This is a genomic window from Pseudoalteromonas sp. bablab_jr010 (genome assembly GCF_016464105.1).
GTDB classification, from domain to species: domain Bacteria; phylum Pseudomonadota; class Gammaproteobacteria; order Enterobacterales; family Alteromonadaceae; genus Pseudoalteromonas; species Pseudoalteromonas simplex.
The window spans coordinates 1-56,342 of sequence record NZ_JACDWV010000160.1; the positions used below are offsets into that span (position 1 = coordinate 1).

Annotated in this window: 60 protein-coding genes and 2 tRNA genes; 25 read left to right on the top strand and 37 right to left on the bottom strand. The window is 41.6% G+C overall.

The window, feature by feature from the left end:
• The first annotated feature begins 612 nt into the window (after window positions 1-612).
• From JIG37_RS16525 to JIG37_RS16560, 8 genes are all read left to right on the top strand, one after another.
• A complete protein-coding gene (locus JIG37_RS16525) occupies window positions 613-1,545 on the top strand; it encodes a CHAD domain-containing protein (protein WP_199529854.1) in 933 nt (310 codons plus the stop codon).
• Window positions 1,546-1,575: 30 nt separating this feature from the next.
• Window positions 1,576-2,475 (top strand): DUF350 domain-containing protein, encoded by a 900-nt coding sequence (locus JIG37_RS16530; protein WP_199529855.1) that lies wholly within the window; start codon window positions 1,576-1,578, stop codon window positions 2,473-2,475.
• Window positions 2,476-2,479: 4 nt separating this feature from the next.
• Window positions 2,480-4,201, top strand: a complete 1,722-nt coding sequence (locus tag JIG37_RS16535) for a polyamine aminopropyltransferase (protein WP_199529856.1) — start codon at window positions 2,480-2,482, stop codon at window positions 4,199-4,201.
• A 79-nt stretch (window positions 4,202-4,280) separates the two neighbouring features.
• The gene (locus tag JIG37_RS16540; protein WP_054563728.1) at window positions 4,281-4,694 is read left to right on the top strand and encodes a DUF2170 family protein; all 414 of its coding nucleotides are present in this window, start codon (window positions 4,281-4,283) and stop codon (window positions 4,692-4,694) included.
• Between the two features lie 24 nt (window positions 4,695-4,718).
• A complete protein-coding gene (locus tag JIG37_RS16545) occupies window positions 4,719-5,411 on the top strand; it encodes a PspA/IM30 family protein (protein ID WP_054554603.1) in 693 nt (230 codons plus the stop codon).
• Between the two features lie 71 nt (window positions 5,412-5,482).
• The gene (locus JIG37_RS16550; RefSeq protein WP_055199258.1) at window positions 5,483-6,121 is read left to right on the top strand and encodes a hypothetical protein; all 639 of its coding nucleotides are present in this window, start codon (window positions 5,483-5,485) and stop codon (window positions 6,119-6,121) included.
• Complete coding sequence (locus JIG37_RS16555; protein WP_054554605.1) at window positions 6,118-6,435, top strand: hypothetical protein; 318 nt, start codon at window positions 6,118-6,120, stop codon at window positions 6,433-6,435. Before JIG37_RS16550 ends, JIG37_RS16555 begins: the two co-directional genes overlap by 4 nt.
• Before the next feature lie 65 nt (window positions 6,436-6,500).
• Window positions 6,501-6,686: a hypothetical protein gene (locus tag JIG37_RS16560; protein ID WP_199529895.1), complete on the top strand. Its 186-nt coding sequence runs from the start codon at window positions 6,501-6,503 to the stop codon at window positions 6,684-6,686.
• Here JIG37_RS16560 and JIG37_RS16565 read toward each other — a convergent pair.
• The 5 genes from JIG37_RS16565 to JIG37_RS16585 all read right to left on the bottom strand — a co-directional run bounded on the left by JIG37_RS16565 (window position 6,679) and on the right by JIG37_RS16585 (window position 9,779).
• Complete coding sequence (locus tag JIG37_RS16565) at window positions 6,679-7,080, bottom strand: hypothetical protein (protein WP_058585357.1); 402 nt, start codon at window positions 7,078-7,080, stop codon at window positions 6,679-6,681. The two genes, JIG37_RS16560 and JIG37_RS16565, sit on opposite strands and share 8 nt — an antisense overlap.
• A 13-nt stretch (window positions 7,081-7,093) precedes the next feature.
• Entirely contained in the window at window positions 7,094-7,579 is a 486-nt protein-coding gene (locus JIG37_RS16570; protein ID WP_199529857.1) for a hypothetical protein, read from the bottom strand.
• Window positions 7,580-7,727: 148 nt separating this feature from the next.
• Entirely contained in the window at window positions 7,728-9,104 is a 1,377-nt protein-coding gene (locus tag JIG37_RS16575; protein WP_199529858.1) for a class II fumarate hydratase, read from the bottom strand.
• An 8-nt stretch (window positions 9,105-9,112) separates the two neighbouring features.
• A complete protein-coding gene (locus tag JIG37_RS16580) occupies window positions 9,113-9,439 on the bottom strand; it encodes a hypothetical protein (protein ID WP_058585360.1) in 327 nt (108 codons plus the stop codon).
• Between the two features lie 145 nt (window positions 9,440-9,584).
• On the bottom strand, window positions 9,585-9,779 hold the full coding sequence (locus JIG37_RS16585) for a hypothetical protein (RefSeq protein WP_054554610.1): 195 nt from the start codon (window positions 9,777-9,779) through the stop codon (window positions 9,585-9,587).
• Window positions 9,780-9,962: 183 nt separating this feature from the next.
• Here JIG37_RS16585 and JIG37_RS16590 point away from each other — a divergent pair, with 183 nt between their 5' ends.
• A complete protein-coding gene (locus tag JIG37_RS16590) occupies window positions 9,963-10,553 on the top strand; it encodes a DUF938 domain-containing protein (RefSeq protein ID WP_199529859.1) in 591 nt (196 codons plus the stop codon).
• Here JIG37_RS16590 and JIG37_RS16595 read toward each other — a convergent pair.
• From JIG37_RS16595 to JIG37_RS16605, 3 genes are all read right to left on the bottom strand, one after another.
• Window positions 10,530-11,669: a GNAT family N-acetyltransferase gene (locus tag JIG37_RS16595; protein ID WP_199529860.1), complete on the bottom strand. Its 1,140-nt coding sequence runs from the start codon at window positions 11,667-11,669 to the stop codon at window positions 10,530-10,532. The genes JIG37_RS16590 and JIG37_RS16595 overlap by 24 nt on opposite strands.
• Window positions 11,666-13,033 (bottom strand): alpha/beta fold hydrolase, encoded by a 1,368-nt coding sequence (locus JIG37_RS16600; protein ID WP_199529861.1) that lies wholly within the window; start codon window positions 13,031-13,033, stop codon window positions 11,666-11,668. The genes JIG37_RS16595 and JIG37_RS16600 overlap by 4 nt, the downstream gene beginning before the upstream one ends.
• 68 nt (window positions 13,034-13,101) lie before the next feature.
• A complete protein-coding gene (locus JIG37_RS16605; RefSeq protein WP_054554614.1) occupies window positions 13,102-13,563 on the bottom strand; it encodes an Lrp/AsnC family transcriptional regulator in 462 nt (153 codons plus the stop codon).
• Window positions 13,564-13,676: 113 nt separating this feature from the next.
• Here JIG37_RS16605 and JIG37_RS16610 point away from each other — a divergent pair, with 113 nt between their 5' ends.
• Both JIG37_RS16610 and JIG37_RS16615 read left to right on the top strand, forming a co-directional pair.
• Entirely contained in the window at window positions 13,677-14,846 is a 1,170-nt protein-coding gene (locus JIG37_RS16610; protein WP_199529862.1) for a monodechloroaminopyrrolnitrin synthase PrnB family protein, read from the top strand.
• Window positions 14,846-15,973 (top strand): aminotransferase class V-fold PLP-dependent enzyme, encoded by a 1,128-nt coding sequence (locus tag JIG37_RS16615; RefSeq protein ID WP_199529863.1) that lies wholly within the window; start codon window positions 14,846-14,848, stop codon window positions 15,971-15,973. Before JIG37_RS16610 ends, JIG37_RS16615 begins: the two co-directional genes overlap by 1 nt.
• On the opposite strand, the gene JIG37_RS16620 is transcribed toward JIG37_RS16615, so the two are convergent.
• The 5 genes from JIG37_RS16620 to JIG37_RS16640 form a co-directional block, all read right to left on the bottom strand.
• Window positions 15,974-16,741, bottom strand: coding sequence for an MBL fold metallo-hydrolase (locus JIG37_RS16620; RefSeq protein WP_199529864.1), 768 nt, complete (start codon window positions 16,739-16,741; stop codon window positions 15,974-15,976). It abuts the gene before it with no gap.
• Between the two features lie 69 nt (window positions 16,742-16,810).
• On the bottom strand, window positions 16,811-17,311 hold the full coding sequence (locus JIG37_RS16625) for a DUF4124 domain-containing protein (RefSeq protein ID WP_199529865.1): 501 nt from the start codon (window positions 17,309-17,311) through the stop codon (window positions 16,811-16,813).
• Window positions 17,312-17,419: 108 nt separating this feature from the next.
• Window positions 17,420-17,512, bottom strand: a tRNA-Ser gene (locus JIG37_RS16630).
• 53 nt (window positions 17,513-17,565) lie between these two features.
• Window positions 17,566-17,656, bottom strand: a tRNA-Ser gene (locus JIG37_RS16635).
• Between the two features lie 228 nt (window positions 17,657-17,884).
• Window positions 17,885-18,025, bottom strand: coding sequence for a hypothetical protein (locus tag JIG37_RS16640; protein WP_166341396.1), 141 nt, complete (start codon window positions 18,023-18,025; stop codon window positions 17,885-17,887).
• Window positions 18,026-18,349: 324 nt separating this feature from the next.
• Between JIG37_RS16640 and JIG37_RS16645 the strand changes: the two genes are divergently transcribed.
• On the top strand, window positions 18,350-19,198 hold the full coding sequence (locus JIG37_RS16645) for a YegS/Rv2252/BmrU family lipid kinase (protein WP_199529866.1): 849 nt from the start codon (window positions 18,350-18,352) through the stop codon (window positions 19,196-19,198).
• A gap of 54 nt (window positions 19,199-19,252) precedes the next feature.
• Here the strand turns inward: JIG37_RS16645 and JIG37_RS16650 are convergent, their stop codons facing one another.
• Complete coding sequence (locus JIG37_RS16650) at window positions 19,253-20,182, bottom strand: EamA family transporter (RefSeq protein WP_199529867.1); 930 nt, start codon at window positions 20,180-20,182, stop codon at window positions 19,253-19,255.
• Window positions 20,183-20,283: 101 nt separating this feature from the next.
• Here JIG37_RS16650 and JIG37_RS16655 point away from each other — a divergent pair, with 101 nt between their 5' ends.
• Window positions 20,284-21,726 carry a PLP-dependent aminotransferase family protein gene (locus JIG37_RS16655; RefSeq protein ID WP_054554621.1) on the top strand — a complete coding sequence of 481 codons (1,443 nt, stop codon included), beginning with the start codon at window positions 20,284-20,286 and terminating at the stop codon, window positions 21,724-21,726.
• Between the two features lie 62 nt (window positions 21,727-21,788).
• Here the strand turns inward: JIG37_RS16655 and JIG37_RS16660 are convergent, their stop codons facing one another.
• Window positions 21,789-22,589, bottom strand: a complete 801-nt coding sequence (locus JIG37_RS16660; RefSeq protein ID WP_199529868.1) for a YggN family protein — start codon at window positions 22,587-22,589, stop codon at window positions 21,789-21,791.
• Between the two features lie 391 nt (window positions 22,590-22,980).
• Between JIG37_RS16660 and JIG37_RS16665 the strand changes: the two genes are divergently transcribed.
• Window positions 22,981-23,169 (top strand): hypothetical protein, encoded by a 189-nt coding sequence (locus JIG37_RS16665; RefSeq protein ID WP_082389337.1) that lies wholly within the window; start codon window positions 22,981-22,983, stop codon window positions 23,167-23,169.
• Window positions 23,170-23,221: 52 nt separating this feature from the next.
• Here JIG37_RS16665 and JIG37_RS16670 read toward each other — a convergent pair whose 3' ends face one another.
• From JIG37_RS16670 to JIG37_RS16680, 3 genes are all read right to left on the bottom strand, one after another.
• Complete coding sequence (locus JIG37_RS16670) at window positions 23,222-23,704, bottom strand: glutathione peroxidase (protein ID WP_054554624.1); 483 nt, start codon at window positions 23,702-23,704, stop codon at window positions 23,222-23,224.
• Between the two features lie 107 nt (window positions 23,705-23,811).
• Window positions 23,812-24,111, bottom strand: a complete 300-nt coding sequence (locus JIG37_RS16675; protein WP_063529256.1) for an AzlD domain-containing protein — start codon at window positions 24,109-24,111, stop codon at window positions 23,812-23,814.
• Window positions 24,108-24,815, bottom strand: a complete 708-nt coding sequence (locus JIG37_RS16680; RefSeq protein ID WP_054554684.1) for an AzlC family ABC transporter permease — start codon at window positions 24,813-24,815, stop codon at window positions 24,108-24,110. The genes JIG37_RS16675 and JIG37_RS16680 overlap by 4 nt, the downstream gene beginning before the upstream one ends.
• Window positions 24,816-24,952: 137 nt before the next feature.
• Between JIG37_RS16680 and JIG37_RS16685 the strand changes: the two genes are divergently transcribed.
• A complete protein-coding gene (locus JIG37_RS16685; protein ID WP_054554626.1) occupies window positions 24,953-25,603 on the top strand; it encodes a cytochrome b/b6 domain-containing protein in 651 nt (216 codons plus the stop codon).
• A 221-nt stretch (window positions 25,604-25,824) separates the two neighbouring features.
• Here JIG37_RS16685 and JIG37_RS16690 read toward each other — a convergent pair whose 3' ends face one another.
• Window positions 25,825-26,277 carry a cytochrome c gene (locus JIG37_RS16690; RefSeq protein WP_138598940.1) on the bottom strand — a complete coding sequence of 151 codons (453 nt, stop codon included), beginning with the start codon at window positions 26,275-26,277 and terminating at the stop codon, window positions 25,825-25,827.
• A 103-nt stretch (window positions 26,278-26,380) separates the two neighbouring features.
• Window positions 26,381-26,851, bottom strand: coding sequence for a DUF2721 domain-containing protein (locus tag JIG37_RS16695; protein ID WP_054554628.1), 471 nt, complete (start codon window positions 26,849-26,851; stop codon window positions 26,381-26,383).
• Window positions 26,852-27,086: 235 nt separating this feature from the next.
• Between JIG37_RS16695 and JIG37_RS16700 the strand changes: the two genes are divergently transcribed.
• Both JIG37_RS16700 and JIG37_RS16705 read left to right on the top strand, forming a co-directional pair.
• Window positions 27,087-30,491, top strand: a complete 3,405-nt coding sequence (locus JIG37_RS16700) for a S8 family serine peptidase (protein WP_199529869.1) — start codon at window positions 27,087-27,089, stop codon at window positions 30,489-30,491.
• A 130-nt stretch (window positions 30,492-30,621) separates the two neighbouring features.
• The gene (locus JIG37_RS16705) at window positions 30,622-32,805 is read left to right on the top strand and encodes a S9 family peptidase (RefSeq protein WP_199529870.1); all 2,184 of its coding nucleotides are present in this window, start codon (window positions 30,622-30,624) and stop codon (window positions 32,803-32,805) included.
• Between the two features lie 21 nt (window positions 32,806-32,826).
• Here the strand turns inward: JIG37_RS16705 and JIG37_RS16710 are convergent, their stop codons facing one another.
• From JIG37_RS16710 to JIG37_RS16725, 4 genes are read right to left on the bottom strand one after another with little or no spacing between them, the layout of a single operon-like run.
• On the bottom strand, window positions 32,827-34,302 hold the full coding sequence (locus JIG37_RS16710) for a HAMP domain-containing sensor histidine kinase (RefSeq protein WP_199529871.1): 1,476 nt from the start codon (window positions 34,300-34,302) through the stop codon (window positions 32,827-32,829).
• Window positions 34,302-35,027: a response regulator transcription factor gene (locus JIG37_RS16715; protein WP_138618792.1), complete on the bottom strand. Its 726-nt coding sequence runs from the start codon at window positions 35,025-35,027 to the stop codon at window positions 34,302-34,304. The genes JIG37_RS16710 and JIG37_RS16715 overlap by 1 nt, the downstream gene beginning before the upstream one ends.
• Before the next feature lie 58 nt (window positions 35,028-35,085).
• A complete protein-coding gene (locus JIG37_RS16720; RefSeq protein WP_199529872.1) occupies window positions 35,086-35,790 on the bottom strand; it encodes a spondin domain-containing protein in 705 nt (234 codons plus the stop codon).
• A 9-nt stretch (window positions 35,791-35,799) separates the two neighbouring features.
• Window positions 35,800-36,501, bottom strand: coding sequence for a spondin domain-containing protein (locus JIG37_RS16725; RefSeq protein WP_199529873.1), 702 nt, complete (start codon window positions 36,499-36,501; stop codon window positions 35,800-35,802).
• 205 nt (window positions 36,502-36,706) lie between these two features.
• Here JIG37_RS16725 and JIG37_RS16730 point away from each other — a divergent pair, with 205 nt between their 5' ends.
• On the top strand, window positions 36,707-37,078 hold the full coding sequence (locus JIG37_RS16730) for a DUF4870 domain-containing protein (RefSeq protein WP_054554635.1): 372 nt from the start codon (window positions 36,707-36,709) through the stop codon (window positions 37,076-37,078).
• Between the two features lie 57 nt (window positions 37,079-37,135).
• On the top strand, window positions 37,136-37,573 hold the full coding sequence (locus tag JIG37_RS16735) for a YqaA family protein (RefSeq protein ID WP_166341417.1): 438 nt from the start codon (window positions 37,136-37,138) through the stop codon (window positions 37,571-37,573).
• Here JIG37_RS16735 and folX read toward each other — a convergent pair.
• The 6 genes from folX to JIG37_RS16765 form a co-directional block, all read right to left on the bottom strand.
• Window positions 37,570-37,929 (bottom strand): dihydroneopterin triphosphate 2'-epimerase, encoded by a 360-nt coding sequence (gene folX / locus JIG37_RS16740; RefSeq protein WP_054554637.1) that lies wholly within the window; start codon window positions 37,927-37,929, stop codon window positions 37,570-37,572. The genes JIG37_RS16735 and folX overlap by 4 nt on opposite strands.
• Before the next feature lie 2 nt (window positions 37,930-37,931).
• Window positions 37,932-38,486 carry a GTP cyclohydrolase I FolE gene (folE, locus tag JIG37_RS16745; RefSeq protein WP_054554638.1) on the bottom strand — a complete coding sequence of 185 codons (555 nt, stop codon included), beginning with the start codon at window positions 38,484-38,486 and terminating at the stop codon, window positions 37,932-37,934.
• Between the two features lie 18 nt (window positions 38,487-38,504).
• Window positions 38,505-39,224 (bottom strand): dihydromonapterin reductase, encoded by a 720-nt coding sequence (gene folM, locus JIG37_RS16750; RefSeq protein WP_199529874.1) that lies wholly within the window; start codon window positions 39,222-39,224, stop codon window positions 38,505-38,507.
• A 246-nt stretch (window positions 39,225-39,470) separates the two neighbouring features.
• Window positions 39,471-40,307 carry an ammonia-dependent NAD(+) synthetase gene (nadE, locus tag JIG37_RS16755; RefSeq protein ID WP_199529875.1) on the bottom strand — a complete coding sequence of 279 codons (837 nt, stop codon included), beginning with the start codon at window positions 40,305-40,307 and terminating at the stop codon, window positions 39,471-39,473.
• 95 nt (window positions 40,308-40,402) lie between these two features.
• Window positions 40,403-41,029, bottom strand: coding sequence for a YceH family protein (locus JIG37_RS16760; RefSeq protein WP_054554641.1), 627 nt, complete (start codon window positions 41,027-41,029; stop codon window positions 40,403-40,405).
• Between the two features lie 14 nt (window positions 41,030-41,043).
• Window positions 41,044-44,409 (bottom strand): ATP-binding protein, encoded by a 3,366-nt coding sequence (locus JIG37_RS16765; RefSeq protein WP_138618782.1) that lies wholly within the window; start codon window positions 44,407-44,409, stop codon window positions 41,044-41,046.
• Between the two features lie 178 nt (window positions 44,410-44,587).
• Here JIG37_RS16765 and JIG37_RS16770 point away from each other — a divergent pair, with 178 nt between their 5' ends.
• Window positions 44,588-46,870: a penicillin acylase family protein gene (locus JIG37_RS16770; protein ID WP_199529876.1), complete on the top strand. Its 2,283-nt coding sequence runs from the start codon at window positions 44,588-44,590 to the stop codon at window positions 46,868-46,870.
• On the opposite strand, the gene JIG37_RS16775 is transcribed toward JIG37_RS16770, so the two are convergent.
• Window positions 46,867-47,958, bottom strand: coding sequence for a GGDEF domain-containing protein (locus tag JIG37_RS16775; RefSeq protein WP_199529877.1), 1,092 nt, complete (start codon window positions 47,956-47,958; stop codon window positions 46,867-46,869). The two genes, JIG37_RS16770 and JIG37_RS16775, sit on opposite strands and share 4 nt — an antisense overlap.
• Window positions 47,959-48,202: 244 nt before the next feature.
• Between JIG37_RS16775 and JIG37_RS16780 the strand changes: the two genes are divergently transcribed.
• Together JIG37_RS16780 and JIG37_RS16785 are read left to right on the top strand one after the other, a co-directional pair.
• Window positions 48,203-49,735, top strand: a complete 1,533-nt coding sequence (locus tag JIG37_RS16780; RefSeq protein WP_194442861.1) for a carbon-nitrogen hydrolase family protein — start codon at window positions 48,203-48,205, stop codon at window positions 49,733-49,735.
• Window positions 49,735-50,052, top strand: coding sequence for a multidrug efflux SMR transporter (locus JIG37_RS16785; protein WP_054554646.1), 318 nt, complete (start codon window positions 49,735-49,737; stop codon window positions 50,050-50,052). Before JIG37_RS16780 ends, JIG37_RS16785 begins: the two co-directional genes overlap by 1 nt.
• 40 nt (window positions 50,053-50,092) lie before the next feature.
• Here JIG37_RS16785 and JIG37_RS16790 read toward each other — a convergent pair whose 3' ends face one another.
• Window positions 50,093-50,971: a DMT family transporter gene (locus tag JIG37_RS16790; RefSeq protein WP_199529878.1), complete on the bottom strand. Its 879-nt coding sequence runs from the start codon at window positions 50,969-50,971 to the stop codon at window positions 50,093-50,095.
• 235 nt (window positions 50,972-51,206) lie between these two features.
• Here JIG37_RS16790 and JIG37_RS16795 point away from each other — a divergent pair, with 235 nt between their 5' ends.
• Window positions 51,207-51,590 (top strand): MAPEG family protein, encoded by a 384-nt coding sequence (locus JIG37_RS16795; RefSeq protein ID WP_166341435.1) that lies wholly within the window; start codon window positions 51,207-51,209, stop codon window positions 51,588-51,590.
• A gap of 78 nt (window positions 51,591-51,668) precedes the next feature.
• On the opposite strand, the gene JIG37_RS16800 is transcribed toward JIG37_RS16795, so the two are convergent.
• The 3 genes from JIG37_RS16800 to JIG37_RS16810 all read right to left on the bottom strand — a co-directional run bounded on the left by JIG37_RS16800 (window position 51,669) and on the right by JIG37_RS16810 (window position 54,013).
• On the bottom strand, window positions 51,669-52,874 hold the full coding sequence (locus JIG37_RS16800) for a M56 family metallopeptidase (protein WP_199529879.1): 1,206 nt from the start codon (window positions 52,872-52,874) through the stop codon (window positions 51,669-51,671).
• Between the two features lie 9 nt (window positions 52,875-52,883).
• On the bottom strand, window positions 52,884-53,258 hold the full coding sequence (locus JIG37_RS16805; protein ID WP_054554650.1) for a BlaI/MecI/CopY family transcriptional regulator: 375 nt from the start codon (window positions 53,256-53,258) through the stop codon (window positions 52,884-52,886).
• A 68-nt stretch (window positions 53,259-53,326) separates the two neighbouring features.
• A complete protein-coding gene (locus JIG37_RS16810; protein WP_199529896.1) occupies window positions 53,327-54,013 on the bottom strand; it encodes a pseudouridine synthase in 687 nt (228 codons plus the stop codon).
• An 80-nt stretch (window positions 54,014-54,093) separates the two neighbouring features.
• Between JIG37_RS16810 and JIG37_RS16815 the strand changes: the two genes are divergently transcribed.
• Window positions 54,094-54,399, top strand: coding sequence for a DUF6482 family protein (locus JIG37_RS16815; protein ID WP_054554651.1), 306 nt, complete (start codon window positions 54,094-54,096; stop codon window positions 54,397-54,399).
• Between the two features lie 27 nt (window positions 54,400-54,426).
• Window positions 54,427-54,834, top strand: coding sequence for a GNAT family N-acetyltransferase (locus JIG37_RS16820; RefSeq protein WP_199529880.1), 408 nt, complete (start codon window positions 54,427-54,429; stop codon window positions 54,832-54,834).
• A gap of 14 nt (window positions 54,835-54,848) precedes the next feature.
• Here JIG37_RS16820 and JIG37_RS16825 read toward each other — a convergent pair whose 3' ends face one another.
• A complete protein-coding gene (locus JIG37_RS16825) occupies window positions 54,849-55,208 on the bottom strand; it encodes a HopJ type III effector protein (protein WP_054554653.1) in 360 nt (119 codons plus the stop codon).
• A gap of 9 nt (window positions 55,209-55,217) precedes the next feature.
• The gene (locus JIG37_RS16830; RefSeq protein WP_199529881.1) at window positions 55,218-56,330 is read right to left on the bottom strand and encodes a retropepsin-like aspartic protease; all 1,113 of its coding nucleotides are present in this window, start codon (window positions 56,328-56,330) and stop codon (window positions 55,218-55,220) included.
• Between the last annotated feature and the right edge of the window lie 12 nt (window positions 56,331-56,342).

A 56,342-nucleotide genomic window follows, 5' to 3' on the forward strand; every position in this document is an offset into this window, starting at 1 on the left:
GAGCAATCGCATGCGTTTTCGTGCGTTTGGTTCTTTACGAGAAAGCGCTAAAAGCTGTTCAGATATGTTTGGATTCAATGTTATTAACCGGTGATTTTATATAGCCTATATTAGATCAGATATTTAAGCGGAATGGTATAACAGGTTAGCGATCTCTAAAACGGCTTATTTCACCTTGCGCTAATTCGTCTTTTATTAATGAACTTTACCTCTTCATTGTGCATGACGAATTACCACGCTGTTGGGTTGTTTAGTACAGAGCCTCCCTCAGCAATAACCCCGTAGGAGACACTTCAGTGCCGATTTCAGACCATAAAAAACATATTCATGGCTAAAGCCATTCCTACAAGTAGACTTTGCCTAGAACCAGAGGATGACGCAGAACCAAACACCCACACTGCGCGGCTGATCGCTGACGGCTGAAAGCTGATAGCTCTGTGATGTGTTGGGTTTCGCTTCGCTCTACCCAACCTACGCCAGGCCTTTAAACTTTTCCCCTTGCTAACTGGCAATTCACGACCCAATTTACCCTTTGTTGCAATTTTAATCTTGGTTTAGTACCTGAGCTATGTAAAACTATTTGCGTTTTTAAACCACAATCAGGTGACATGAATGTCTCAAATAAAAGCTTGGAAACTTATTAGCCTGTTTTGTTTGGTAAGCTTGCTTATGGGCTGTGAGTCAAAAGAAGAGCAGCTGAAACAAACAATACAACAATCCATAGAAAAAGCTGAAGTTGAATTAAATCAACTCGGTACAGCGCTTGATAATGGCTCTTTGCGTAATGCGACGATACTTAAACAATACGGCAAGGTGCTTGCTGAGCAGCAACCGCAACTTTCTGAGATCGCCCGTGTAATTAGTCTTGATGCGACTCGTGAAGGGGCTATTTATTCAGGTCTTACACAACGCTTAGCTGATGTTAAGTCTACGTATCTAATACCACCATATGAAGATACTCTTCATCAACTTGATCTTATTCGTGATGCTGCCAAACCGTCTTTATTTCAGGATGCGCTGACAGATCCTATCAATATGCTTGCCGATATGTCGCAAGGCTCACTAGCGCGGGTTGGTGCAATTAGTGAAGCTGCTGAAGGCGAAAGTGTTGGTAACCAGTTAGTTGGGAACCCTAATTATGGGCAATGGCAAACAAATAGCAGCGGTACCAGTTTTTGGGTTTGGTACGGTATGTATCGCATGTTGGGCGATGTATTCGACCGAGTTGAATATGGTCGCTGGAGCCGTCATAGAAAGTATAGTTATTACAGTGACTATGGCCGTTATCGTTATTCGAGCCCTAAGCAGATTAAAGCACAACAAACGGTAGAGACACGAACTCGACAGTCTTATCAACGCCAAGGTAAACAATTCACTAGTCCGTATGCCAAGAAACGTAGTGGCGCATCAGGATTAAGCCGTAGCAGCTATACGCCGCCACGCACACGTAGTAGCTATGCTTCTAGCAGTAGTTACAGTAAAAGCTCTGGGTCATTACGTAACAGCTCGAGCAGAACATCACGTGGCATTAGCCGCGGTAAGTAGTGAAAAGAATAACCACCGGAGTTACAACACATGTATGAATTTAATGGAATAACAACTTGGTCGTTGCAAGCTTTAGCAATCGACTTTGCAATCATTATCGCTTTATTTGTCAGCCTAAAATTTATCAAAGGCTGGGTATCTAACTTACACGCTAATGATGAAATAACTGAGCGTGACAATTTTGCTTTTGGTATTAGCTTTGCGGCAGGACTTGTGGCACTTGCTATTGTTCTTAGTGGCGTGAGCAGCGGCTCATTTGCACCGACTTTACAACAAGAAGCATTACAAATGCTAGGTTATGGTGTGATGGCGATTGTGCTTATCAAGCTAGGTCACTTCTTCCAAGACAAAGTAGCGCTTCGTAAAGTGAGCCTGCATGACGAAATCGTAAAAGGTAATGCTACTGCTGCACTCATTGATTTTGGCCATGTTGTTAGTGTGGCGATTGTTATTCGCTCAGCTTTATTTTGGGTTGCGACCGAAGGCTGGCATGGTATTCCAATTGTGATCGCAGCTTTTGCCATTGGCAGCATTGCGATGCTACTAATCAGTCAATATCGCGTGCAGTTATTCAAGCATACTAATCGCAGTGGTGATTGCTTACAGCAAGCGGTTATTGACGGTAACTTAGCAGTAGGTATTCGTTATGCTGGCTTTTTAGTGGGTAGTGCATTGGCATTAACTGCTGCATCAGGTATTGCTCCTTATGCGGCTGACAACATTGTTGCTAGTTTAGGATACTGGGCATTAAGTGCAGCAGTGAGTTTAGTGGCTTTCATTTTACTACACTTAGTGACTATCAAAATCATTCTATCTGGTTGTGATATTTCAGATGAAGTGAACCGCCAGAAGAACGTAGGTGTAGCAGCAATCTCTGCAGCAATCTCATTTGCGATTGGTTCGACTATGGCAACCTTGTTAGGTGCCTAATTAAGTGTCTACTACAACAAGCGCCCCAAGTAGAGCCAATCTACTTGGGCATGATTTCCTATTAATAACTGTTATGGCCGTACTCGCTGGGTGCGGCCTTATTTATGAGTACCTGCTATCTCATTATGCTGGTCGTGTCTTAGGCTCAGTCGAGAGTGCCATTTATGCCATGATCGGCACCATGATTGTCGCTATGGGTATCGGTGCTTTTTTAGCGCGATGGTTTAAAGATGCGTTTACTGCTTTCGCATGGCTAGAGAGTATTATTGCTTTGGTCGGCATGGGCTGTATTTTAGCGATAGCGAGCGTTATCGCTGTCAGTTATTCACTGCCGCATATCTTCTCCGAAATTTTTAACCTGCCAGCAGATACTGTACTTAATGGCTATGTATTTGAAAAGCTACAAGAGTGGTCACGTTTCTTACCTTATGTGTTTGGTCTATTACTTGGGCTATTAATTGGTATGGAGATCCCGTTGATTGCGCGTATTCGTCAGCAAGTTTATGGGCGCTTTTTAGAAAATAATGCGGGAACTATTTACGGAGCGGATTATATCGGTGCCGGTGTCGGTGCTGCGATTTGGGTGAGCATTATGCTTGCGATGCCAATTATGCAAGCAGCGGCTTGGACGGCGTTGTTTAATATTATTGCCGGTCTCGTGTTTTTATGGCGCTATCATCAACATGTTCGCTTCGCTAAGTTACTGTTAGTTTGCCATGTGCTGTTGTTGGTGTTTTTTGCGTTTGTGCTCGTGCTTGGCACCAGCTGGATGAAAAACCTAAGTAATGTTTTATACAAAGATAAAGTTATCTACTCGCAAGCAACTAAGTATCAGCACCTAGTTTTAACTGAGCGTTTGAGCCGCAGTCAGCCCAATGCAATTACCGATCTTTACCTCAATGGCCGTTTACAATTCTCAAGTGTGGATGAGCAAATTTATCATTCAATGCTTGTCTATCCTGCTATGTTGGCCTCAAATCGCCATGACCGCGTGTTGATCATCGGTGGCGGTGACGGGCTTGCATTACGTGATGTTTTGAAGTGGCCAGTAGAGCATGTCACTCTGGTTGACTTAGATGGTCAGCTGTTAAACTTATTTGGTAATGATGTTGGCGACTATGATGCGCCAGAGAAAATCAGAACACGTTTAACAGCGCTAAATAAACATTCTATGAGCGACCCTCGTGCTGATATTCGCATTGCAGATGCCTTTTTAGAGGTCGAAGCAATGCTGGCAAAAGGCGAGCGCTTTGACACTATTTTAATTGACCTGCCAGACCCTAATCACCCTGATCTCAATAAGATGTACAGTGACTATTTTTACAATCATGTACGTCAGTTATTGGCGCCTGACGGGGCTGTGGCCGTGCAATCAACATCCCCTTATCATGCGAAGAAAGCATTTTTGAGTATTGCTAAAACAATGAAAGCTGCGGGTTTTGGTTATGTTGAGCAATACCAACAAAATATTCCTTCGTTTGGTCAATGGGGTTGGACAATCGCGACTACCGCTGGAAAATCAGCAAGTCAGCGAATTCGTGAAACTAACGAATTACCCGTGCCATCTCGTTGGGTAAGCAAAGAATATTTATTGGCTTCTTTTGTGTTTCCGAATCATTTTTTTGAACAAGTAAACACGATTGAAGTCAATAGATTAGGTTCTGGAACCTTATATGATTATTACCGCCAAGCGTGGCAAGTTGAAACCGAATTGTACAAAAATTGATATTTTATAGTTGACATAATATGTCGGCTATGCAAATCTTAACTCAGACATAATATGTCAAAACGTAAAAAGGTGAGACATGGAATTAAATGAACTATCAATCAAACTGGCTTCTTTTGAAACAGAAGGTGTGAGCTTTGAGTCTTTCTTGATTGCCAACGAAGGTGAGCAAGATGTGTTACAAGTTATCGTCGATGGGAATGATGAGTTACCTATCTTTGTTACTCAAACAGAAGAGCAATTACTGTGTATTAGCTACCTGTTTGCTGAAAACGAAGTACAAGCAGATATGCGTAATGAGTTAAACGAAACGTTACTACGTTTAAATGTACCAATTCCATTAAGTGCATTTGCAAAAATTGATGATAAATACGCTATTTTTGGCGCGTTATCGGTTAATTCATCGTTTGATGATATTACCCATGAGTTGGTAACACTGGCAGACAATGCGATTGATGCACTTGAAGCCGTGACCATTTATTTAAACGATTAATTAGCAATTTCTGGAGTTAAGATTATGAGTATTTTAAAGAAACTATTTACAGCTGTACGTGGTGGCGCTCGTGAAGCAGGACAAGCAATTGTTGATGCAAACGGTATCCGTATCTTTGAACAAGAAATTGCTGATGCACAAAATGCCTTACAACGCGCTAAGAAAAGCCTGACCGAAGTAATGGCAAAAGAGATGCAAACGAAGCGTAAAATTAGCGCACTAGATGCATCAATTGCTGAACATGAAGCGTATGCAGGCCAAGCACTTGAAAAAGGTAACGAAGCTCTTGCATTAGAAATCGCTGAAAAAATCGGTGATTTTGAAGCTGAAAAAGCAGAGCACGAAGAAGTGTTAGCTGGTTTTAGTAACCACATTGTGCAACTAAAGCAGCAAGTTAAAGAAGCTGAAAAGTCGATTAAAGAAAACCAACGTCAATTAACAATGGTTAAAACGACTGAAAGTGTGCAGCAAGCAACAATGGCTGTAAACAGCACGCTAAATACGAACAGCTCATCAATGACATCAGCACGTGAGTCTCTAGAGCGTATTAAACAACGCCAGCAAGACCGCCAAGATCAGTTAGGTGCGGCTAAGCAATTAGAAGCAGACACTAATGGCGATGATTTAAAAGCGAAAATGGCTGAAGCGGGTATTGGTGATACCAACCCGAAAAGCGCAGATATTTTGGCGCGTATTAAAGCAAAACAAAATAGCTAATCAGTTAACGGAAAGACAAAAGGTAACCCACGCACTGGGTTACCTTTTTTGCTTCAACAAGGAGTCAGCCAATGTTTAACTTTTTCAAATCTAAAAAAGCCCCAGAGCGTCAGCTTACTGATCCAAGCCAATTACTCGTTGGTGATATGCTGACGGTGATTGATTCGTTCGCTTACCCAAGTTGGTTAAAAGGACAGACACTGCGTGTTATTGATGTGCAAACGTATCAGTACCAACGTAGTGCAGAGTATGAGTTGGTACTCGAGAGTGAATCTGGCCAAGTGGTGTTTTTGCAAATTGAATCAGATGACGGTGAGCAATGGGCAAACTTTGCGATCAAAATTCAACGCGACGATGTTGATGAGATTTTTACCCTTGATGAGTTCGCTCGTATTTTTGATGAAGACGAATTAACGGCAATTAATGTACAAAATAGCCCGGAGCGTTTTAGTCACTTTTTAGCATCGAGCTACAAACAATCAGAAGCACCTTATGTGTGTTATTTCCATAATAAGGACTACCGTAATAAGCCTTTACCTCGTTATGAAGACGAAGGTGGTGAGCCGTGTGAAATGATCTGTTTAAGCTCAGATGATGAATCGCATAGTTTAAATATTGAGATTTGGGAAGGCGGTGAAACAGAGGTATCACTGACGTTAACCAGACCAATTAGCGATATTGTTGACTTATTTCCTGGGGATGCCAAGTGAGTGATGCAAAAGCCAAATGGCAGCGTCAGGAGCAAGCCGTTAGAGCCACGCAAATGGCGTTTGATTTAAGCTCTGAAGTGCAAAAATCAATTAAGAAGCAAGCCATTGACCAAGAGCTTACGCCATCAGATATGATCCGTAAGATTTTGGAGCTCGACGTTAAGTCGAAAAAAACCAGACAACGCTTATCGTTTAACTTAAATGATGAAGAGATTGCTTTATTGGCTGAGCGTTTTGGCGTTGCAGCCGATGATAAGCGTGCTGTGAAGCAGCGCGTGGCTGAATTACTCATTGAACACAGTAAAAAAAGCTAAGGTTTTGCCTTTACTTCTTTAAGCCCTTACACTGAGACTAGATGTTTTAAAGAAGTGGCATGACTGTGGATATTATTTTACTTGCGTATTTAGTTATTTTTGCATTATTTGGCACTGCAGCAAGTTACTTTGTTCGCTACATTTATGCTTACTGGGTGCATAATACAATGCAGCTTAAATACATATATAAGGCCGGGATTTGTATCATCAGCGTGGTGATAGTATCCGGCCTTATTGCATTATTTACTTAATCTCGATTGCTTGGCACTGCTGTGAAATACACAGCGATTGTACAGGCAGAACTGGTGAGCAATCGTTAACAGTTAATGCTTGATCAGATGACTTCTCAGCCGCTGTAATTCGCTCTGCAAGTTGCTCTGCTTGCTCTTGTGTGTTGTTTAACGTTGAATAAACCACATAGCGACTTGGGCCACCACATGCTCGCTCACCAACTTCTAACACTTTACATTGAAAACTCGCAGTACAGCTATTATTGCTAACGATATCGTTCAGCTGATCGTTTAAATCACCTAGATCAACGCGTGCAGAGCTACCCGACGTTGTTGTTTCGCAACCGCTTAAAGCAATGCTTGCTAACACAGTTGTGGTGATGAAAAGTTTCTTGAAAGTCGATGAACGAACCATTATTGCTTATTCCTTAGTATACACTTGCCGCTGAGCCTTCGATTCTAACACAAGTATTCTCAGAACACTGCGCACCTGGTGCGGTTAGATGCTGACAAATACTCATCATGTCGTTTGCTGCGTTAAATTGCTTTTCAAGGGCGGTGATATCTTTTGCAAGTTTTTCAACCTCAGCAGTGTCAGCTGTTTTGGTTGAATAAACAATGAAGCTACTTGGGCCGCCACAAGCACGACTACCTACAGGTAATACTTTACATTGGCTGCTGTTGTCACAGCTTGGATCATCGATTAATTGTTTAAGTTGCTCATGGGCAGAGCTAATAGTGGCTTTATCTGGGGCTGCTTTGGTCACTTCCTCAGCGTTTTTTATTTCAACGGCTTTTGGTGCCTCGACAAGTTTATTGTTGGTTGCCGTTGATTCGGCTTGCTCATTAGTTGCAGCGTCCGAGCACGCAGTTAATAACACAGGAAATAAAATTGCCAATAGTGGATAGCGCATAACATACCTAAAAATCGTTGAATAAGTACTCACTATCATACACATTGCTCAAAGCGGAGCAATAAAAACGTTTGCTTTCAGTAAGTAGCTCTGTATTCACAGAGCTACAAAAAGATAAAAGTTTATACCACTTTACAATAAGCGGGTATTACAAACCACCTTGGGTTAGTTTGGCGGGGTTCAGTAACTCGCTCAGTTCTTCGCGCGAAATATCCGTATGCTCTGCAGCAACATCAATAATAGGGCGACCTTCTTGATAAGCTAATTTGGCAATTTTTGCTGCTTTGCTATAGCCGATCACCGGATTAAGCGCGGTAACTAGAATTGGGTTTTTAGCGAGCGCTTTATCAACATTGCTTTGGTTTACTTTAAAGCTGGCAATCGCTTTATCTGCCAGTGCTTCACTGCTATTCGCCAGCAGTTCGATACTTTGCAAAATGTTTAAGGCAATCACAGGCAGCATTACATTGAGCTCAAAGTTACCCGCTTGACCAGCTACTGTAATGGTAGCGTCATTGCCAATGACTTGTGCGCTGACCATAGCGGCCGCTTCAGGGATCACTGGATTTACTTTACCCGGCATAATTGATGAGCCCGGCTGTAAAGCCTCAAGCTCAATTTCACCAATCCCTGCAAGAGGGCCTGAGTTCATCCAGCGTAAGTCATTGGCTATTTTCATTTGTGCTACGGCAAGTACCTTTAGCTGACCTGACAGCGCAACAATGGCATCTTGTGAACCGATGTTATAAAAGAAGTTTTTGCTTGAGCTAAAGCGAATACCCACATTCTCACTCAAGTGTTGGCAAAACTCACCGGCAAACGCTGGATCGGCATTAATACCTGTACCAACTGCTGTGCCACCTTGTGCAAGTTCACAAACTCGCTCAAGAGCTTGGCGAATACCAGCCATTGCATGATCCACTTGTAACTGCCATGCCGCCAGTGTTTGTGCAAAACTCACCGGCATTGCATCCATTAAGTGAGTGCGACCAGTTTTCACAATATGGCCCACTTCGGCTTGTTTATTTTGTAGGCTTTGACTGAGTTTATCGAGTTTAGGAAACAGCTCATAAATGATGTTAATAGCGCTACTTACAGCAATCGCAGTAGGGATCACATCATTTGAGCTTTGTCCCATGTTCACATCATCATTGGGGTGAACGGTTTCGCCTGCAAATTGGCTCGCCAGCGTTGCAATGACTTCATTGGCATTCATATTTGAGCTAGTGCCTGAGCCTGTCTGAAATACATCAACAGGAAACTCTGAAAAATGTTTACCATCGATGACCTCTTGGCATGCTTGCTCAATGGCTTTGGCTTTACCTTGGTTCAAATGGCCTAAAGCAGCATTACTTTGAGCGGCAGCTTGCTTAATGTAGGCGAGGGCGGTGATAAATTGCTTAGGCATGGCTAAGCCACTAATTTGAAAATTGTTGATAGCGCGTTGCGTTTGAGCTTGATACAACGCATTGGCAGGGACTTGTAGCTCACCCATGCTATCTGATTCGGTTCTAAATTGGCTCATAAACACTCCTAAATCGGGTTAAATTCTTGGCTGAGAAGGCACGCTTCTCGCTCCAAACTGAAATACTTTTCAATACAGTTATGAGTTTTGTAGTAACGCTTTAGCGCAAGTTGCGGTTTATAAAGCTGAGCCAAACATTGTTTACGAATTGCATTATGCACTAATGAATCACACATCTTTTCAAGTAGTTCATGAAAGGTGCGTCTTAGATACAGCTCTTGCAAAATAAAGTTGTGATGCTTTTCGTAATAGCGTGCAATGTTTAAACCCGCTTCAACATAGTTAGCAACAAGCGCAGGGGCATGTAACCCAGGTCTTTGGCAAACACATTTCATTTGCCGCTGATAATGGAGCATAGCATTGTGAGAGTGCATAGAAAAACCGATTAACTGTAATGATAATTGTTATCATTACAGTTAATCGGTTTTAGTGCAAGTCTTATATAATGAAGCTAAGACTGAATGGATTAACTGTGTGTGATTAATTGTAGCCGAGAATAAAAATCTGGTCTGTTTCATGTTTTTTCGGCGCCTGTACATTTTCTTTGTTACATTGAGAAAGAAGATCGATCACGGTTGCTCTGTCGTCACAACTTGTTAAGGCGGCTTTTTCGCTTTCAGCTCGTTCGCTGGCTGCAAGTGCTGCATCTACAGCGGTGTAGGGTGAGATATACATAATATTGCTCCTATTGATTAATTCACTTAAGAAATAGCATAAGCTGTACCAATATTGATCAATAAATTTAACTAGTTGAAAATAATGGTTTTATATTTTTAACTAATAAATTCACCGCGACTTTATTATTTATTTTTGCTTTACTGTTGTGCACTAATTACCAAACATGGTGCACTAATTTGTATGGATAAACCCTTCTCTCAAGCCTGTGAAAACAACAAATTACCTATTTTAAACGTATTAGAAGCGTTCTTTTCTGATGTGACGGACGTATTAGAAGTCGGCTCAGGTACTGGGCAACATAGTGTGCATTTTGCAACGCATTTAGCACATTTGCAGTGGCATTGTAGCGATCGCGAGGTTAATCACCCGGGGATTTTACAATGGCATCAAGAAGCTGATTTAACTAACTTGCATGCGCCACTCATACTCGACCTTAATGATCCTTGGCCGATTGAAACAGTGAATGCCATTTTCACTGCGAATACAATGCACATTATTAGCTGGTCACTGGTGGATCGCTTTTTCCAAGGTGTAGCAAAATACTTAGCGCCTAAAGGTAAATTGTGTATTTATGGACCATTCAAGTACCAAGGTAAGTATACCAGTGCCAGTAATGCTGAATTCGATGCGTTTTTAAAACAGCAAGATGCACATAGTGCAATCCGTGATTTTGAAGCGATTTGCCAACTTGCAGAGCAAGCTGGCTTAACCTTTGTTGAAGATGTGCAAATGCCAGCGAATAACCAATTATTGCTGTTTAAAAGGCAGTAAGCTTTCGCATTGGTCTTTATAGAGCGCTATATGTTGGCGTTCTCTAGTAATAAAATCACTAATGGCAGCTGCAAACTCAGTGTGTTGAATATGATGCAGTGAATAGGTATTTACGGGCTTAAAACCGCGACTTATTTTATGCTCACCTTGCGCGCCAGAATGGAACTGCTTAAGTTTGTTGGTAATACAGTACTCAATACCTTGGTAATAGCAAAGCTCAAAGTGCAAACTATCAAGCTCATAGTTCGTTCCCCAGTATCGACCATAAAAACAATTCTGATCTTTAAAACTGAGTGTGGCGGCAATCACCTCTCCTTGATACTTAGCGAACATTAACACCAGTTTGTCGGCCATGCTTTGCTGTAATAGCTCAAAAAAGGCGGTATTCAAATAACCATTGTGGCCCGAGCGCTTCAAATAGGTTTGGCGGTAAAAATGACTAAATTGCTGCATGTGCTGTTTGCTGATGTCAGCACCTTCGAGCCATTCTACGGTTATCTGTTGTTCAGTTATTTTTGCGCGTTCTTTTTTGAGCGATTTACGTTTTCTTGCGATGAGTGAAGCTAAAAAGTCCTCAAAGTCATTATAGCCTTCATTAAACCACTGAAACTGCACGCCATGACGTTGCATTACGGTGTTGCTAGTTAATGCAGTCGCTTGTTGCTGGTGGCAAAAATTTATATGCCAACCTGACCAGTCTAATTGCGCTGCTGTTGCTGTGAGTATGTGCTGAATGTACGCATAGACTTCAGCGGGCTTATTGTGATTTATACTAATTCGTTGCCCTGCAATAGGTGTGAATGGTACGCCACACAGCCATTTGGGGTAATACTCTAAGCCATGTTGTTGATAGGCTTCAGCCCAAGCCCAGTCAAATACATATTCACCATAAGAGTGGTGTTTTAGATACCCGGGTAGTAAGGCTATAACCTGTTCTTGCTGGTAAATTGCTAGGTGCATGGGTTGCCAGCCCGACGCTTCACTCACACAGCCTGTTTGCTCTAAAGCCGTTAAAAAAGCGTGATCAGTAAAGGGTGTATCATCGAAAAATGACTGCCATAGAGTGGCATCAATCTCGCTTATTTGATTAAACCAGCGGTGGCTAAACTTACTCATTGTGCAGCCGATTCAATATCTTTGATAAAATCGTTGATATGCATAGCAAGCTTATCGAAATAAGGGTTAAACGTGAGTCGTGCAAAGGGCTTGTGCGCTTGTAAATTTTCGGCTGTGCGTTCACCCATCACAACGTCTTTTTGGTATTTGCAGGCTGTATAAAGCGTGTCGTCATCTAAGTAGCTGCCGCAATTGCGATACAATGCTGTGCGACCGTAGTAAGGGTTGCTGGGTTTATTAACAATACCAATATGTGACATTCCTTTGATTTTTTTACAGTCATCGGTGTTGCAGTCATCACGAATTATTTGGTAATCAACTGGAAAGCTAGCTGGGATGTTATTGTCATCACCATAGTATACAAGCCGATCAAGCAGGTTATTCTTGCGCGTTTTTGGGTCGTGCAGCTTAGTTAAAATTTTAAAGGTCGCTTGGTTATCTATTGTGGTGTCAACATCACTAAAGGTGCTAAATATCGCTACATTAGGGAGGTGGCGATGACGTAGCTCATCAAGGCTAATACGGCTCATTGCTTCGTGACTAGCTGAGGCTGCACTAAATGGAAACGACTCATACTTGGCAAAATCAAGGTCCGCGTCTTTATCAATCCAATTCACAAATGGAATCGCATCGACCCATTTCGCTAGCCAACCGTTTTTATTGTGTGGCTCGCTTGCGGGTGAAAACAACATAGCAGCCGTAATTTTATTATCGACTGGGCCTTGAGTTAAGTAATCAATAACCAGTGCAGCACCGGTTGAGTAGCCCCCTAATATCACCTGATCAAAGTCTTTTAATGTGCGCTCAATGGCATACACGCTAGCCTTTTGCCAATCATCGGCATCGATGTCTCTAAGTGCTGCAGGAGCGGTACCATGCCCAGGGAGTAAAATTGTGCGTACCGTATACCCTTGTTGATAATACACTTGTGCAAGGTCGTGATAGGTAAAGGGTGAGTCGGTTAAACCGTGGATCAAGAGCACCGCTTTACGGCTATCGGCCTGTTTGAGTTCAAATGGGCTTATTAAATCAGCAACAGTTGCGTTAGCTGGTCGAGCGCCTTGTGCAACAAGTTGCTGATAGGTGTCTGTGTAAACAGGGCATGGCAAATTAGCACGCGGGTTTTCGCTACTAATTTGCAGGTAAGCAGCGGTTAAATAGTCATTAAATGCTTGCTCGATATTATAGCTAAAGGTGCTATGAGTGCGTGGCAATGGCTCTCTAAACAGCCCTTCGCGCTTACTTTTCATCATCAGTTCTTGGTCTTCAAGCTGAGTAAGGCAGGTTTGTTGCTGCGCCATTAATGAGCTGCTAAATAGCCCACTGATGGCCCAAGAGATAGCAACTAAGTTGATGAATTTCATATTTTAAGCATCCTTATAAAGCCTGTTTTTAGCTTATCGAGTTATGTTTTATTTGCAAGCAAGGTGCGTCAAGCGAGCGGTAAATGACGCTTAGTGAACGCTTGTTTTAAAACCACTGTCGACTCGATGTTAGCAATACAATCAATACTACCTAATTTATGTTTCACAAAGCTTTCATAGCTTTCTAAGTCAGCGGCAACGATCTTCAGCAAGTAATCATAACTGCCTGAAATAACAGAGCACTCAAGCACATGTTCTAGCTTCTCAACCTGCTGTTCAAATTGCTCAGCAGCGGCAACAGAGTTCTGGTTTAAGCGAACAAAGGCATACACAGACACATTTAAATCAACGGCTTTAGGATTGATGGCAGCATGGTAACCACTGATCACATTTGCTGATTCGAGCTTTTTAATGCGGCGAAGGCAAGGGGTATCTGACAGGCTAACAGACTGGGCCAGCTCCGAGACAGAAGTTCTCGCATTATCCTGTAAAGCATTAAGTAATTGTTGGTCTTTTTTATCTAATTTCATTTTTATTTGAGTGATTTTCACTAATCTAGATGGATTCTAGTCTATATTTTGGCGATTAGCACTCATTGAACTCTGTTAACATTATCGCAATATAATTATTTTGGAATGAGCCTGTGACTGAGAACACCAAGGCATTTGATAGCTGGCTTCGCACCCGTTTTGTTGAGATCAACAGCGAATTAGAAGAACTATATTGGCAACAAGACGATAAAGCGAATGTAGAGGGTGTCGGTGAGCACCTTAAACGTCAATTAGAGCAAGAGGGTAATGAGCATATTCGTGCTTTACTGGCTGAGGGTAATACCGATGAAGGCTTTGATAGCGCCTTCGATTTATTAGGCAATGTTGGCTTGTATATGGCGGCATGCCGTCGACATGAAATCACTGAGCCTTCTCGTGAAACAAGTTCACCGCTTGTTGAAGCCTCTGCGTTGGCAATGCACATTGGTGCATCTATTGGTGTAACCCCGCGTTTTGCAACGGCGCATTTAACCACCCACAATAAAGCGGTTGATGGTTTGTATAAGCGCTTTACTGACCTTGAAGATGAGAAAATCTTTGTCGATTACAACACTAAGGGCATTTTAGCGTATAAGCGAGCGGCAGATGCTTTATTAAAAATTCAGCCATTAGGGATATCGCACCCTATCACGGCAGATTTACTGGCAGTAGCAAAACAAGCGCTGCTTGATGTGATTGAGTCGAACAATACGCTATACAACAAGCTCGATACAGATCGATTTTTCTATTGTGTACGTCCGTATTACAAGCCGTATCGAGTAGGTAAAGAGGTATATCGAGGTGCGAACGCCGGTGATTTTGCGGGCATAAATGTCATCGATTTATTGCTTGGTCTTTGTTTTGCTAATGAACCTAGTTACTCGCAAATGCTGGTGGATAAATTCTTGTATATGATGCCTGAAGATCAGCAGATCCTGCGTGAAAGCATGCGTATGACAAGTATTATGGATGACTTCTTAGCTGCAGAAGCTGAGCGCGATAGTGAATGGTTACAAACTAACTTAAAGCTGTTCATTCAAGTGTGTAAACTGCATGGTGATACTGCCATTGGCCACCATAATCAATTGGTCAGTAAATACATTGCGCAGCCTTCACAGCAAATGCAGCAACAACATATGGATAAAGTCACAGCCAGTGGGCCGCCTTTGCATGTGTTACTAAACTCACTAGAGCAATTGCGTGATCGCCGTGCGGCAGCAAAGCGGGATGATATTCGCACCCGTTTCGATGACTTAACTAAATTAAAACAGTGGATTAAGTAATGAACAAAAACGATTTTGTAATTCCACAAGGCAGCTATTTGCTTAACCACTCTGTGGGGCGACCATTAAAATCTGCTGAGCAGCATTTTCATCAGCAGTTTTTTGCCGCTTGGCAAAATGAAAATAAAGAGCCATGGCAACAGTGGTTGCAAGGTGTAGAGGCGTTTACGAGTAGTCTCGCTAAATTATTTAACTCGCATAGTGAGTTGTTTTGTCCACAAGTTAACTTATCGAGTGGTTTAACCAAGCTTTTGATGTCGCACCCGCGACTTCAACAGGAAAATTGCAAAGTGTTGATGGCAGAAAGTGATTTTCCAAGCATGGGTTTTGCAATGCAAAAAGCCCTACCTGAAAGTGCTGAAATCGTGTTTATTGATAAGCATGAAGACTTAACCGATGCGCAGATTTGGCAGTTATATTTAGCGAATAATGATATTGATTTAGTCTTTATTAGCCATGTTTATTCAAACACGGGTCAGCAAGCGCCTATTCATGAAATTATAAATATCGCGAAACAACACAACACATTGAGCTTACTTGATGTTGCACAGTCTGCGGGCATTTTAGAGGTCGACTTAACTAAGCTTGATGCCGATTTTATGTTGGGCTCGAGTGTCAAATGGCTATGTGGTGGACCGGGCGCTGCTTATTTATGGGTTAACCGCAAGCAGCTATCACTTTGTCAGCCACAAGATGTTGGCTGGTTTTCTCATCAAAATCCGTTTGAGTTTGATATTAAGCACTTTGCTTATCATCAAACCGCGTTGCGCTTTTGGGGCGGTACCCCTTCAGTTGCACCTTATATTTTGGCTTCGCATAGTATTAATTACTTTGCTGATCTTGGTATTGAGAAAGTACGCGCTCATAACTTAGCAATGCTCGCGCAGTTTCATGATCAATTAGCTGATTATATGCGCTCACCCATACAGGCTGACAAATGCTCTGGTACGGCTATTATGCATTTTGGCGAGCAACAAGCGGCTGTTAAAGCTGCGCTTGAGGCTGCGAATATTGCGGTTGATGAACGCCACTTAGGCTTAAGAGTCTCTGCTCATATTTATAATGATCAGCAGGATATTGATAAATTTATCAAGACTGTGAAAAGGGCCTTATACCAACGCGCTTAATTAAGTGTTATTGCGAGTTGGTATTACGTTAAGAGCTTGTCGAGCCTTTGCTTTGGCAGAACGCCAGTGCGTCATTGGTTTTTCGGGGACCAGCGCTAAAATTTGCTCAAAGTCGATGTCATCAATACTAACTTCGTTACTGTGGGCAAACATAATTCGTTTTGGTTGCAGCGCTTTTAGCATCAACAAAGAGTTTAAATACAGCTTTGGGTAAAAAACAGGAAAGGGTGGTACTAGCTGCCCTTTTACTTTTACCAATAAATCAGCAATGTAAATTCGCTCGCTAGGAATATGATACAGACTAATATCTCGGTCTGTATGACCTGGGCTATGCAGTGCTTGCCAATCGTCAAAGCCCGGTAGGGTTGCATCTGTGGCAAGGTAATAATCTGCATCTAAATGGCGGCTGTACCAAAGATTGTGGCGTTTTTTATTTAACCTACCGGCGACCCACCAAGCCAAAGCGATATCGGTTAGATGCATTAAAAAACCATCAATGCCTCTATACCATTGCCCAGGGGCGTTCGACGTAGCTATTTTGCCACCGCTTAATTTTCTTAATGCATGCGCTCCACCGGCATGATCGGGGTGCATATGGGTGACTACTATCAGTTTTAAGTCTGTAATGGGGCGCTTGAGTTGCTCGGTAATATAGTCAAATACTGTATCAACATCAGCACGGCAACACCCATCAAGCAGCATCAATTTATCTGGATATTCAACTAAATAGATATTTTGAATATAACCTTCGAGCGTATGAATTTGCAAAACGATTGACCCCTAAACTAAATCAGCAAATGTTGTTATATCATGTCTGACCAGTTTTAGTAAGTTAAGCTAATTGGACTCTGTGCCTCGCTCTTTGAGCTGCTTTTTGTTTTCTTCTAACTGTGCTACCTGTTTTTCGAGGATGCTGATTTGGCTCTTATAGTAAGCGTTAATACGCTCACTTTGTTTGCTGATAGCATCATCAATAGACGCTGCGCCTAATCTGTTTGCGGCATCTTGCGTCATATTATTGAGTTTACCAATGCGCTCACTTTGTTGTTTTTGTAGCTCTTTGATCTCTAACTGAAGGCGGGCTATTTCGCGATCGGCTTTCTGGATGTTTAAATAATCTTCAACACTTAAGTCTGCAGGCTTTTGCGGATTTGGCGGCTGCTCTGTGGCTGGGGGTTGGTTACTTGCGGGTGGTGGTGCAATTTTTACTATTGCTGCATCTTTACCACAAGGCTGCTCTGTAAAGGTGGCAACCCCGTCAATCATGCACTTATAAATAGTGGCTTGACTGTTGGTGCTGGCAAATAGAGCAAGCGTAAAAAATGCAAAACGAAACATAGCATCACTTTGTGTAGCAAATAGATACTTAGCATGCATGAAATATAATGAGGAGTGCAAGTTTTCGGACATAAAAAAACCGCTAAAAAGCGGTTTTTAATAATAAAATGGTGGAGAAGGAGGGATTCGAACCCTCGATAGAGCTACAAACCCTATACTCCCTTAGCAGGGGAGCGCCTTCGGCCACTCGGCCACCTCTCCAGCGCATAATTCTGATTGTAATTTGCTGAAATAAATCAACAAATAAAAATAAGTGGTGGAGAGATAGGGATTTGAACCCTAGAGGGGCTACAAACCCCTGCCGGTTTTCAAGACCGGTGCATTCGACCACTCTGCCATCTCTCCACATCGTGATGCGAGAATAATACTTAGCTGAATCGGCTGTGTAAATAGGAAAAAGTTTGTTTGCTTGTTTTTTGAGCGTAAAGAGGGTGTTTTTTGTAAAAAGGTTTAATTATTTGCTGTTTTTAACTTAAAAGAAGGGGGGTTGGGGCAGTAAACGGAGGAGCTAAAGAAGGATCTTCGTTAGTGGTTGGGTGTTTACTGCACCGATAAAGTAACCATGGTTGGGGATTACTTGTGTTGTACTGCGCCGCCAAGAGCTAACTTTTTGCCGTAGCGATTTAGTTTTGCCAACATTTTTGCTTTGCGGTTTGTTGGTTTTACGGCAACATGAGTTGCAGCGTTTTGGTTTAATGTATTAATTGGGTTCATTACTTTGCTCCGGGTTGTGTTTGGTTGAAAACGTGAGTATTTTGCAATCAAACTGAACAAAAATAAAACGATAAAAATTGAGTCTGTCGGATAACTTTTTCTAATCCGAAAGTCTTTTATTAACATGGGGTTAAGTTTTTAAATACACATTGCGCTGCATGCTTATGCAATTGTGTTTGCGTTTAAGTATAAGTAAATAAAGGTTTTTAGCTTTTGGTGTTTTTATTTATGCGTTTTTAGAGTGAGAAAGTGACTAATTATTCAGATTAATATAATTTGAACGAGCGTGGTGTTTTTGCCATGTAAGAAAAGAAGTAACCGTTGATGTTGATAATAATAAAGCCAAGTGACAAAAAAAATCATAAAAACAGTGTTGATTGGCTACTAAAAGAATGTAAAAAAAGACAGATTGAGCCTGAATTGTATTTAACCACAGGCAAGTTTGAGAATGATTGCGCTGATATTACGCATTTGGCTAAAAACCAGAGTCAAGTTGTGGTGATTGGTGGTGATGGGACGCTGCATTTAGCTGTTAATGCATTAATGTCGAGTCGCTGTTCTATCGCGTTAATTCCAGCAGGCACAGGAAATGATTTTGCGCGTGGCTTTACGTGTAAAAAACAGGCTTGGTATGAGGCTGTTTTTAATAGCCGTACAGAATTAATCGATGTTGGACAAATCAATCAGCGCTATTTTATTAATGTGGCGGGAATAGGGTTTGACGCTGAAGTCGTGACGCAACTAAATAAAGCCGGAAGTTTCAGCTCGTTTGGCTACACTTGGCAGGGCATCAAACAGCTATTTTCATTTCGGGCACGCTCACTTAAGGGGGAGTTTAATGGTAAAGCACTCAACTACAGTAATTTAGCGACGATTTTTGCTAATCATCATTACTTTGGTGGTGGCTTAAAAATTGCCCCTCGGGCAAAGTTAAATGATGGTCAGCTTGATTGCTACTGCATGCCAGCTGGCGGTTTATTGAAAAACCTGATCAGCTTTTTGTATTTACTGCTCGTAAAGCATCATAGTTTGCACGCGCTGGAATATACCCAGTTAACGACTGCCGAGATCACCACGAAAGGACTGGCTATAGAAGCCGATGGTGAGCTCGTTGGTTTTACTCCGGCTAAAGTTAAGGTTCACAAACAAGCACTTCGTTTTCATGTGCCATAAAAAAGCGCCGGCAAAATTTGCCAGCGCTTGGTGTTAGAGGCGACATAGTCACTTCTAACTGGGGACGGAGCTTTTTTGCTGCAGATTACGTGCAGCAAAAAATGCTTTAATTTGTCGAGTTGGAGTCAGCACGATAGCATTACCGAATAACACTAGGCTAAAACCCATAAAGGTATTTGCTTGCCATTCAAATCCTTCAAATAAGGTACTTAAGACCACTGCAACCAGTGGGAATAATACGATTACATAGCTTGCTCGCTCAGGGCCGATATTTTTAAGTAGCGCGAAGTAACAAGCAAATGCGATTACGGTACCAAATACTGCTAAATAGAAGAGCGATACCCAATAGCTGGTTGGGGCATTCAATGTCAGCTCAACGTCGCTTACTAAAACATAAGCTGCTAGCCCTAAAGCGCTGTATAACATACCCCAGGCATTGCCTTGAAGTACGCCAATATTACGCTGAGAGTTTCGAACACTGACCATATTCCCCAATGAAGCCACAAAGGTCCCAGACAGCGCAAGTAGTAACCCGACCAACGCACCATTACTCAAGTCGAATTGCTGAATTTGTGGCCAAAACAAGCTGGAAATACCCATTACACCGAGTAAAGCACCAAAGTAAATTCGTTTCGCAATTGGTTTTGCGAAGAACAAGCGGGTGTTAATAATGTTCATTAATAGCAACATCGAAAAGGCAATTGAGGCCATTGCTGAGGTGAGATAGTTCTGCGCCCAATACAGCACTAAATAATTTAAACCAAAGTTAAATAAAGCCAATAATGCAAAAAACCCGTGATCGCGCAGTGAATATTGCATAGGGAGTTTTTTTACCAGCACAAAGGCCCACATTAAAATGGCTGCAATGGCAAAGCGATAAAATAAAGAGACCTCAACAGCAACATCACCCAGTTGAAACTCAATAGCTAGCCAAGTCGATCCCCAGATCAGTACTGTAGCAAGGTAAAGAGCGGCGCTTTTCATAGTTAGTACCCAAAAATTGAAAGTATGTTCATTTTAATCCTCTTCTGTATACTTAACATATACAGAAAACTAGAAATGCAACCTATACAGTTTGGTGGGCTATGTCACAAGTTATCAGTCGTAGTAACAGTGAGTTCTTATATCAACAAGTTATTCAGCTAGTTAGAGATCTTTGCTTGCAAGGTTCGTTATTACCGGGTGAAAAGTTACCTTCGCTCAGAAAAATGGCAGACAAGCTCAACATCAGTATTCCTACTGTAAAGCAAGCGTATCAATTACTTGAAGGGCAAGGGCTGATCGAAGCCAGAGAAAAGTCAGGGTACTTTTTAAAGTCATCACAGTTAAATCAGTCTCGACCAAAGCGAGTTAGGCTCAGTCGAGAGCCTACCACAGTCAATAAGCAAGGCTTGATTGAGCAAGTCTACAGCGCTATCCACAAAGCTAATGTGGTGCCATTTGGTATCGCCAACCCTGTGGCTGCTGCACCGACAGATAAAGCACTGGCACGAACAATGCGCCGAGTCATGACATTAGCTGGCGCATCGGCAATTAATTACGGGCCGATGGATGGCTTTGCGCCACTTAAAAAACAACTCATTCATCGCTATCTGGACTTTGGTATTGGGGTTGATAGCGATGAATTAGTGATCACCAATGGTGCTCAAGAGGCGCTGGCGATTGCCCTTAAGTGTGTCGCTAAACCCGGTGATGTTATTGCTATCGAGTCGCCTTGTTATTTTGGCATTATCGAATTAATTGAAAGCTTAGGTTTAAAGGCACTGGAAATACCGCTGTGCCCCGATGAAGGAATATGGCTAGATGACTTGGCTCAAGCACTCGATGAACATGATATAAAAGCCTGTGTGTTTTCAACCTCATTAAATAACCCAGTTGGCAGTTTTATGCCTGATGCCAAGCGTGAGCAATTAGTGGCACTTTTAGAGCAGCGTGACGTGGTGCTTATTGAGGATGATGTTTATGGCGACTTACATTTTACGGCAAAGCGCGCCACGCCTGCACAAGCTTATTCAAAAAAGGGCTTAGTGATCACCTGCGCGTCGTTTTCAAAAACAGCCGCACCTAGTTACCGCATTGGTTGGATCATTGCCGGTAAGTTTGCAGAACAAGCAAGGCGACACAAACGCGCGCTTAGTTGCTCTGCGCCACTTATAAACCAGTGGACCTTGTATGAGTTTATAGCTAGCGGTGAGTACGACCGTAACATTCGTTTGCTTAGACAGCGCTTAAGTACCAATAAAGAACGTATGATTTGGTGCCTGCAGCAATATATGCCAAGTTGTGCGCGTATAAGTAACCCGCAAGGGGGCTGTGTTATCTGGGTTGACCTTGGTAGCCAATATGATGCGGTAAAGTTATTTCATCTGGCACTAGAGGCGGGGATCAGTATTACTCCGGGGTTGATATTCTCAGCGGGTAAAAAGTACCGTAGCTGTTTTCGTTTAAGTTATGGCTTGCCTTGGTCTGAGAGTTTAGAGCAGGCGATTAAAACGTTATCGCAGCTGACTGTGCTGGCCAAAAAATAAAAAAGCGCAGAGCAAGCTCTGCGCGAAAGGACCAAGTGTTTTGGTTCAGGGATGTTAATTCATTACTCTGCGTTCTGTTTGAAAGTAAATAGTTGATACTCTTTTAGTTCTGGTACTAGCACCACTAACTTTTGCTCTTTATGAGCGATATCAGCAAAGCTGCCGCATAATGCATCTGCTCGTTCTTCAAGTTGAGCTGCCTGTGTTTCTACGCGTGCTTCTATTTGTGCGCCCATGTTTTCCATACGTTGCTCAAACTCATCCATGTCGCCACCTGAACCTAAAAGCTCAGAACCTAGCGCAATTAAAATGCTGCCCATCGATTGCATCATGGCTGACTCGACAGCCGATTCAATTTGCTCATCAAACTGGTCTTCAAAGTTTTGGCCAAATTTTTCGAAATTTTGCTGACCCATGGTAAACGCACCTTGCTGATAGAAGGCGTTTTGCACTTCTACACTGATATCGTCCATTAATTCTGAAATGTCGCTTAGGCCATCAATATTGAAAGCATTTGATACTTCTTCGATGGCCACACCTGCTATTTTTACGCCATCAAGTGCGATATTTGCTACTTCAGGAAGTTGGCTGCGTAAGCTGTCTGAGTAATCTGCAATTGCTTGCTGTTGTGAAGCATCAAGCGACACGCTTTGACCATCGATATATAAAGTGTGTTGATCGATGATTTTCATAGTGCGATTATCGGCTGTGTATACTTCTAACTCGCTTGGTGTGATGCGTACATCATTTATAAATTCAACATCACACTGCTCACCGCTGAATGAAATATTTGTATCATTATCGTTATGAGCCATTGCGCTGGTAGCGATAAATAAAGAACTTACTAACAATAACTTTTTCATTTTTTTCTTTCCTGTTTGAAATGACACAAATACATAATCAAATTGAATGCCATAATTTATAAGTTCAATTAATTCAATGGTTTGATGTGTTTTTATGATTTTTTGAAAATTGCGGTCAATAATTTTTTAACCACTTTTTAGTCAAATTAACTAAAAAATACACATGCATAAATGACTCTTATCGAAACGATAAAAAACTCTCACTTTTCAGAAATCAAATTTAGCGCTATTTATTCACAATATTGACATATGACCTATTTAGCATGGGTGTATGGCTTTATTTTGGTGGTTTTTTAGATACTAAATTACTACTGAGCTTTTTAATCTTTGCCAATTCATCGAGCAAATTTTAATCTCAAGAATTGGTCTCAAACACTTTATGGAGTGGGTTGTGGGTAAGACATTTAGTTATGACGCGCTAGATGACGATTTTGTTGAAGACGAGTACGAAATGGTCGGGCGTAATCAACACGACAAGAAAAAGCAACGCGTTAAGAAGAAGTTGGAAGACTATCTTGAACAAAAACGCTTGCGTAGAAACTTAGGCGATGACGACTTTGACGAGTACTTGAACGACTAAGCATAAATTTAGGTAAAGAGGCAATTTGCCTCTTTATTGCTTTTAGACTTTGTTATTTGCCCAGTGCAGCAGCGATGTCTGATTCGAGCTGTTCAGGCTTTGTGAGTGGCGCATATCGCTTAATTGCTTTGCCATCTTTACCAATTAAAAATTTGGTGAAGTTCCATTTTATTTTGCGGGTGATAAACCCCGGTAACTCTGATTTTAGGTATCTAAAAACAGGGTGAGCATGTTCGCCATTCACATCGACTTTGCTCATCATTAAAAAGCTAACGCCGTAGTTAATGAGGCAGCCTTCTTTAATTTCCTTCGCGTCCCCAGGCTCTTGTTTACCAAATTGGTTACAAGGAAAACCAATTATTACTAAGCCTTGCTCATGATACTTTTCATGCAGTGCTTGTAAGCCTTCATATTGTGGAGTGAAGCCACATTTACTTGCAGTGTTTACAACAAGTACGACCTTGTTTTCAAAATCAGAAAAGTCAACGGATTGGCCTTGTAGGCTGGTAGCTGAGAGTTGGTGAAATTCGCTCATAGTGATAACTTTTTATTATTGTTGCATTGATTCTAACTTGCTTGGCATTTTTCTAAAAGGGTAAATTTTAATCAGCGGCTTTTCTTACTTGGGGATAAGCATAGCAGCTAACTTAAAATTATAAATAATCCCATTCCTGCCAGTGTTGTGTAGTATATGTTATGTGTTTTATAGGCCACGATAACAGACACAACAGCAGCACTTAGGTAAGGATTTTGCCAATCTAGATTTATCCCTTCGTCATTAATAAACACAATGGGCACCCAAATTGCGGTGAGTACGGCAGGGGCGCTAAAACTTAAAAATTGCTGCATTTTCGGGCCAACTTTAAATGGTAATGCGCGGTGTAAAAATAAGTAACGTGTGAAGAAGGTGATACACGCCATTAATAAAATGGTGATCATCATTGTGTATGCTCCTCTTTTGCTTGCCAGCGACTAATTAGATAACCCACGGTCATAGCGATAAGAGCCGCGGTGACAAGCCAAAGTTGAAAGCCCTGACTTTTTAATAGCGTTGCAACAACGCCTGCGGTGATCACAGTAGCCAGTGTTGCAAAGTTCTTTACACCCGGAATAACTAAAGCAATAAACGTGGCAGCGATGGCAAAATCAAGACCTAGGTGTGTTAAATCGGGAAGGAGGCTTCCTGCGACAATACCTAGCAAGGTCCAGATATTCCATGCAATATAAAAACTAAAACCGGCACTGAGTGCATAAATAAGGCGTACTTTCGTTCGGTACGCTTTGCGATGGTGCGAAAAAGCAAATAATTCATCGGTTAGTACAAAACTCACTGGCAGTCGCCAACGAAAGGGTTGATCTATGACTTTGTGGCGAATAGCTAAACCATATAAAAAGTGCCGTGAGCTAATAATGAGTGTGGTAAATAAAATAGTTAAAAGCGGCGTATTGCCGGCCATTAATTCAATCGCAACGAGCTGTGCTGAACCTGCAAATACCAACAACGACATAGCTTGTGTTTCTAGGGCACTGAAGCCATTTTGAACTGCTAACGAGCCACATAAAATTCCCCAAGGTAACACCGCAAGGCATAAGGGGAGCATGTCGAAAAAACCTTTTAGTAAGGCTCTTATTGTTGATTTATGCATCTTATCGCTCATGTTTGTTGTTATGGCTCAGATCAAAACAGCTGAAATAGAGGTGTGTCAAAATAACTGAAGTTTGCAATAATGTATAGCCGAGCCTGTTGCTGAAATCATTAGCATCTTTTAAAGGGAAAGTTACAATGTCAAAAGTTAAAGTATGGGATGGCTTTATAAGAAGCTTCCATTGGTTATTAGTTGCCGCCATCGCAACCCTCTATTTTAGTGCTGAAGAAGGTATGTTGGAGCTGCATTTTACTGCAGGCTACTTCACTCTAGCGCTTATTATTACACGTCTTGTTTGGGGTATTATTGGTAGTAAAACGGCAAAGCTCTCTGCACTTATTCACTCTCCTGTTGCTGCAATTAAGTCATTTACAAGCAATGAACATAAAGCGGGTCATGGCGCGGCGGGTAGTTATATGGTGATAGCCTTTTTTGCGCTACTCATCGTACAGTTAACCTCTGGCTTAATGACCAGTGACGATATTTTAACGGATGGCCCGCTGGTGGCGCATGTATCCTCAGATACCGTAGAGTTTGCCGGTTGGCTCCATCATTTAAACTTTGACATCTTGTTGTATGCCATTGTGTTGCATGTATTAGCGATTGTGATTTACCGCATTAAGGGAAAAAACTTAGTGAAACCTATGCTAACGGGTAATAGTGAGCAAGTTGCGGTTACTGAGCCTGTTACTAAATCACCGTTGATAGCTTTTGTTATTTTTGCAGTGTGCTTAGTGGTGCTATTTACGACTTGGGGTGCAGAGCCGCTCAGCTATTTGCTTGGATAGGTAATCTAATACCAATCCGCAATAATACTTAATCATTTTGAGGGATAAAACCTGTCGCTACCTGCGTTAAAAATTTCTGATTTAGAACAAACTAAATAACGAAATTTTTGCCTTGCTATCAACGAGGTTCTATTGCCTCAAAATAGACCACTTAATTAAGCGAATTGGTATAAGACATTAAAAAAGGCGCTAATAAGCGCCTTTTTAGTTTAAGTTTTTAACTAGTCTTTGAAAGACTTATGGCAATCTTTACAGCCTTTAGCCCAAGCGCCAAATGCTTTACCAATTACTTTTTTATCGCCACTTTGCGCTGCAATTGCTAGCTCATCAGCATATTGTTGGAAAGCAACTGCTTTTTTCATAAAGGTTTCGTTGTCGCTCCATACAGCTGCAAGTGCAGATGTATCACCCTTGTCAGAACCCGCTACGAAAGCTTCCCAAGGCATTTTAGATAATGCCGCTGCATTGTCGGCACGCTTTTGAAAACGTTCTGCATCAAAAGGTACTTTTCCTTTTAGCATATCGCCCATGTCACCAATTTGTACGCGGATCATTGAAAATGCTGCTTGACGATACTCGATTGCATCGCTTGGCTCTTCAAATACAGAATTTGCTGAAGCGCCTAGTGCCATTGTAGATAGCATTGCGCCTACTACTAATTGTTTTAATTTCATTCCTTTTGCCCCTTAAGATGTCATAAAAGTAAACTAACTGAGTTGTATCTTAGCTCAATATAATATTCAAGTGTATTGCGGTTAATCTTAACTTAAGTTTAATTTAATCATTTATATCTATATCAGCGAAGATCATGCCGCGGCGCATGCTTCTTGTTGCTAAGAAAACCTCGCATAGTAAAGATAAAAATCCACATATCAACAGCGCCATAGCGGCCACAAAGCAGCTAGCAATTGTCACGCTTAAGTTGATCGACTGGATATGCGATAAAAATAGACACATAACCACAGCACACACTAATAAGGCACTGAGTACACTTAAACTAAATGCGATATGTATGCAGCGAGAGCGTTTCAACAGTGCCCTTAGTTCTGTTGTAAGCGACTTATTGAAGTCTTCATCGGTACTGACTTTAAGCTTGCGTTCTAACTGCCGCGCTCGATCGGTAATACGCGCCAAGCGGTTGGAAAGCACGCCTAATGTTGCTGCAATACCGGTAATTAAAAAGACGGGTGCAACAGCAGTTTGAATCACCTTTGCCATGGTAAGAATGTTGATAACTTCTGAATTCATTTGATAGTACTCTATTTATAAGGCTTTCATTTACAAACGTTTACAACCTTTGGTTTTGGGTTTAAGTCTTTGTAAAGAATGGGTTTGTTCTTTCTTTTTCGCTGTTAGCGCAAGGTTGTTGTAATTTATATGTAACTGAGATGTTGTTCTTGTCTGTGTTCCCGTTTTATATTCCCACTGAAACTTTGTTTCAATCACTATTTAGACGATAACATAACATATCCCAGGGGAACCCATGTCTAAGAATATAATAAAAAGAACTGCAGTTGCTTTGGCTGTGACGAGTGCAATGTGCGCTGGTGCACAAGCCAATGACTTTTCTAAATATAATCTTGCCGGCAAAAAATTAATCCAATCGAGCGCGGTAACTAAAAAAGAACAAAAAGTTCGCAGTGAAGCAACAAGCTGGCTTGTAAAACTTAATGCTCCAGCATCTATAAATGCAAAAACAATGGGAGCGGATGTAGCGTCAATTCAAGCGCAAGCTAAAGTAGCACAAGCAAGTGTAGAGCAAGCAATCAACAGCATGGACTTACCTCTTCAGGTCGTTGCTAAAACTTCAACCCTAGTAAGCTCAGTTGTCGTTAATGGCAATAAACGTGATGTTGCTAAGTTACTTTCAAATTCGCAAGTAGAAGATATTTACCCAGTATACGATTATGAATTGCATGTTGCTGACAGCGCTGACTATATTGAAGCGACTCCGCTTGTATCTAATGGTTTAGCAACAGGTGAAGGTGTTCGCGTTGCTGTGCTTGATACAGGTATTGACTACACTCATACTGCTTTTGGTGGTGCGGGTACAGATGAAGCCTATGCGGCAGCTATTGCTGATCCTGCTTCTGTAGATTGGCCTCAAGGCAAGGTATTAGGCGGCTACGATTTTATTAATAATGATGCAGATCCAATTGATGTGACAACTAACCACGGTACTCACGTTTCTCACTCTGTTAATGGTATTGCACCAAATGTAGATTTATTTGTTTACTCAGTATGTGGTGGTGGCTGTCCAGGCCTTGCACAGCTACTCGCGCTTGAAAGCGCTATGGACCCTGATGGAAATGGTGACATTAGTGACCGTGTTGATGTTATCAACATGTCTCTAGGTGGTAATTATGGCGATATTGCCAACGATGCTGTAGGCCTGTTTATTAATCAAGCGGTTAAGCTTGGTACAAACGTTGTTATCTCTGCAGGTAATGATGGCGCATATCCATTCATCGTTGGTGGCCCAAGTACTACAGAAAATGCTCTTTCAGTGGGTGCGATGACTCATCCTACCGGTGAAGAATCAGTTGGTAGTGGTACAATTAATGGTGAAGAAGCAATTGTGCAACCAGCAAGCTTCGGTCCACAAACAGCTTTTACTTTCTCAAGTGATGATATTGAACTGGTATATCCAGATGCAAACCAAACAGCATGTGAAGCCTTTGCAGATGGTGTAGACTTTACTGGCAAGGGCGTTATCATCGACCGCGGTGGTTGTGCATTTACAGTAAAAGTCTTAGCGGCTCAAGATAAAGGCGCTGAGTTTGTAATTATCGCAAATAGCAATGATGATGGTACACCAGCTCCTATGGGGGGGTCTGATCCTGCTGTAACTATCCCTTCTGTAGGCGTGACATTTGCAGCTGGTACTGCACTTAAAGCTGGTGGCGCATTTAACCTTACAGTAGAGCGCCTTGTAACTTCAGGCGCTATTGCTGACTTCACATCGCGTGGCCCTTCAATGGGTGGTCTGTTAAAACCTGAAATTACAGCGCCAGGTGTAAACATTATGACTGCTCACCCAGGCCTTGGTGATGGCTTAACGGGTGCAACAGGTACTTCATTCTCAGGTCCAATAACTGCAGGTGCTGTGAGCTTATTAAAAGAAGCGCTTCCAGAGCGTAACGCGATTGAAATTAAAGCTACGCTAATGAACACTGCAAACCTGAATGTGACTATGGAGCCATTAGCAATCAATCCTGATGCTGAGCTGGCGCCAATTAGTTACATCGGTGCGGGTCTTGTTGATGTCAATAAAGCGGCTAACTTACCAGTTGCTGCCTGGGCTGCAGATACTAAACAAGCAGCACTTTCGTTTGGTTTAGTAAACGCATCAGAAACCGTTGAGCTTACTAAAACAGTTCAAGTTAAGAACTTCTCTAATGAAGATAAAGTGTACACACTTTCTCTTGAACAACGTTATGCAGACGATGTTGAGCGTGGTTCATTCTCACTTGACTATCCAGAGTCAATTACAGTGCCAGCGGGTCAAACTATGTCATTTGACGTGACTGCAACAATTGAGCCTACTACTTTGCCTGAGTGGACATTAACGGATGATAATATTGGTTCACAAGATGCGACAGCTGATTTAACTACCCTAGAACTTGATGGTGCGTTAATCTTCTCTGATGGTAGCGATGAAGCATTCCACCTTGTTTATCACGTATTACCAAAAGCAAATGCAGCAATGAGCTTCACGCCAGTTGTTACAGATAAAGGTGTTGCACATGAAGTGACAAACACAGGTGCTGTAGTACTTGAGCCAGTATTTGCTCCGGCGGTAATGACTGATGATGTTGATGAAGAGCAACGCTTTGATTTAGTTGGTGCGTCAATTGAAACATTTGCAGTATCTGCAGAAATTTGTGAAAGCGGCTATGTAACTCTAACTACACTTGTACTGAACGAAGGAATTACTCACTCTTATGTTGGCGGCTTTATGGCTGACTTCGATATGAACCAAGATGGTGAATACGATATAACCGTACAAAATGGAATGCTGGAATGGTTTTATGAACCAGGTGAGGTAGAGCCAGGAACTGCGATTGCCTTTACTCATGGCTATGGTAGTGGTTCTGGGAAGGTTAGCAATATTTTCCAAATAATTGGTAATAATCACTTAACACTGCAAAGCTGTATTGAAGATTTTGGTTTAACTGCTGATGATATAGGCCGAGCAACTGTAGATGTCCGTTTCCGCACAGAAGAAGCTGTATGGACTCCGATAGCAACAGAAGAAGGTGATGTTGCTATGGGTTCTTATACATTCACAGATGCATCAAACGATCAATATGCATGGATTGAAAATGAAGCAGGAGAAACAGTTAGCTCAATTGAACCTGGAGCTTCAGCAACTTTGTACAATGCAGGTGCAGACTTCATGATCTTATCGGACTCAGGTTCTAAATTGTATACGGCAACACCTGAGTCTGACTTAAATACTCCACCAGTAGTTGCAGATGCTGAATTCTCTGTTGATGAAAATACAGAGAACGGCACAGTAATTGGTACTTTAGAAGCCACTTACGGTGCTGATTTAGCCAGCCCTGTTACAGAGTTCATTGTAATTAGCTCAAGTTCAACGGCTATTTCAGTAACAGCTACAGGTGATGTTGTAGTTATGAATCAAGATGTACTTGATTATGACGCTGGTTTAACGTCAATTGAGCTCGAAGTGGTTGCAACGGATAGATCAGGCAATGTTTCAGAGTCTGCTATGGTAACTGTTACAGTTAATAACCTGGCGGATGAAGCATCTGAGCAGCCTGTCGTTGAAGAACCGAAGAAAAAATCTTCTTCAGGTTCACTAGCGTGGTTAACATTACTTGCTGCACCGTTCGCATTCATGCGTCGTCGTAAGCAAAAGTAATTATTTGAAAAATAAGTGATAAAAGGGAGCTTCGGCTCCCTTTTTACATTGCTTCACAAAGGCTACTTATAAATTCACGGTTAATTACTTATATTAGGGACTTAATAATAAAAATTAATTTAGGATCCCTATGAAAGTTGGCCACTCACTTTGTCTCGCGGCACTCTCTTTAGCTATTTTAACTGCCTGTAATAAAGCTCCTGATGACTCAAATAAAAAAGATACAATAAAACAATCGGGTGCAACTGAGTCGATTCAAATAGCAGCTCCCGTTGCTAAAAAAATACCTCATGAAATGACCATTCATGGTGACACACGTATCGATAACTACTACTGGATGCGTGATGATGAGCGCAAAGATGCCGCTGTTATTGCTCATTTAAATGCTGAAAATGCGTATGTTGAAAGCAAATTGGCACATACTCAAACGCTACAAAACACCCTTTTCGAAGAGCTTAAAGGACGTATTGAAAAGGATGACGATACCGTACCGACAAAAAAAGGGGATTATTATTATTTCTCACAAACGCGTGGTGATGATGAATATCCGGTTTATGTGCGTAGCCAAGATAGTCAAGGAGAGGGTAAGCAAGTTATTTTAAATGTAAATGAGCTTGCTAAAAATCATGATTACTTTGCTGTCACCGGTTTAGCTGTGAGTCCAAATGGCAATTTACTTGCTTACGGTGAAGATACAGTTAGTCGTCGCATTTACACAATTAAAGTTAAAGATTTAACCACAGGTAAAATGCTCACAGAGAGCCTTGAAGGCACGGAAGGTGATGTCGTGTGGGCTAATGACAACAAAACCTTTTACTACATCAAAAAAGACCTACAAACGCTGTTAGGCTACCAAGTATATCGCCATACGCTAGGTACCCCGCAAGCCGACGATGAGCTGGTTTACGAAGAGACAAACACTAGTTATTACACCGGTATCTACAAGAGTAAAGACCAACAAGATATTTATATTAGTCATGGCAGTACTAGTGCGTCGGGTGTCTCGGTTATTGATGCAAATGATGTTAAAGCAATGCCGAAACGTTTTATTGAACGTGAAGCTGGGCTTGAATATGATATTCAAAAATTAGGTGATTGGTATTACATCGTTACCAATTTAAATGCGGTTAACTTCCAACTGATGAAAGTGCACCGTGATAAAGCCCATGATAAAACCAATTGGCAAACGGTTATTGCTGGTCGCGATAAGGTTAAATTTGAGGGTATTGAGTTATTTAACAATCACTTGGTTTATGAAGAACGTGAAATGGGGCAAACCCGTATCACTATTCGTGACCTTCGCAACCAACAAGAGCAAATAGTTGCGTTTAATGATCCAACGTATATGGTTTTTAGCTATGGTAATAGTGAGTTAGATAACCCTAATTTACGTGTTTACTATTCAAGTATGACAACCCCAGGTAGTAGCTACGATATCAACCTCGAAAGTGGCGAAAAAACACTGCTTAAACAGCGTACAGTATTGGGTGATTTCAACCCGAGCAATTACACATCTGAACGCATATATGTAACTGCGCGAGATGGTGTTAATGTTCCAGTGAGCCTTGTTTATCGAAAAGATAAGTTTAAAAAAGATGGCTCTAATCCGCTTATGCAATATGGCTATGGTTCGTATGGTGCGACCATGGATCCAAGCTTTTCTAGTTCACGATTAAGCTTACTCGATCGTGGTTTTGTATTTGCAATTGCACATATCCGTGGCTCGCAGATGTTGGGTCGTCCTTGGTACGAAGACGGCAAGTTACTTCATAAACAAAACACCTTTAATGACTTTGTTGATGTGACTAAATCATTGGCTGCTCAAAAATATGCAGATAAAGATAATGTTTTTGCCATGGGTGGCAGTGCGGGTGGCTTACTAATGGGGGCTGTTGTAAATCAAGCGCCTGAACTTTATAAAGGAGTGATTGCGGCAGTGCCTTTTGTTGATGTGGTCACGACTATGCTAGATGACAGCTTACCACTAACAACAAATGAGTATGACGAGTGGGGTAACCCGAACGATAAAGTCTATTACGATTATATGCTGTCGTATTCGCCGTACGACCAAGTTAAGAAACAGGCTTACCCAAATATGTTAGTCACCACCGGCTTGCATGACTCTCAAGTTCAGTATTTTGAGCCAGCAAAATGGGTTGCTAAGCTGCGTGAATATAAAACCGATGATAACCTATTGCTTTTTAAAACTGACATGGAAGCAGGTCATGGCGGTGCTTCTGGGCGCTTTAAGAGCTTACAAGACACCGCTTTATATTATGCATTTATGCTAGATTTAGCGGGTATCGAAAAATAATAACAACGCAGGCATCCGTGATTAAACGGGTGCCTGCATTGCTAAATTAAAACGAAACTCACTGCCTTTTCCCAAGGTACTGCTGACGTTTATTTCACTATCCATTAGGGTGAGCAATTGCTTGCAAATAGCCAGTCCTAAGCCTGTTGAGCCTCGTTTTATGCTATTACGGGCCTGATAATGAGGTTCAAAAATAGCATTGAGTTCATCCTCATGAATACCAACCCCAGTATCAGATACTGCCACGTATAACTGATCACTTTGTTGGCTAACCTTGACGGCAATTTCACCGCCACTTGGGGTGTGTCGAATAGCATTCTCAATTAAGTTTGTTAGTACCCGCTCTAATTTTGCAATGTCTGCCGTCACGGTAAAGTCGCAAATTTCTGGGATAACCCTGAGTGAAATTCCTGCGGATTGTGCAGTGAGTGCAAGCTTTGCCACGCAATCATAAATCAACTCGCCTAAATTAAAGGTCTCTGATTGAATTTTTACTTGGCCGCACTCTAAATTAGCAAGTTCAAAAATTTGTTCGATCAGATGTTTTAATTGCTGGCAGTTATCCATTGCAAGGTTGAGGTAATGACGTTGCTCAGGTTCGTTTAAGTGGCTATCCGGTTTATTGATCACCTCAAGAAAGCCGTGCAGTGAAGATAGCGGCGTACGTAAATCATGTGATAAATGCGTAAGTAACTCACGGCGTTGTTTATCGGCTTGCTGTAATGACTGAAACTGCTCATCAATACGTGCGAGCATGGCATTGACGCCTTTGCTTAAATTGCCAATTTCATCATCAGCAGTGTAGCTAGAGTCCAATGACATTTTGGTTAGGCTGTAGTTAGCCGCTTCTATTTTATTAAGCTCTTTATTGAGTTTTTTTAACGGTAAGGTGAAAAAACGAAATAACAGCAACATCGCAATAAATAGCGCAACTAAGGCGGCTATAAACCACATTGCGGCAAGCCAAAGGTTATCATTGGCTTTAATGTTTTTAAGGGTTGTATCGTAAGCTTGCCCGCCAATTATCACGTATAAATAACCTTGCAGTTGTTGCTGATTATAAACTGGTGCGGTCGAAAAAATTTTTACGCCATCCTTGCTACGCGGGTCGTCACCATAAATTGGCGTGGCAGTGGGGTTGTCGAGTAGCTGCTGTATTGGGCTTAAGTTTATTTGTTGCCTTACGACTTGCCCCGGTTTGGCTGAATAAGTCAGTAAATGACCTTCTGGGTCTACAAAATAAAACTCAAAAGCTGGACCAAGTATCATCAGCGTGTGAAATAAGTTTTCTAGTGCCTTATAGTCATACACACCTTGCTGGATCAGTGGGTTATCATGCACTAAATGTTCGGCTAATTGAAGGTGCAAGTTTTGCTGAGCATGGTGTACAGAGCTTTGCTCTAGCTGCTTACTCCAATTTAAAACCAGTGCACACAACAGGCTAAAAATAAGCACCAATGACCAAGCCAATTTTTGATAAAGCGTCATTGATTTCATTAGTTTACACTCAATTGGCTAGGGTTTAATTTATAGCCTACGCCCCAGACTGTTTCGATAAAGGTTGTAGGGTGATGCTGCTCAAATTTACTGCGTAAACGGTTTATATGGGAATTAACCGTATGCTCGTAGCCGCTGTGTTGGTAACCCCACACTTGGTCTAGTAACTGTTGGCGGCTAAAAACATGGTTTGGGTGTTTAGCAAAATAGACTAGTAAATCGAATTCGGTGGCGGTTAAGTTAATTGCTTGGTCAGCTAAAAATGCTTGGTGGCTGGCAAATTCAATATGGAGTTCACCAAGTTGAATGACTGCTTGAGCGCTATCTTCATGATGTGATTGGGCTGCCATAAGTTGTGACCTATGCCGTAATTGTGTTTTTATTCGTGCTTGTAACTCTCTGGCGAAGAACGGCTTGCAAATGTAATCATCAGCGCCCATTTCCAGGCCAATCACTCTGTCCATATCGCTACTGAGTGCAGTTAGTAAAATAACGGCAATACTTGGGTAGTGCTCTTTAATTTTGCGGCATAAGCTCAAGCCATCCATTTGTGGTAGATTGATATCGAGTAGCACCAAGCCGTAACTTGAGCTGGCAAGCTTCTTTATTGCAGCTTCAGCGCTCGAGGCTTCATCAATATGTAGGTTTAGGCAGTGTAATTGTGTGCTGATAAGTTGGCGTATTGCTCTATCATCTTCGACGATTAATAATTTTTCTTGGCGCATTGCTCACTCCAAATCACAGAGGCACATCCTTATGACCTCGGTGTAAGGAGTGCGATTATTATTGCGTCCGCGTTATGGTGAACCGAGCAACCGGGTTATCAAACTTATGCTGACTGGTGAGCACTGAGTTTGTCAGGCCATCATTTTGGCTGATCACACCTGGGTGCATTGCAACACGGTCAATATCGTCGCGCATTTCGTTGTAACCTTCGCCAGAATCAGCAGGGCCGGGGATTGTCCCAGCTGCTTCAGAGTTAGCTTCGGTGCCTGCATCATAGGCAAAACTAGTACGTGACAGTGACTCATTTACCGCTAACGAAGACACGTCTATAGCATTCAGACCGGTAAACGCGTCATTTGTATTCACCAACATGGTCGCTAAGCTGATTTTTAATGAATCAAGCTGCTCCGTGCTCAACATTAAAGTGACTTGCTCACCAGGAAGAAGTGGGCTTTCAGCTGAGCTTGAATTCATATTAAAATCAGCCGCTAATAATTCACTGTTATCTCCTCCTTCAGCCATTAATTCGAGGGCAGCTGAGGCTGGTTCGCCTATTTGCCAAAGCATACCCTCAGTGTGAGCAATGGCTGCAATCGGTGATAAAGGTTGGGCATTGGTTAAGTTTGTAACATGTACAGTAAATTCATAGCTCATAGCGGGCGTTACAGGATCTGTTACTTCCACCTCGTTATTATCTGAGTCCCCACAGGCCGCAAGGCCGGCACTTAATGCGAGGATAATTAAGCTTTTTGAAAAGCGCATAATAACCTCCTATTTAACCGTAACTGTTAGCATCGCAACTGGGTTTAACCATCTGTGTACCGTGTTATCAAGGTCACTCATACCTGCTTCTAAATCGTCGTCACCTAAATTACCCGGATGAATATGCACCATCATATTCGTTTCGCTACTAGTGACGCCGCTGCCATTCATACCCGCATTGCCGCCCGGTGCAGCTGGAATACCTGGCGTGCCCGGCATGCCTGAACCCTCAACAACAAGCTCATCATTAGCTTCGGTGCCTGCATCATAGGCATTGAGATAAACAGTGTAGGTACCAGCTTCTGTTGGGATCATCCAACTATCTAAACCCACAAAGCCATCATTGGTAGGCAGCAGCATGGCTGTGAGCGATAAGTAATTATTGCCATCGCTGGTAGATAAGCTCGCCATCGTTGAGCTTGCTGGCGCCAATAGGCCTTCAGCTGGGTTGGCAACCATGTCACTGTTTGTAGCTGTGGCTTCACTCATTAATGGCTCGAGATTACCACCCTCAGCCATTGTCTGTAGTGCTGTAGAAGCAGGCATAGCAACGCTAAAGAGTTTACTGTCACTGTTGTGAGCCGTAATGAGAATAGGGGTGAAGTGTAAACCTTGCGTGAGGTTAGTCAGTTTTATATCAAGCTCAGCTGCTTGGCTTATAAGGCTAGTTACTGCGCATGCAGCGAACAAAGTTAAAGGTAAAGCTTTCATGTGAGATTCCTGTTTTTGATGATTCAAAATCAGTATCGAATAGCAATATCCAAAAACCTTCACGAAGTTATCACATTTTTATCACAGCATTGATTACAGCCTTTTTTGCTGGTTGAGAGTTTTAAATCTAATCAATTTAGCTAGGGTAAAATGCTATTAAGGTTTATAGTAAAGAGACAAATAGACCCATAACAAGGAATCTAAAATGGATGATAATCAAAAAGTTGAAATAATTGTGGCAGATAAAGACCAGCGCACTTGGGCAATGTTTTGTCACTTAAGTGCCTTAGCTGGTTTACTTTTTCCGTTTGGCTCAGTGATTGGGCCTTTGATTGTTTGGCTTGTAAAAAAAGAAGAAATGCCGCTCGTTGCTGAGCATGGTCGCAAGTCATTAAACTTTCAATTAACCATGATGATTGCTTACATTGTCTGCTTTATGCTGATGTTTGTTGTCGTTGGTGTCATTCTGCTGCCATTGGTTGCGCTATTCTCATTGATTATGGTGGTCGTATCGGCGATTAAAGCCAACGATGGTAAAGAAGTTAAATATCCAATGGCGATAGAATTTATAAAGTAAACTAATTGCCATATACTAAAAGCTCAGCCATTTGCTGAGCTTTTTTATGTGATGTTTATGGCCTACTTATCGTTATTTTTCAGCGCATTTATTGCAGCTACCCTATTACCTAGCTCTTCAGAATTAGTGATGACCGCTATGATAGCCAGTGGTGACTATTTAATTTGGCTATTATGGTTAAGTGCAACCGTGGGCAATGTGCTTGGGAGCTGTGTTAATTATTGGCTGGGCACGCAAGTCATGCGATTTAAAGACCGTAAATGGTTTCCCGTTTCACAAAAGTCGATAGACAAAGCCGAACAGCAATTTAATAAGTACGGTATTTACAGTTTGCTGTTTGCTTGGCTGCCTATTGTCGGCGACCCGTTAACGGTAGTTGGCGGAATTTTTAGGGTTCAGTTTTCAATCTTTTTGTTACTCGTGACCCTAGGCAAAGGCGCACGTTATTTAGCTGTGCTTGCCTTTGCAGTAGGGCTTGATAAATTCTTATTCTAGCTTTTTTGCCAATCAAGAGTCAGTGATACTGAATCTGCAAAGCGCAGCGCGTGCGGTTTATCAACGCGCACTTTGGCATAGTGAACACTTTGATGCTGGTGGCAAATTGCTAAAATCTCAGCAACCAATTTTTCTAACAGCAAAAAGTGGCCTTCCTCTACAAGGCTGATCACTTCTTTGGTGATAGTCTTGTAGTTTAGCGCTTTATCAACCGCATCAGTTTCACAGGCTTGATCTGCAGGGTAGTGGATTTCTAAGTTAATCACTACATCTTGTTTTTTCTCACGTTCCTCAGGATTAAAACCAATAAAGGTTCGTAGCCTGAGGTTAGTGACATTAATAATTGCGTTGGCCATCATTACCCTCTAACTAGTTGTAAAAACTCGTTACGGGTTTTTGGATCGGCTCTGAAGTTACCTAACATAACTGATGTACGCATGCTTGAATTTTGTTTTTCAACGCCGCGCATCATCATACACATGTGTTTTGCTTCAACGATTACGCCAACACCTTTCGCACCAGTTACTTCTTCAACCGCTTTAGCAATTTGATGAGTTAATTGTTCTTGAATTTGAAAACGACGCGCATACATATCAACAATTCGCGCAAACTTAGATAAACCAAGTACTTTGCCATTAGGAATATAAGCAATATGACAGCGGCCAACAAACGGTAATAAGTGATGTTCACACATAGAGTAAAGCTCAATGTCTTGGATTAATACCATATCATCGGCGTCTGAAGTGAATACCGCATTGTTGGTGATCTCGTCTAACGTTTGACGATAACCTTTAGTCAGGTACTCCATTGCTTTTGCAGCGCGCTTTGGTGTGTCGAGTAATCCTTCACGAGCAGGATCTTCACCTACTGCGGTAATTATTTGTTGGTAACTGTTTTTTAAATCATCGTGCATAGCTTTCTCAGTAATTCGTTATTTTAAATGTCTGCCACCATCAACAGGCATAGAACGACCTGTAATGTAGTGACTGCTTAGTAATAGTTCTACGCTGTTAATAATCTCGGCGCAGCCGGGCTCAATGCCCATTAGCGATTTCTTTAATGTTTTAGCTTTGTATTCGTCGCTATCGTGTTCGTTAAAAATAATTAACGAAGGGGCGATAGCATTCACTTTAATGTCTGGTGCAAATTTAGCGGCAAACGACTTGGTTAAATTATCAAGCGCCGCTTTGCTTGCTGCATAAGCAAGGTGCTTAGGACTGCCTTTTTCAACAACATAGTCAGTTAAATGAATAATATCTGCGGCTTGGCCACTGTTTTGTTGATAATGCAGTAGCAAGTCAGAGGCTGCTAAATTAATTAAATAGGGCGCTTTGGCATGAATACGCATCATGTTATCAAATAGGTCAGCGTAATCGTGATTATTTGCTTCGCAATCCCAGCTAGATGCATTATGAATAATTGCCTTGAGCTGGTTGGTATGCGCTTTTAATTCTTCAATAAAGTGCCCGATAGCTTGGTCACTATTAAAATCTGCATGGATACAAATAGCGCCTTTGCCTGCAAGCACATCAATTGCTGCATGGCGGGTACGATAAGTGACTATGATTTCTTGCCCTTTCGATAATAAGTGCTCGGCCAGAGCGAGTCCAATACGTTGGCCTGCGCCGGTAATTAAGATGGGCGATGACATAAGCTAATATAAAACCTTAGATTTTTGATTTGAAATATAATGTATTTACTGTAACAACTATAAACCAAATTACAGAACTATTTCATCTTTACTGCAATCATGTTGCTAACTTTTACGTCAGGCATGATGCTCTAGATCATTTTGTGAAGCTGATAATCAGTGATTGAAGGTTCTGAATATTGCTAAGGGGTGCGGGAGGAGTAGAAAAGGGCAATTATTATTGCCCTCGCAATGTTTAAACTACCCTTAAAGCTCGTCGTAAACGGTTGGGATTGCTTGGCGTTTATGTTGAGTACGTAAGTAAATTGCTGTTAGCTTTTCTTCGACTTCATTGCTGACGTCTTTACCTTCTAAGAAATCATCAATTTGATCGTAAGTGAGGCCTAGCGCTTCTTCGTCAGTCAGACCTGGGCGATCACACTCTAAATCGGCCGTTGGGGCTTTATTTACCAGTACTGCTGGTGCTCCCAAATGCTCAGCAAGTGCACGAACTTGACGCTTTGATAAACCAAATAACGGCGCTAAATCACATGCACCGTCACCAAACTTGGTGTAAAAACCCGTGATGTTTTCAGCACTGTGATCGGTACCAACCACTAAGCCTTGGCAGAAACCAGCAATTTCATACTGCGCAACCATGCGCTGGCGTGCCTTCACATTGCCTTTGATAAAGTCAATTTTAGCTTGCTCTGGTAATTCAGCACCACCACCAACAACCGCGGCCATTGCTTGTTCATGCATGCCATCGACAGCCGCTTTAATGTTAACCGTCATACGCTTGCTTGGCTTAATAAAATCAACAGCCATTTGTGCTTCATCTTCATCTGCTTGTACGCCGTAAGGTAAGCGCACAGCAATAAATTGATATTCGTTAGTGTTGTGCTCTTGGTTTAATTCATCAACTGCTAATTGGCATAAACGGCCACAGGTTGATGAGTCAACACCGCCACTGATCCCTAATACAAGTGAGCGAGAGTGCGCAGCAATAAGTCGGCTTTTAAGAAAGTTAACACGACGGGTGATTTCCGCTTTTACATCAATAGTTGGTTGGACTTTCATTTCCGCCAGAATGTCGGCACGCATGGTAGAGCTCCTATTTTTCGTTGTGGTTGTCAGCGTTTTGAGGGAACCCCTTTGTAAAGGGGTATAATTATATTATGTTACGGGCGCGGTTTTTATTAAAGACCTAAATGCGCTTTTATTTCGTTGACTTGCTGCTTAAGATCTTCGATTTCGCTCAGTAATTGTTGCACTTCACTGTTGTTATCCTGCATCGGCTCACTAGCAGCCATATCCTCAGTGATGCTGTCTGGGTCAACAAATAAGTGCATATAGCGGCTCTCTCGTTTGCCTGGCTCTCGTGCTAAGCGTGCAACATGTTCTTGCTCAATGAGTGCATTTAATGCGGCTTCAACTTCATTGACATTGCTAAACTCAGCTAGTCGGTTGCTGCGCGTTCTTAGTTCTCCCGGTGTTTGTGGGCCGCGTAGCAGCAGTAAACAAATAATGGCGCGTTGCTGCTCAGTAAATTGCAAACTGCCAAATTCGGTATTACAAAAGCGGTGAGCATATTTATTAACCCGCCCTGATAACCCTTCATCAAGAGTTACTAAGCGTGATGCAATAAGCTCATCGAGTGTATCTTGTACTTGCGCCTCAGTGAGAGACAGTACCGGTTCACGGTTAGATTTTTGATTACATGCATTAGTGAGGGAGTTTAAAGATAACGGATAATGTTCGGGTGTTGTACTTTGCTTTTCGAGTAAACAGCCAATAACGCGTTGTTGTATCGATGATAATTGCATGATTTTATTTCTCTTTAATGTGCTGCACTTAGCCAAATTGCTAATTTTTTATTTAATGAGTCAAAGTTAAGGGGTTTTGTTAAATAATCATCCATGCCAGCATCTAAACAGCGTTCTTTGTCACCCTGCATTGCATTGGCAGTTAGTGCAACAATATTGACTTTCTGATGTGCTTCGCCAGCTTTTCCTAATCTTATTGCCTTTGTTGCTTGATAGCCGTCCATTTCTGGCATTTGGCAGTCCATTAGCACTAGTTCGTAAGGGGCATCCTCATTATTTGCTAGTTTTGTTATTGCCTCAAGACCATTTTCAGCAATGTCAAAACTAATACCTGCTTGTTTGAGTAAGGCGCCAGCAACCACTTGGTTAACTTTATTGTCTTCGACTAATAAGACGCGAGATGATGTACTCGAAGCTGGTATGGAAATTTTAGCGATGCTTTGTTCTTTATTTACTTGTTGTTGTTCAATGTACTTTTCGTTAGCCAAAGAGTTAAATAAGTCTGAAGGGGTTAAAGGTTTAAATATAATACTTTGCGCTTCTAAAGTTTGTTTAGATTGCTCTTCAGTTAGGCTCATAGGTGCCATTAAAATACATTTACATGCATTGTTATTATAATATTTTTGGAACGCTCGTTGCTCTGATTGTTCTGCTTGCATATAAAGTTGGTAATCTATAAAAACTGCATCGCAAGGTGGCTCTTGAGAGTGGGCTGCACGGTTAATTAAGCTTGGCATATTGCCAATAACTTCAACTTTTGCTCCCCATAATTGCAATTGTTTTTTAGTAATGCTGCTACTGAGCTTGCAGTTGTCAGCAATTAAAATGCGTTTTTTATCAATTAAGTGACTTGGCTCATGCAGCTGCTTTTGGTAGTCAAATTTTACTTTAATTGAGAAATTGAACGTGCTGCCTTCTCCATAAGAACTGACAACATTTACATCGCCGCCCATTAGAGTACAAAGCTGTTTAACAATGGCAAGACCAAGGCCTGTGCCGCCATATTGCCGGGTAGTTGAAGCATCAGCTTGAGTAAAAGAATCAAAAAGAGTTGCTTGTTTTTCTGGTTTTATGCCTAAGCCATTATCAACAACAGAGCAATTCAGATATAACTCGTTATCAGCAGTTTCAAGTTTGGCTATCACGACTATCTCACCGTCTTTTGTGAATTTAACTGCATTACCTATTAGGTTATTGATGATTTGCCTAATACGATTTGGGTCGCTTATGATAAATTCACGTTTGATATGAGTTGCATCTAGTAACAGTTTGGTATTGTTTTGCTCTGCTTTTATAGCAAATGATTCAATGGTATCGCCTAGAAGTTTAGATATATTAAAACTCACGTTTTCGATATCGAGCTTACCAGCTTCAATTTTTGAAAAGTCTAAAATATCATTGATAATATGCAGTAATGACTCTGCTGATGACTGTGCCAATTCAAGATGATGGCTTTGTTGTTTATCTAATTTTGTTTGTTTAATGATATTAAGCATGCCAATAACCCCATTCATCGGGGTGCGGATTTCATGGCTCATACTTGCTAAAAATTCACCTTTTATTTTTACTGCTTGTTCTGCTGCATTTTTCGCTTGAACTAGCTGATGTTCAGTTTCTATACGCTGTTGGCTTGCATGTAAGCTACCAATAAGTGCCGCAACTGCAATTAAAAAGCTTTCCTCGTTTTTACTCCAATGTCGTCTTGATGCGCTGTTCTCTGCGCACACCACCCCCATACTTTTACTTCCAGTCGGAATGATTGCAGTAAGCATGGAGCGAATATCAGCGCGATCAAAATAATTGCTAGCTAACTCCTTGGTAAACGGGTGGTGATATGCATCACTCGCATTTATAACGGCGTTATTGTTAATGGCATCAAAATAGTTAGGGTGTTCTATTTGCTGTAACGACACTGCCCGACTAAAACGCGATTGATTTTGATCATGACTAGCAAACGAGTTAAGCGTTTGTCGGTCTTCGCTAAATAACCAAATGCTTGCTCGATCAACCTCTAGTGCTTGGCATATCGCTTTTACAATTACATGCTTAGATAAGTTTAAATTACCCGTTAAGACGGCTTCGTGAACAGTTAATGAGGCAAGTATTTCGTTGTGCAAGGCAATTTTATTGTTTTCAAGCTCAACACGTTTGCGAGCATCTATGTTTTGTAATGATCCAAATAGTTTGATGCAGCGGCCATTCTTATATTCAGATTCGCCATGCGCTAAAACCCAGATAGCTTCGCCTGATACTGTAATTATTTGCACTTGAGTTTCAAAGCTTTCACCTTCTTTTATCGCTTTTTCGATTAAGTGACGAATTTTGTCACGGCTGTAACCGGGTTTAAAATAGTCGAGATTGGTTGGCCATTGTGGTTGTTTATTGAGTGGCAACTTAAAGATTTGTTTAGTCATATCTGACCAATAAACAGCTTTGGTCTCGAGATTAAATGACCATGCACCTACTTTTGCTAGGCTACTCATTGTTTCGAGCATTCGCTCGCTTTTGTATTGGCGCTCGAGCATTTTTAAAAAGAACACACAAGCACCCGCAAATAATATACATACGATAATTATGGCGATACGTAACGGCCAAATGGCTGATTTTGGTGGATGCCAACCTGCTTTCGGAACAGCATACATACGCCAATTCCCGCCAGGGAAATTAATGCCAAAATTAAGTGGTGTGTCATTTAAAATAGCGCTATTTCCGTAGAAAAATTCCCCCTCAGCACCTAACCCGTTGCGACCCTGTAACGCTATGTCGTAGTGCTTATTTAAAGCTAGAAGCCCCGAATTGTTATAAACTTTATCAATATCGAGTACGACAGAAAGTAATCCCCAAAAGTGCTGTTCTGGTGGTGTAAAAATAGGCATGCGAGCTATTAAGGCTTGACCGCCTTGTACTAGTTCTAAGGGACCTGCCATGACAATTTTGTTTTCATCGCGCGCCTTAATTGCATCGTCTCGCTGCGCGGCGTTTTCTAGAAAATTGAGACCAATTGATTTCTCATTTCCTTTTAGTGGGTAAGTCATCTGAATGATCATGTTTGGTGCAGCGCCGATATTTCTTAATTCTGAAGAGGTTTCGAATAATGGCGTGGCAATTTGAGAAAAGCGGCTTTGATTTAAATTTGGCTCAGCAGCAACTGCGACGGCAAGGCCGCGAACAAGTTGAATATTAGAGATTAGAGTCGCCTCTAACTTTGCACGGTAAGCGCTAACTCGCGCAATCTCCTGAGCACGGAACGCATCTTTTTCTCGGCTATAGTTTAATTGATCGATGATTAAGCCAATTACAATAACTAGCGCAAGTGAAAACCAAAAGGCTAACTTTAGTTTTTGCAGTTTTTTATTATCGGTTTCAGTTGCTAATGGCATGAGAAAGATTGATTTCTAAACTATTTCCCTACTATAGACAATTTCTGAGGCAATTAACAATCATCAGCTAATCAAGAAAACTAAATTTAAATATTTGGATAGCAACACTATTTTTTCACAAAACTCAGGTTAATATAGCAGGTTAATACAGTGTTACTTTAGCGCAAGGGTAAATGGCATGTTCAAGATAATCAAATGGTTATTAATAGGTTTGTTCGTTGTGGTGTTACTCGCAACAGGGCTTGTTTATGGTGTATTAAATCTAAGTTTACCGGCTCTTGATGGCCGGGGTAAAAGCGACGCTATTTCGCAATCAGTGAAGATTGAACGAGACACTTTAGGGCTGGCTGTTATTCATGCCGAAAACCGTTTAGATGCAGCCTATGCTCTTGGTTTTGCGCATGGTCAGGACCGATTCTTTCAAATGGATTTACTGCGCCGTAATGCCGCAGGTGAGCTTAGTGAATTATTTGGTAAAGCTGCTGTTGGGCTTGATAAAAAAATGCGTTTTCATCAGTTACGCAAACGTAGTCAGATTGCTGTTGCGCAGTTACCAGCAAAAGATAAAGCGCTATTAAAAGCTTACGCGAATGGGGTTAATGAGGGTCATGCGCAAGTAGGTTTCGATAGTTTTGAATATTTACTGACTGGCGCTGAAGCAAAACCTTGGCAAAGTGAAGACAGCTTACTAATCATTTTTAGTATGTATTTAGATTTGCAAACGGCTACCTTTGAACGCGACAAAACACTGATCGAAATCGAAGATCTATACGGTAAGGCGATGGTCGACTTTATTACTCAGCCTAGCCTTTATCAAGCGGCGCTCGATAACAGCCTATTAGCACCTTATGACGGCGGTATTCCAAATCTCAAAGACGCTCAATGGGCTATGACTGAGATTGCAGAGCGCAAGGAGCTTGGTAGTAATAACTGGGCGGTTACTGGGCAGTTAACTGAAACTGGTGCTGCAATGTTGTCAGACGATATGCACTTATCATTTGCTGTGCCAATCATTTGGTACCGTGCCCAGCTTAATTACCCACTTAATGGTGAAATGCAGCAAATCACCGGTGTGTCACTACCTGGCGCTCCGGCAATTGTAGTTGGCACCAATAATAAAATAGCGTGGGGGTTCACCAATGGTTATTTAGATACAGCCGATTGGATAGCCCTTGAAAGTAAAGAGAAAACTTGGCAGGTAGATGAACCCATCTTACTCAATGACGGCAGCATTGAAAATTATGCTTTAACCATGAGTGAATATGGCCCAGTAAAAGAAATTAATGGCAAACCATATGCACTAAGTTGGGTTGCTCACCATGAGTATGCGGTTGATATGGAATTACTTAAGCTTGAGCAAGCAAGTACGGTTGATGATGCACTAGCGCTTGCGGCTGAAGTGGGGATTCCTGTCCAAAACTTGATGGTTGTTGATGATCAAGGGAACGCCGCTTGGAAGAATATGGGAGCCGTTCCAGCCCGTAAAGAGCCCCATCAATTAGCGGTGGCTGAGCAAGCGTATCCTGCAGCGTGGCATGAAAACGAAACGCTGCGTCCATTTGTTAAAAACCCAGACAGTGGCCGATTATGGACGGGCAACTCACGCGTTGTTTCCGCAGAGGATGACCAGCGCTTTGGTAATGGTGCTTATGCCATGGGGGCTCGCTCGGCACAAATTCGCGACCGCTTATTTGAAAAGCAACAGTTCAACGAACAAGATTTTTATGACTTACAACATGATAATGAAGCTCGATTCTTAACGGCTTGGCACAAACTGCTGGTCAAACAGCTCAGCAACGCAGGCGATAAATATGCGCTGTATTTAAAAGAGCTAAATAATTGGCAGGCGTGTGCTTGTAGCGATTCAACTGGTTATACCTTAGTAAAGCGTTACCGCAGTGAAGTAATTAATGGTTTATTTAGTCCATTAGAGAATAAGCTAAAAGCCCTCGACAGTAGCTTAAAGCCAGTAAAACGAGACTTAGAGCCTGCTGTTTGGCAACTTATCGAAGCGCAGCCTGAAGCATGGTTAAACCCAGAGTATGCAAACTGGAATCAGCAAATGCTAGCTGCATTTGATCGCGTTATCACTAAACTAACCGAGCAGTACGGTAACAACCCGCACAGCTGGGAGTGGGGTAAGGTCAACGAGTTAGTGATTGAGCACCCATTTGCCAAGCAAATACCGGTACTTAAAAGCTTATTGAATATGCCTACGGCGCCTGGGTTTGGTGATACCTTTATGCCTTCAGTACAAGGGCGTAGTTTTGGTGCTTCGCAGCGCTTTATTGTTCAACCAGGGCATTTAGATAAAGCGATTATGGCTATTCCGGGTGGGCAATCTGGGCATCCATTGTCAGAATTTTATCGTGCTGGGTTTAACGATTATGTCAGTAATGGTTTAACGCCATTATTGCCGCAAGAGATTGCACATAGCATTACTATTGAGGCAATTAATTAATCTTCATTTTCAAAAAATGTACTTTGAGCATGCACTATCGTGGTCTTATTACGGCCAGAGTGCTTGCTCTCATACAGCGCTGAATCTGCATACTGCAGCATTTTTTCTATGGGAGTAAGGGGTTGCCATTCAATTAAACCAAAGCTCATAGTTACTTTTAAATCCGGACAGTCAGGGTGAGCTTCCAATGCTGCTATTTTTGTACGCAAAGCTTCAATTTTTGCAAAGGCTTGGCGTTCATTAGATTGAGTAAGTATTAGTAAAAACTCTTCTCCGCCCCAACGAACTGCAATATCATCCTCGCTCATGAATTCACTGATGAGTCGTGAAATATTCACTAAAATAGTATCACCTTTATCATGCCCGTAATTATCATTGATTCTTTTAAACTGATCGATGTCTGCCATGGCCATGCAAAGAGGGGTGTTATTATTTATGCAATTTTTGCGTGCATTCATAATTAGCTTTTTAGCAAAGCGGCGATTGAAAAGTTTTGTAAGAGGATCCCGGGCTGCCATTTCCGTTAACTCTAGTCGTTGTGAAAGAGTAATCTCTCTAATAAAACCCATACCATAAATCATAGGTAAGCCAGCAATAATTATATTAATTATTTTAATATGGGGAAGCAGCTCAGAGTAAGCAAAAGGGTAGTTTGTATTTGAAAAAAACACATACAACAATGCAAAAGCAATGATCATTAACACGCTATACAAAGAAGCTCGCTTTAGAGTTAGTTGATAGTCGATCATTAACAGGCAAGACACAGTCCATAGATAAAATTGAAATCCTGCATCTAAGCCAAGCATTGCACAAACAATGGTTGAGTGAATAACAACTTCAAGACAAAACACACGAAGAGCTAAGGAGGTTAAACCTTGTTTGATTAGAAAAATTCCCCCAGCCCATGCACACACACTTAGAACATTTACTATTGCCAAAGTAACTGCACCAATGTGAGCGAAAACGGGAATTAGCACAACGTGGACTGCGAGTGCAAAGTAAGCAATCTTCAAAATAATAAGAAACTTAACATGCTCTATTTCTTGTAACTCTGATTGCTTAGGTTGTTTTAAGAGATGTTTTAGCAACCGGACCTCTTAGACAGCTAGGTGTAAAAACTAGTATAGATTAAAATTTAGGCTGTGAAGAATTAAAGAGATTTCTGTTTCTTTAATTCATTTAATTTAATCGGGGTTAAACAACAGTTCACTTCGTTTTTGCTAAGCTTTAAGCTTGGCAGGACTGTGAATTAATGCCACTCTAATCAAACCATCATTGATATCGGCTTGCCGTTTGCCTTGATAATATTTTCGTGCCTAAAAAGGAGTAGTTATGCCGGCGGAAAAAACGCATTTAGAGATTTGTAATCTAACTAAAGAACAGTACCCACAAATAAAGACCCTCATGGATCAAGCTTACCCAGGGCTTGGAGGTGCTTGGCCAAGCCATACTATTTTTAGGCTAATAGACCAGTTTCCGGAAGGGCAAATAGGCATTGTAGACGATGGTGTTTTAGTAGGCATCGCCTTGAGTGTACAGGTTGATTACGCGCGCTTTTCTAACCCACATACCTACGAAGATATTGTTGATGGTCACGACCGTGTATTTAGTGATCCTGAAGGTGATGCACTTTATGGTTTAGATGTGGTGATTTCATCAACTCACCGAGGGATGCGACTGGGTCGTCGCTTATACGATGCGCGTAAAGAGCTGTGCCGTCAGTATAACTTGCGCGCTATTTTAGCGGGTGGACGTATTCCGCGCTATTACAATCATAGTGCAGAGATGTCTCCGATGGAGTACATCGAAAAAGTTGACCACAAAGAGCTGTATGATCCGATTTTAAGCTTTCAGCTATCTAATGATTTCCAAGTTAAACGTTTACTTAAAAAATACCTTCCTGAAGATCAGGAGTCAGTTGGTTATGCCACTTTACTAGAGTGGAATAACATTATGTTTGAGCCGACAGATACGGTACTTGAGTCGACCAAATCAATTGTCCGTGTCGGTGCCGTACAATGGCAAATGCGTTGTGTTGAGTCTGTGGAAGAGCTGCTCAAGCAGGTGGAGTATTTTGTTGATACAGTATCAGATTATAAAAGTGACTTTATTCTGTTTCCGGAATTTTTCAATGCCCCGTTAATGGGTCTCACTGAGCAAAGCAATCAAACGGAAGCCATTCGTTATCTGGCCGAATACACAGAAACCTTCCGTGATGCGATGTCGCGCATGGCGGTTGAATACAATGCCAATATTATCACCGGCTCAATGCCGCTCGCAGAAGATGACAAGATTTATAATGTTAGCTATTTATGCCACCGTAGCGGTAAAATTGATGAGCAGCGTAAAATTCATATTACCCCTCACGAGCAAAATGACTGGGTGATCCAAGGCGGTGATAAAATTGCTGTATTTGAAACCGATGCGGGTCGTGTCGGTATTCAAATTTGTTACGATGTAGAGTTTCCTGAGCTGTCGCGTATTCTCGCTAAGCAAGGATTAGATATTTTGTTCGTGCCATTTTGGACAGATACAAAAAATAGTTACTTACGTGTTCGTCATTGTGCGCAAGCACGTGCAATCGAAAATGAATGTTATGTTGTGATTGCAGGCTCGGTTGGTAACTTACCTGAAGTAGAAAGCTTAGATGTACAGTATTCGCAATCAGCAGTGCTTACCCCTTCAGATTTCTCGTTCCCGCATGATGCAACCTTGAATGAAGCAACGCCAAATACTGAAATGCTGTTATTCAGTGATTTAGATATGGATAAACTTAAAATTCTTCACAGTGAAGGAACGGTAAGAAACTTAAAAGACCGCCGTGAAGATTTATATGATGTAATTTTGAAAAAGCGAGAACAATAATGGCGTGGTTGTATTTAATTGTCGCAGGGCTGTTAGAAATTGGCTGGCCTGTTGGCCTTAAAATGTCTCAACAGGCAGATAGTCGCTGGTTAGGGATTGCTATAGCTGTCGCCTTTATGGTCGCTAGTGGCTTTATGTTGTGGTTGGCGCAAAAGGATATTCCGATGGGGACATCCTATGCAGTATGGACAGGTATTGGTGCTGCTGGCACTTTCTTGGTTGGTATTTTATTTTATGGGGATGCCGCTACATTTGGCCGCATTGCCGGAGTACTGTTGATAATTAGTGGTGTAATAACCCTAAAGATTAGTCATTAAAAAAGCGGCATAGCCGCTTTTTTAATGACTAGGAATAAGCCTAATTGGGTAGCATTACAAGAATGGCAGCCAGTGCAATTAACACAAGCCCCGCCGTGTCTTGGCGTTTTAAAGGCTGTTTTAACCAAAGAATCGATACCATAATGGTAAAGAATACTTCTATCTGCCCCAGTGTTTTTACATAAGCAACATGCTGCAAGCTCATGGCGCTAAACCAACCAATAGAACCTAAACAGCTACAAATACTAACAGCGGTCGTGGTGCCTTTGTGTTGCCACATTTTCTTAAAAGTATCGCGCTCTTTGAATGTAATATACACGCATAGCATCAGTGTTTGTAAACTGATTATCAGCACTAACACCCAAGCTGCAGAGTGCGGAAAAGTCAGCCCTGAACTTAAACTTGCTTCACGGATCCATGATGAAGAGAGAGCAAAAGAAGTGCCGCAAGCAAGCCCAAGCAGTGCGGTGCCCAAATTAAAGTGTTTAACATTCGCGATGCCACTTAATAGCAGTACCGCAATTGCACCAATAAATACGCCAACCCAGCCCAGTAACGACAGTGCTGAGCCAAAGAACATGACACCTAAAATGGCCGCCATTAGCGCTTCACTTTTAGCAAGCCCTGCACCGACTGCAAAGTTATTCATTTTAAACAGCTTTACCATTAAACCTGTGGCAACAATTTGGACGATACTGGCGCCAACAATGTAGCCAATAAAAGCCAGATTAAAGTCAGGAAGTGCGGCGTCTTGATATTGATAAAGTGCAAATAAATACAGGGCAGCAATTGGGCTGGCAACGATAAAGCGAGCAAGCGTTACCCCGGCAACACTCACTGTTGCACTGAGTTTGCTTTGCAAAGCGTTGCGCCACGACTGCATAAATGCCGCAAAAATAGTTAAGAAAATCCAAGTCATATTGAAAATAAATTAATGAGGATAGGCGTTTAGAGTAACAAAACCAAAGTGTTAGAGCATCAGCTTATCGACCAACTTGAGAAAAACTCAGCTGTGACAATATGCCGCAGGGCTTTTATGCTGACTTTAGACTATAGTGACAATGATGCTATTGCTGGCCGCTGCTGTTATATGTAGCGGCTTTTTTTTGTTTGCGTTAGGGTAAGCTAAAACAGTTAAAAAATAAGGAAATATCATGACCATACTGATTATCTGCGCACTCATCGCAGTACTCATCCCCTATTTGGCCAAAGCGCCTGTGGCTTTTGCACAAAATAAGTTGTCAGGCTACGACAATAAGCACCCACGCGAACAACAAGCTAAACTAACCGGCTTTGGTGCTCGTGCGTTGGCAGCACATCAAAATAGCTTTGAATCGCTGATTATTTTTGCTGTCGCTCTGGCAGTCGTAATAGGTAGCAATAATGTCTATCAGGTAACTGAGACCCTTGCGATTGTGCATGTTATTGCCCGTGTGTTGTATTGTATTTTCTACTACATAAACCAGGATATTTTACGTTCATTAGTTTGGCTTGTTGGCTATGTTTGTGCTGTGGCTATGATTGCTCTTTGTCTTTAGCGATAGAGCTAGTAGTCAAAAACCACAAAGCAAGCGGCTTAAATAAGGCGCTTGCTTTAGGGTCTTAAGTGATTGCTTTTACTTAGAGCTAACTTTAATTTTCTCTATTAAATCCTTTGCTTGGTAGTTTTCGTCTAAGGCGAAATCGAGTTGTACTAATGCGTTTTTAAAGCCGGATTCAGACGGCGCATACTGCCATTTTTTTAAGGCTCTTTTCGCTTCTCGATTGAAAACACCTTCAGGCTCTGCACTTACCACACTTACATTGCTGGTGGCGCCGCTTGGTAAAATATCGTATTTCAAAACGACTGAACCGCTAATACCTTGCTCTGCAGCTTGAATAGGGTATATCGGCTCTACACGCATAACCGCTTGATAGTCTTTTGTCCTTTCAACTGACATCGGCTGTTTTGCAATCGCAAAGCTGCTAAGCATGCCCGCTGTAAAAATAACTAACGCTGTTTTTGCGATAAATGAGCTGTTGTCGATCTGCTTTATTTGGTTTAGACGTTGTAACATGGTGTTTTTATCTCCGTATTGTGAATAAGCCATTAAGCCTGTTCTGCTAAAGCTTGCACAGTGCACTAATGCCTTACTGTATAAAATTCGTTGTTCTGTCGATTTATTTTTGAGTACTTGCTCATCACATGAAAGCTCTTGAATACGGCGCAGACTTGCATAACCAAGCCAAGCGACAGGGTTAAACCACAACAAAATATTGGCACTTAAAGCGATGGCATTAATTAGGTTGTCTTTGCGTTTAATGTGCACTGATTCATGCTCTAAAATAAGCGCTAAAGCATGGTTATCGTAGTGACTTTGATAGTTTGTAGGCAGCACTAGCTTGGTATTTAAAACCCCTACAACCATAGGTGAGCTCACTTGGTTGCTTTGGTATAAGCGCATACTTTGATTGCTGTGATGATCAAGCGTAATTGGCGCTAACTGCAGTTTTGCTAGAAAACGGTAATGAAAATATACGGCAGTGATCAGCAGTGCGGCACTAATAAAGCCATAAATAGCAAACCAAGTGAGCGTAAACTGCGGCATTATTGCTGTGTTTGGCGTGATAGTCAGCTTACTGATAAAGTCGTTTTGAATTGGCTTTAAGTGCTCTGGTAGGTTCGCTAACAATAAACTAATTGGTAAAAGCGCCCAGAGTGTATAAACCAAGCGTGCCGATAGCTGGCTTAGTAACTTTCGCTCTAACAGCAATAAAAACATAATTGCAGATGAGATCAAAAGTTGTTGATCTAACAGCCAATTAAAAAATACATCTAACATAACAACGCCTTATTTTTGCTGTTTTTCCCAATCATCAATGACCTTTTTCAGCTCATCAATATCATGTTGCGAGAGTTGCTCTGATTTAGCAAAGCCACTCACCAGTGGCGCAATACGGCCATTAAAGAAGCGTTCAATAAAGCTTTGGCTTTCTTTTAATGTGTATTCTTCACGGGCGATGCAAGGAGTGTAGTTATATTGGCGGCCTTGTTTCTCGAAGCTAAGAGCGCCTTTTTTAACTAAACGGCTTAGTAGCGTTTTAATGGTTTTTTCGTGCCATTCTTTATCGTCACTTAAACGCGCAATTACTTCACTAGCTGTGGCTGGGTAGCCAAGCCATACTGCATCTAATACTTCGAATTCAGCTTTAGAAAGTTCAATCATTTTTATGCCTACAGATGTAATCTTTAATTAAAGATTACACGTGTAATCAATTAATGCAAACTTTTTTGTTAGAGAATGTCACTTTTTTTGATACTGACTATTTGTCCTTCGGGCAAATTCAGCGTGGTGAGTGACAGTTTTGCGATATCTGTGCGGTAAAGGTCGATGACTTTGTAGCCACAAAAACGAGCCATTTTACGTATTTGCCGATTTAAACCTTGTTTTAAGACGATGCAAAACTGTTTTTCGCTGACTTGAGTCACCGTGCAAGGGAGGGTTATTTGTTTATCGACAGGCACACCGCCCGCCATTTTTTTACAAAAATCGCTATCAAGGGACTTATCAACGGTGACTAAATAGCGTTTGGGTTGGTGGTAATCAGGGTGGATCAGTTGATTACAAAACTCACCGTCATTGGTCAAAATCAACAAACCTCGGGAGTCTTTGTCGAGCCGGCCAATTGGGTAAACGCGAGTGGTTTTAGGCAGGCTATGAATAAGGCTTGTTGGGTCATCAGCATTTAATTTGCAATCTATACCAACAGGCTTGTGATAAGCAAAGTAGGTGAGTGGTGCCTTAGCTAAAATTTTTTCGCCAAGTACAATCACATCATCGTGCTCATCAACATGATCTATATGATTTGCGGCACGGCCATTTACTGTTACCTCACCTTGATCTATCAAGCGCGATGCTTGCTTTCGAGAGCAAACACCCGCATGGGCAATAAATTTAGCAAGTCGTACTTTTTCTGGCATGAGTGATTTTTGTACAATTAATTTGATCACAGTATATCAAAATCACGTATGAATAGTTCCACCACCAAAGAGGAATGCACATGCCTATCAAATTATCAGAGCTTGCAGCTCACCAACCACTGCAAAAGGTTATCCTTCATTCATTAGAAATGGCGCTGTATCAGGTGTCTGTGCTGATCAATAACGTTGAGTATTATGTTACTGATGAGCAAGGTGAGTTTATTCGTGATATTAGCCCGTTGCACATTCAAAAGCGCCTCGATCACCTAAGTTATGGTGATATGGTTTTACGCCACACTAGTGCTTATGATGAGATGTGTGGTCAGCCCGAAAAGCTGGCCAGCAACATGCTTGAAGTACCCTATGGTAAGAACCACTTATACTGATTAACGATATAAGCGTATACTGAGTATATGTATCAATTAAAAAGTGATGACTCAGCTGATTTAAACAACCAGCTTAGAGAACATATTGTGGCTTTCAACGCCGCGTATTTTAATGCCGAGCGTATTCCCGTTGGTTTTAAGTTCGTTAATAAACAAAACAGTGTGGTTGCTGGTATTCATGGTCAGGTATTTGGCAATTGGCTGCTTATCAGTTGGCTTTGGTGTGATGACAATATGCGTGGTAAAGGACTTGCGACACGATTACTAAATGAATTAGAGAGCAAAGCTAAAGCACTTGGTGCAAGCACTGCTCAACTCGATACGCTCGATTTCCAAGCCAAACCCTTCTACGAAAAAAACGGCTACCTAGTTAAATATGAAATGCGTAACTACCCACTCGACGGCTGCCGTTATTTTATGGAAAAAAGCCTTTAACTATTGGCTTTTACTCACTTCGCTTTTAGCACGTCTTGCTCGGTAAAAGTAATCCCTAAGAAAGGGGTCGCTTCTGGGGCAAGCATGAAAGTGCGGATGTTCATGTGGTCTTGCCCTTCAGGATTGTGTAATACGTCATCACGATAAAACGCGCCAAAGCAATCTAGGGTGTTTTGTTTACTCAGTTGATTTAGCTTAGCAAAGGCAAAAATTTTACACGAGCCATTATTTTCATTTGCCGCGCTTAGCAGGCCATGATTGTTAAAACCACTTGGGGTAAAGTCATAATTGTTGTCTATGACCGCCATGGTATCGGTAAACTCAATTTGCTGCGGTGTGCTTGCTAATTTCGAAAGAAATTCGTTAAGAGTCATTGCTTGTCCTTAAAAATTGTTCTTTATCAACTCTAACTCATTCACTTGCTGATTGATATTAAACTTAAAATTCTCTAAAAAGTTCATACCAAGCAAGCCATAGCCAACATGATTTTCTATTACCAGCACTTCAAAATTACGAATACGTTGTTGACCGACTTGAAACGACTCGAGCTGATAACGCTGTGCTTCAACAATTCCATTAGCTGTGTTTACTTGTAAGGTGCCAAGGTAATTGGCTGGGGTGTTAAGCGAGTTTAATAATGTTTGGTTAATTACAGTAAAGCTAGCGCCGGTGTCGATCATCAGCTCGGTTTCGATATCATCGTTGATGATACTGTTCACCAAATAGTGCGAACCTCGAGCAGTTAATTTTATAATTTCAACACCTGCGAGGGCTTGTTGAATCAACTGATGTAATTGCTCAGCCTGTTGTTTATAGTCATGATCTTCGGGTAGTTGATCTAGGGTTATTTGGCTCGCGACATAATCTTCTAAATGGTAGTTAGCTAATGCATTGTTATATAAGTAATGCGCGTTGCCAGGCGCGTAATCAAGCCATTGTTGACTAATATTAAGTAGGGCTTGCCATTGTTGCGTTGCAATAAGTTCATCAATATAGGATTTGCTTAGCTCGTCTATTTGTTTGTTAAGTTGTTGCTTATCATTGCTGTCTAACTGGTTGCTAAGCGCCAGTAAATTGATAATACCTTGTTGGGTATCACCTTGTGCTATTAAACGCTTTGCCTCAAGTTCAAGCATGGTGACATCGTAAGGGTGACTATTTAAAAAGGCCGTTAAAAATTGCTCACTTAAGGTGAATTTTTGATGGGAAAGCCATGTCTCAAGTTGTTGTTGCCAAATTTGTTTAAGTTGCCTTGCATAGCGAGGTTCATTCATAAGTAATTGAGTGTACTCAGCAACCGCTTTGTCGAATAATTGGTTGCTAAATAGCGCAACAGCTTGTTGAAAGTGGGCTGGTAACGCTGTGCCTTTTTGTACTTTAGGCGCTGGTGCGACAGTTTCTATTTCTAACGGCTTTGCCGGGTTAAAAAGCTGCCAAATAAAGTAACCGTTTAAGCTAAGAGAGCATAGCAATATTAATTTAAGAAAAGCATTCATCCGTTTTGCCCA

Excerpts from the sequence above, each read along its gene's own strand:
- JIG37_RS16715 (WP_138618792.1), bottom strand. The coding sequence starts at position 35,027 with ATGCGCCAAGAAAAATTATTAATCGTCGAAGATGATAGAGCAATACGC.
- JIG37_RS16825 (WP_054554653.1), bottom strand. The coding sequence starts at position 55,208 with ATGACTCTTAACGAATTTCTTTCGAAATTAGCAAGCACACCGCAGCAA.
- JIG37_RS16600 (WP_199529861.1), bottom strand. The coding sequence starts at position 13,033 with ATGAAATTCATCAACTTAGTTGCTATCTCTTGGGCCATCAGTGGGCTA.
- folE (WP_054554638.1), bottom strand. The coding sequence starts at position 38,486 with ATGCACGATGATTTAAAAAACAGTTACCAACAAATAATTACCGCAGTA.
- JIG37_RS16580 (WP_058585360.1), bottom strand. The coding sequence starts at position 9,439 with ATGAAATGTGTTTGCCAAAGACCTGGGTTACATGCCCCTGCGCTTGTT.
- JIG37_RS16770 (WP_199529876.1), top strand. The coding sequence starts at position 44,588 with ATGTTCAAGATAATCAAATGGTTATTAATAGGTTTGTTCGTTGTGGTG.
- JIG37_RS16545 (WP_054554603.1), top strand. The coding sequence starts at position 4,719 with ATGAGTATTTTAAAGAAACTATTTACAGCTGTACGTGGTGGCGCTCGT.
- JIG37_RS16800 (WP_199529879.1), bottom strand. The coding sequence starts at position 52,874 with ATGTTAGATGTATTTTTTAATTGGCTGTTAGATCAACAACTTTTGATC.
- JIG37_RS16575 (WP_199529858.1), bottom strand. The coding sequence starts at position 9,104 with ATGAGCCAATTTAGAACCGAATCAGATAGCATGGGTGAGCTACAAGTC.
- JIG37_RS16525 (WP_199529854.1), top strand. The coding sequence starts at position 613 with ATGTCTCAAATAAAAGCTTGGAAACTTATTAGCCTGTTTTGTTTGGTA.
- JIG37_RS16735 (WP_166341417.1), top strand. The coding sequence starts at position 37,136 with ATGGCCTACTTATCGTTATTTTTCAGCGCATTTATTGCAGCTACCCTA.
- JIG37_RS16550 (WP_055199258.1), top strand. The coding sequence starts at position 5,483 with ATGTTTAACTTTTTCAAATCTAAAAAAGCCCCAGAGCGTCAGCTTACT.
- JIG37_RS16605 (WP_054554614.1), bottom strand. The coding sequence starts at position 13,563 with ATGAAATTAGATAAAAAAGACCAACAATTACTTAATGCTTTACAGGAT.
- JIG37_RS16570 (WP_199529857.1), bottom strand. The coding sequence starts at position 7,579 with ATGCGCTATCCACTATTGGCAATTTTATTTCCTGTGTTATTAACTGCG.
- JIG37_RS16815 (WP_054554651.1), top strand. The coding sequence starts at position 54,094 with ATGCCTATCAAATTATCAGAGCTTGCAGCTCACCAACCACTGCAAAAG.
- JIG37_RS16585 (WP_054554610.1), bottom strand. The coding sequence starts at position 9,779 with ATGTATATCTCACCCTACACCGCTGTAGATGCAGCACTTGCAGCCAGC.
- JIG37_RS16565 (WP_058585357.1), bottom strand. The coding sequence starts at position 7,080 with ATGGTTCGTTCATCGACTTTCAAGAAACTTTTCATCACCACAACTGTG.
- JIG37_RS16810 (WP_199529896.1), bottom strand. The coding sequence starts at position 54,013 with ATGCCAGAAAAAGTACGACTTGCTAAATTTATTGCCCATGCGGGTGTT.
- folX (WP_054554637.1), bottom strand. The coding sequence starts at position 37,929 with ATGGCCAACGCAATTATTAATGTCACTAACCTCAGGCTACGAACCTTT.
- JIG37_RS16785 (WP_054554646.1), top strand. The coding sequence starts at position 49,735 with ATGGCGTGGTTGTATTTAATTGTCGCAGGGCTGTTAGAAATTGGCTGG.
- JIG37_RS16760 (WP_054554641.1), bottom strand. The coding sequence starts at position 41,029 with ATGCAATTATCATCGATACAACAACGCGTTATTGGCTGTTTACTCGAA.
- JIG37_RS16690 (WP_138598940.1), bottom strand. The coding sequence starts at position 26,277 with ATGAAATTAAAACAATTAGTAGTAGGCGCAATGCTATCTACAATGGCA.
- JIG37_RS16530 (WP_199529855.1), top strand. The coding sequence starts at position 1,576 with ATGTATGAATTTAATGGAATAACAACTTGGTCGTTGCAAGCTTTAGCA.
- JIG37_RS16700 (WP_199529869.1), top strand. The coding sequence starts at position 27,087 with ATGTCTAAGAATATAATAAAAAGAACTGCAGTTGCTTTGGCTGTGACG.
- JIG37_RS16790 (WP_199529878.1), bottom strand. The coding sequence starts at position 50,971 with ATGACTTGGATTTTCTTAACTATTTTTGCGGCATTTATGCAGTCGTGG.
- JIG37_RS16765 (WP_138618782.1), bottom strand. The coding sequence starts at position 44,409 with ATGCCATTAGCAACTGAAACCGATAATAAAAAACTGCAAAAACTAAAG.
- JIG37_RS16645 (WP_199529866.1), top strand. The coding sequence starts at position 18,350 with ATGTTGATAATAATAAAGCCAAGTGACAAAAAAAATCATAAAAACAGT.
- JIG37_RS16695 (WP_054554628.1), bottom strand. The coding sequence starts at position 26,851 with ATGAATTCAGAAGTTATCAACATTCTTACCATGGCAAAGGTGATTCAA.
- JIG37_RS16675 (WP_063529256.1), bottom strand. The coding sequence starts at position 24,111 with ATGATGATCACCATTTTATTAATGGCGTGTATCACCTTCTTCACACGT.
- JIG37_RS16625 (WP_199529865.1), bottom strand. The coding sequence starts at position 17,311 with ATGTTTCGTTTTGCATTTTTTACGCTTGCTCTATTTGCCAGCACCAAC.
- JIG37_RS16795 (WP_166341435.1), top strand. The coding sequence starts at position 51,207 with ATGACCATACTGATTATCTGCGCACTCATCGCAGTACTCATCCCCTAT.
- JIG37_RS16595 (WP_199529860.1), bottom strand. The coding sequence starts at position 11,669 with ATGAGTAAGTTTAGCCACCGCTGGTTTAATCAAATAAGCGAGATTGAT.
- JIG37_RS16725 (WP_199529873.1), bottom strand. The coding sequence starts at position 36,501 with ATGAAAGCTTTACCTTTAACTTTGTTCGCTGCATGCGCAGTAACTAGC.
- JIG37_RS16685 (WP_054554626.1), top strand. The coding sequence starts at position 24,953 with ATGTCAAAAGTTAAAGTATGGGATGGCTTTATAAGAAGCTTCCATTGG.
- JIG37_RS16710 (WP_199529871.1), bottom strand. The coding sequence starts at position 34,302 with ATGAAATCAATGACGCTTTATCAAAAATTGGCTTGGTCATTGGTGCTT.
- JIG37_RS16615 (WP_199529863.1), top strand. The coding sequence starts at position 14,846 with ATGAACAAAAACGATTTTGTAATTCCACAAGGCAGCTATTTGCTTAAC.
- JIG37_RS16830 (WP_199529881.1), bottom strand. The coding sequence starts at position 56,330 with ATGAATGCTTTTCTTAAATTAATATTGCTATGCTCTCTTAGCTTAAAC.
- folM (WP_199529874.1), bottom strand. The coding sequence starts at position 39,224 with ATGTCATCGCCCATCTTAATTACCGGCGCAGGCCAACGTATTGGACTC.
- JIG37_RS16640 (WP_166341396.1), bottom strand. The coding sequence starts at position 18,025 with ATGAACCCAATTAATACATTAAACCAAAACGCTGCAACTCATGTTGCC.
- JIG37_RS16780 (WP_194442861.1), top strand. The coding sequence starts at position 48,203 with ATGCCGGCGGAAAAAACGCATTTAGAGATTTGTAATCTAACTAAAGAA.
- nadE (WP_199529875.1), bottom strand. The coding sequence starts at position 40,307 with ATGCGTGCCGACATTCTGGCGGAAATGAAAGTCCAACCAACTATTGAT.
- JIG37_RS16680 (WP_054554684.1), bottom strand. The coding sequence starts at position 24,815 with ATGCATAAATCAACAATAAGAGCCTTACTAAAAGGTTTTTTCGACATG.
- JIG37_RS16655 (WP_054554621.1), top strand. The coding sequence starts at position 20,284 with ATGTCACAAGTTATCAGTCGTAGTAACAGTGAGTTCTTATATCAACAA.
- JIG37_RS16705 (WP_199529870.1), top strand. The coding sequence starts at position 30,622 with ATGAAAGTTGGCCACTCACTTTGTCTCGCGGCACTCTCTTTAGCTATT.
- JIG37_RS16590 (WP_199529859.1), top strand. The coding sequence starts at position 9,963 with ATGGATAAACCCTTCTCTCAAGCCTGTGAAAACAACAAATTACCTATT.
- JIG37_RS16670 (WP_054554624.1), bottom strand. The coding sequence starts at position 23,704 with ATGAGCGAATTTCACCAACTCTCAGCTACCAGCCTACAAGGCCAATCC.
- JIG37_RS16820 (WP_199529880.1), top strand. The coding sequence starts at position 54,427 with ATGTATCAATTAAAAAGTGATGACTCAGCTGATTTAAACAACCAGCTT.
- JIG37_RS16660 (WP_199529868.1), bottom strand. The coding sequence starts at position 22,589 with ATGAAAAAGTTATTGTTAGTAAGTTCTTTATTTATCGCTACCAGCGCA.
- JIG37_RS16650 (WP_199529867.1), bottom strand. The coding sequence starts at position 20,182 with ATGAAAAGCGCCGCTCTTTACCTTGCTACAGTACTGATCTGGGGATCG.
- JIG37_RS16720 (WP_199529872.1), bottom strand. The coding sequence starts at position 35,790 with ATGCGCTTTTCAAAAAGCTTAATTATCCTCGCATTAAGTGCCGGCCTT.
- JIG37_RS16540 (WP_054563728.1), top strand. The coding sequence starts at position 4,281 with ATGGAATTAAATGAACTATCAATCAAACTGGCTTCTTTTGAAACAGAA.
- JIG37_RS16730 (WP_054554635.1), top strand. The coding sequence starts at position 36,707 with ATGGATGATAATCAAAAAGTTGAAATAATTGTGGCAGATAAAGACCAG.
- JIG37_RS16805 (WP_054554650.1), bottom strand. The coding sequence starts at position 53,258 with ATGATTGAACTTTCTAAAGCTGAATTCGAAGTATTAGATGCAGTATGG.